Source organism: Nocardia sp. NPDC005745, assembly GCF_040630775.1.
Lineage (GTDB): Bacteria > Actinomycetota > Actinomycetes > Mycobacteriales > Mycobacteriaceae > Nocardia.
Genome location: NZ_JBEXYF010000038.1, coordinates 1 through 54,073 on the forward strand (window position 1 = coordinate 1; position 54,073 = coordinate 54,073).

The window sequence follows — 54,073 nt, forward strand, 5'->3', positions numbered from 1 at the left end:
CAGGTCGGCGAGTTGCCGCTTGCCGTCCGCCGCTTGCTCCTTCGTCGCGGACGCGACGGCCGCGCAAACGCGAGCCGGGCCGCGAACGGCGCATGCTCGGTCTCGCTTCGCTCGGAAGACGGAGTTGAGGTGCGCTGGGCGCGTGGGGACTGTCGCTACGGACCAGAGCTCGCCGTTGTGGCCGCGTAGGGCGGGTTCCGGCTGGCGACCGTGTTTACATGCTGGGCCGCAAGGCGCATGCTCGGTCTCGCTTCCGGGTGGCCGGTGAGGTGGTCGATATCGTTCGGCGCGTTACGACCTGCATCGTGATGTGGGCTCGTGCCGTTCACCGACTGTGCGCCCGAGCGATTTCCGGACACCGAGATGGTCGCCCTTTCGTTCGTGCGCGGTCGCGAAGACGCGCTGCGATACCCGCCTTCGCGACCGCGAGCCCGGAACGAGTGATCGGCGCTCAGTACCGCTTGCGCATCAAGGTGCGGACCATGGAGCAGGTCGCGTCGGACGGAGGCCGGATGCCGATCACCTCGGCGGTGTGCCTGATTCGCTTGTTCGTGGCGTAACTCGGGGGGTAGACGCCGGAGTCGAGCAGCGCGATCGCCAGGCGCATCGCCTTCAGCCGCCGGTTGTGCAGGACATACCACGCCCGCGGACGGCCCGCGGGCAGCCTGCGCTTCTCCAGCGGGGCGTAGGGGCGATCGATGAGAACGGTTTGTGGTGTGCGCATTGGCATCCCTCCCGTGGCGATCGGGGGCGGAAGCCCCCTCGAACGTACCTTCGATTCTACCCGGGGGCACCGACAAAGTTCGCAGGCCACAAGGGCTTTCACTCGGCCGACGGCTCACAGATCGTGCAACAGCCGCAGCGACTGCGGATGGCCCAGCGCGGCCGCGCGTTCCAGCCACCGCCGAGCTTCCCGCTGCGCCGGTGTGCGGCCGGTCGCGATGGCGGCGGCGGTTCGCAGCACCTCGGGGTCGGCGAAATCGCCTGCCAGGTAAGGCGTGTTGGCCGCGCGCAGCAATAGTGCGAGATGGAACATCGAGTCGGGGTCACCCGCTTCGGCGCCCTTGCGCAGCCACCGCTCACCCTCGGCTCGGTCGCCACGGTCCAGGTGCAGCGCGCCCAGTACCGCCATCGCGTCGGTTCTTCCGCGGCGCGCGGCCTCGGTGAGCAGGTCGATCGCACGGTCGAATTCGCCGCGACGCGCCAGGTGCAGGCCCAGGCTGCGCATGGCCGTCGGGTTTCCGGCACCAACCGCTCGTTCGTACCACTGCTCGGCCTCTTCGTCGCGGCCGCGCCGATTCGCGAGTACGCCCATGTTGCAGAGGGCTTCGGGCAAGCCGCGCTCGGCCGCGGGCCGCAGCCAGCGCTCGGCCTCGTCCAGATTTCCGCGCTCGGTGTGCAGCAGGCCCAGCTGCATCCCCGCCGCCTCGTTGCCGCGCGCGGCGGCGGTCTCCAGCCAGCTGATCCCCTCGCCGATCCGGCCGTCGGCCCCCAGCAGGGCGCCGAGCATTCCCATGGCGGGCGCGCTGCCACCCGCGGCGGCCCGGCGCAGCCAGTGTTCGGCGCCCGCCGCGTCGCCCGCGTCCCACAGCGCTTCGGCGCGTCGTTGCATGGCGAGCAGTTCGACCTCGCTCGGTCGCTCGGTCATCTCAGCACCCCGCCTCGCGAGACTCCGCGGAATCCACGCTGTCCATCATCGCGCCTGTTGGAGCGGGGCGCGGTACCCGTTTGCCCGCGCGTACGCGGCCAGCTGCGCGTCGTAGTTGCGGAGGCTGTCCAGCAGCCAGGTGTGTCCGGTGTCCTTGACGACCACGATCGGCCCGCGGCTGCCCGGCGGAAGCGTGGGAACGGAGCCGTCGAGGTACCAGGATGTGGTCGACCACGGGAAGATGAAGGCCCAGCCGATGTCGGCGACCCGCTGCGGCGGACCGAGCTGCATGGGGTCGGCCGGGGTGGCATGGCGTGCGCTGTGCTCGGCCAGCAAGTGCCGGGCGCTGTTGCGGGCCACTCGCACGTCCAGCGGCCCCGAAGTGGTGCAGGGAAACCGCAGACTGATTTCCGCTCCGGGGCGCAGCAGTCGGCCCGCCTCTTCCGGCACCCGGCACGGCCTGCTCCGCAAGCGCAGGAAGACGCTGCGGGTGGTGTCGGAGAACCGCAGCTGCACTGTGGCGTCCTCGGTGCCGCCGACCAGGTGCGTCCCCCGGCTGCGCACCCACTCGTGCTCGTCCGGACGGATGCCGAGGCTGGGAAAGGCTACGTGCGCGCAGGGCATCACTCCGGACGCCGCCGATTGCCGGGCGAGGAACTCCACGCTGAAGTTCTGCCCCGTGGCGTCGGTGGCGCGCCAGGTACGCAGCGCGGTCGCGGGCGGGGGCAGACCGTCGGTCAGTACCGGCCACCAGTCCGACAGCAGTACCGCCACCCACGACTCGAAGTCGGCGGCTCTGGCCAGCGAGATGTCGATGTGCGGATCGGTCATGCTGTCCCCCAGCGGGTCTCGCCCCTAGTCGGAGTATGCGCCTCCGCGCGCGGTGCGAGGTGTGATTTCACACACCGTTATCAGTCGGATGACATGCCCGATCGCCGCGTAACGGGCCGGGGGTCGTAAGCGGGCGACGGGCGCTCGCGACAGCCGATCGCGCCGGGCGTATCGTGCGATTCATGACCGGAATGGACCGCCCACGGCGGTTGCGCCGCACCCCGGCTTTGCGTCGTCTCGTGGCCGAAACGACACTCGAACCACGACAATTGGTACTACCGATGTTCGTGGCCGACGGCTTGGCGGAACCGCGCCCGATCGGCTCCATGCCGGGCGTGGTGCAGCACTCGCTGGACTCGCTGCGCAAGACGGCCGTCGAGGCCGTCACGGCCGGTGTGGGCGGCATCATGCTCTTCGGCGTGCCGCGCCCGGAGGACAAGGACGCCGTCGGCAGCGCCGCCAGCGACCCGCGCGGCATTCTCAACCGCGGCCTGCGCGCGCTCGCCGACGAGGTGGGCGACTCGACCGTGGTCATGGCGGACACCTGCCTGGACGAGTTCACCGACCACGGCCACTGCGGCGTGCTCGCCGCCGACGGCGCGGTCGACAACGACGCGACGCTGGACCGCTACGTCGAGATGGCGCTGGCCCAGGCCGAGGCGGGCGCCGACCTGCTCGGCACCAGCGGCATGATGGACGGCCAGGTCGGCGCCATCCGGCGCGGCCTGGACGCGGCCGGGCGCATCGACACCGGCATCCTGGCCTACTCCGCGAAATACGCCTCGGCGTTCTACGGCCCGTTCCGGGAGGCCGTCGGCTCTTCGTTGGAAGGCGACCGGCGCACCTATCAGCAGGACCCGGCCAATCGCCGCGAGGCGATCCGCGAACTGGAATTGGACCTGGCCGAGGGTGCGGACATCGTCATGGTGAAGCCGGCCATGTCGTATCTGGACATCCTGCGCGAGGTCGCCGATCGCACGACGGTCCCGGTCGCCGCCTATCAGATATCCGGTGAATACGCGATGATCACCGCTGCCGCCGAGCGCGGCTGGATCGACCGCCGTGGCGCCGTCCTCGAGTCACTGATGAGTATCCGCCGCGCGGGCGCGGATATCGTGCTCACCTACTGGGCGACCGAGGCCGCGAACTGGCTGTCGTGACGAACATGGCGGGACCGTTCGCCGCGGGCCCGGCCCGGCCTCCGATGCCGGAGGACGTCGGTACCGCGCGGCAGCTGTGGTGGGGTGTGATCGGATTCGGCGTCGTGCAGTTGATCGCCTCGATCGTCGCCGCGCTGGATCAGCGGCGCACGTTCGCCGAAGAGGTCTTCGAGCAGGCCAGGGTGCAGGAGCCACAGGTCACCATGGCAAGCGCGGAATTGATGGTGTCGCTGGTCTACGTCGTCGTGGTGCTGATCGGACTGGGCGTCGCGGCGCTGGCGTCGGTGATCGTGCACCAATTCGGGCGAGGCAAGCCATGGGCGCGCACCGTGCTGACGGTGCTGGGCGCGTGGGTGGTGGTGATCGGCGTCGGCGCGCTGCTGGCGATCGACGTGGTGGCCGGGACGGCTTCGCTCGTCGCGGGCGGCGCGTCCATCGTGCAGGCGGTGCTGGCGGTGGGCGCCATCTATCTGTCCCACCGGCCCGATTCCACCGCGTACTTCCAGCCCGGCGGGCGCTGATGCAACACGTTTCCAATTTGTCCGAGACAGTCCGGCATGTATGGTGAGGGTTGTCACAGTGGACGTGGGAACCGGTAGTCGTTTGTCATGCGTTGTCGTGTATTACGTGCGGGAACTCGGCAGATGGCTCCGGAGGATCGGAGGCATCGATGCGAGTGGTGATCCAGCAGCCGCACAGCATTCGGCGGGATCTGGCCGTCTTGAGTCTGTTGATCCTGTTCGCCGTGTTGACCGTCGCCGTGCTGTTGCTGCCCGGCCTGAGTCGCTGATCTCACTTCTCGCCGTGTCGGCGCGCGCTGCCGCGGGGGGCTCGGCGTGACCGCTGCCGCCGTCTTGTTCGCCGAACCGGGCGCCCGCTGGCGCGCGGTGGCCTACGGCCCGATCCTGTGCCTGGCCGTTCTCGTCCTCGAATTCGCCACGGGCGGTGCCGTGCACTGGTTCGCCCTGGTGTTCTGTGCCGCGCTGATCGCGGGTTTCGTCGCCCTGCAGGTGGTCGCGGGCAAGCGGCACGTCAGTGTCGAGCTCACCGAGGAGACGCTGCGTTCGGGCACCGAGTCGCTACCGCTGGACTCGATCGCGGAGGTGCTTCCCGAGCGCGACGAGGATTCCTGGGACGACGAGGAGTGGGAGTCGGCCAGGGCGCTCGGCGAGCTGAGCGGGGTGCCCCGCCGCCGCACCGGCATCGGTCTGCGGCTGGCCGACGGCGGCCTGGTGCAGGCATGGGCCAGAGACCACAGGGCGCTGCGAACGGCGTTGACCGAAGCCGTCCAGCGCAGTTCGGACGGAGTGGACCGATGAGGCGCTGGATCGTCGCGGTGCTCGTTGAAGTGGATCTGTTCGTGCTCGCCCTGATCGCGGCGGCGCTGAGCGCGCGCGCAGGCGTGCGCACCACCGATTTCGCGGCGGCCGGTGACGCCCCGGGGTTCACCGCCACCCGCTACGCGGGCCCTTGGTGGCTGCTGGCCACGTTGCTCGTCTCGGTGGCCGGTGTGCTCGCCATCGACGCCGTGGCCCGGCTGTGGCGCGGTCGCCTTGGCGCCGCGACCGGCGGCTGATCGGCGCGAGTCCGCTTGCGGCCGTTTGACCTCGCGGAACGCGGGAACGCCACGGTCATGAAACCAACTGTCCAGCGAACACTTTTCGGTGCGGTGGCGGCCGGTGTGATCGGCGCGGCCGCGGCCGTACCCGCTACCGCGTCCGCCGAAGCCGTTCCCGGAACGCTTGTTCCGGTGACACCGGTCTTCGCCGCGACTCTCCCCGCACCGTTGCTGCATTTGCTACCCACGCCGTTGGCGTGCCTGGTGACCACCGGGTTCGCCAAGTTCTGCCTGGGGCTCACGTAGCCACGGATTGCCTGCGAACCGCTGCGGACGGCGCGCGAGCGAGTTACCGTGCAACCGCGCTCCGTCCGCTGCCCGACGCCTGCCGACTGTGCGCTTTGACTGGAATGGCTCTGGGGCCGTTAGTATTTCGGCCGTAGTTGGAACGCGCGTCAACGAAGGAAAGTGTTTGATGAACCGGTTCGCCGTGAAGATCTGTGCCGCGTTTGCCGTGGCTGCCGCCCTCGGAATCGGGGCCGCGCCCGCGGGCGCGAACCCGGGATTGCCCCTGGAGGAGGCGAACCCGGTCGACGCGCCGATTTTCGTGCCGGATTCGGGTTCGGCAGGCCCCTACAACGGGTTCATGTGCTTCCTGCACACCATGTCGGCGCAGGTCCCGTGCATGTACGCCTGACGGCGGCGTCGCGGCGCCCGCTCAGTTCCAGTGCTGGTAGATGTCCAGCACCCGGCCGTTGCGGGCGCCGGGAGCGTTGAGATAGACGGTGACCGTCCCGTCCGGATGGCCTGCGGCCTCCAGGACCACTTGGCGCAAGGTGGCGTGCACCGCGCCGCGATCGTCGCGGTAGATCGCCGAGTCGTCCTTCAGCCCGGCGCCGATCCGGTTCGGCGGGACGACCATCGTGACCAGCGCCGGGATCGGTCCGCCTGCCAGCATGGTGGTCGCCGTGTGGTCCAGCGGGACGGCCAGCCGCGCCTGGTCGAGTTGATCGAACGGCTGCGCGGCGGCGGACCCGGCCCCGAGAGTCACGGCGGCTCCCGCGACGACGGCGAGCACACCCACGCTGACGATGGCAATCCGCATGCAGACCCTCCCGAACGATGGACGAATGTGAGCTGAGACTACGCACCGGCAACCGTCCAGCGATCGAATTTCGCGCGAACCTCACCTCGGCGTGTTGCCAGGCGGCTGCGGCCTGCATCACTGCACTACACCCTGTCGTCGAACCGATTTTCCGGTGCTGCGAGACTGGAACGCGTGAGTTCTTCTCCGCGCGTGACCAGTGCGACCGTGCCGGTTTCCGCTCAGCTCTTCGACCGGGCGAGTTCGGTGATTCCGGGGGGCGTCAACTCTCCGGTGCGGGCATTTCGATCCGTCGGCGGCACACCGCGATTCATCGCCTCGGCCGCCGGCTGCACGCTCGTCGACGCCGACGGCAACGAGTACGTCGACCTGGTCTGTTCCTGGGGGCCGATGATCCTCGGCCACGCGCACCCCGCGGTCGTCGAGGCGGTGCGCCGCGCGGCGAGCGGCGGCCTGTCCTTCGGTGCGCCGACCGAAGCCGAGATCGAACTCGCCGAGGCGATCGTGCGCCGGGTCACGCCGGTGGAGCGGGTCCGGCTGGTGAACTCCGGCACCGAGGCAACCATGAGCGCGGTCCGGCTGGCCCGCGGCTACACCGGCCGTACCAAGATCATCAAGTTCGCCGGTTGTTATCACGGTCACGTCGACGCGCTGCTCGCCGACGCGGGCTCGGGCGTCGCCACGCTCGGTCTGCCCACCTCCCCGGGGGTGACGGGCGCGCAGGCGGCCGACACCATCGTGCTGCCCTACAACGACCTCGACGCCGTCGCCGCCGCCTTCGCCGCGAACCCCGGCGAGATCGCCTGCGTGATCACCGAGGCCGCGGCGGGCAACATGGGCGCCGTCGCGCCGCTGCCCGGCTTCAACGCGGGCCTGCGCGCACTCACCACCGAGCACGGTGCGCTGCTCGTCATGGACGAGGTGATGACCGGCTTCCGGGTCAGCAGTGCGGGCTGGTTCGGCCGGGAAGGCGTCGCGGGTGATCTCTACACCTTCGGCAAGGTGATGAGCGGTGGACTGCCCGCGGCCGCGTTCGGCGGACGCGCCGAGATCATGAACCACCTCGCGCCGCTCGGCCCGGTCTACCAGGCGGGCACCCTGTCCGGTAACCCGGTCGCGGTGGCCGCCGGCCTTGCCACGCTGCGGGCGGCCGACGACGCGGTCTACGCCGCACTCGACCGCAACGCGCAGCGGCTCGGCGAGCTGTTCGGCTCGGCGCTGAGCGCCGCGGGGGTCGGGCACCAGGTGCAATTCGCAGGCAATATGGTGAGCGTGTTCTTCGCCGAACGCCCGGTCACCGATTACGCCGCCGCCAAGGCGAGCGAGACCTGGCGCTACCCCGCGTTCTTCCACGCCCTGCTCGACGGTGGCGTGTACGCGCCGCCGAGCGCGTTCGAAGCGTGGTTCGTCTCCGCGGCGCTCGACGAGGACGCTTTCGACCGTATCGCTGCCGCCCTGCCCGCCGCCGCGCACGCGGCGGCGGCCGCCACCCCCGAAGGATCCCGCGCGTGACCTCCGACCTCGATCAGCCCGATGCCGACCGGCACGAGCCGGCCAAGCCGTCCGCCGAGCCGGACGTGACCGCGACCAACGGCGCGGTCGCCGTCGCATCGGTCATCGACCCGGTCGCGGAGGCGACCGTGATCGACGCGGGTGAGCAGTTCGCCGCCGCGACTCGGTCCGCGACCACCGAGCCCGTGGCATCCAGCCTGGTCGACGCGGGCGCTCACTTCGCCGCGGCCGCGGGGACGACGCCGCAGGCGGGGGAAGAAGAGGCCCCCGAGGCCGCCCCGGCGGAAGGCGAGGCCCCCGAGCCGGTCGAACGCGCCGAGGGCCGGATCAGCGCCGCCGAGCGGGTGCACGATGGCGGCGCCGCCATCGAGACGATCGTGCACGTGTTGCGGCACGGCGAGGTGCACAACCCGAACGGCATCCTCTATGGCCGCCTGCCCGGCTTCAGCCTGTCGGTGACCGGCCGCGCGCAGGCCGCCGCTGTCGCGCGGACCCTGGCCGATCACGACATCGCGCTGGTCATCGCCTCGCCGTTGCAGCGCGCCCAGGAGACCGCCGAGCCGATCGCCGCGCAGCACGACGTCATCGTCCGCACCGACGAGAACCTCATCGAGGCGGGCAACACCTTCGAGGGCCTGCGTGTGTCGGTCGGCGACGGCGCCCTGCGCAAGCCGCGGCACTGGTGGAAGCTGCGCGATCCCTTCACCCCGTCCTGGGGCGAGCCCTATCTGCAGATCGCGCACCGCATGCTGGCGGCGGTGAACAAAGCCCGGGTCGAAGCGGCCGGCCGGGAGGCGGTGCTTGTCTCGCACCAGCTACCGGTGTGGACGCTGCGGCGGTTCCTACAGGGGCAGCGGCTCTGGCACGACCCGCGCCAGCGGCAGTGTTCGCTCGCGTCGCTGACCTCGCTGGTCTACCACGGCGACACGCTCGTCGACATCGTCTACTCCGAGCCCGCGGGCGGCTCGGACCCGTCGGTGCACGGCGCATGACCCGCTCCACCGCGTTCCCCCTCCCGCCCCCGGTGCGCACCGGGCGGGCGCTGCCGGTTCTGCTCGCGTGCGTGGCGCTGATCGCCGCGCTCGCGGGTTGTTCGACCGGTTCGGACGCGGTGGCCTCGGGCGGCACCTTCGAATTCGTCTCGCCCGGCGGCAAGACCGACATCCGCTACGACCCGCCCACCGCGCGCGGCACCATCGGCAAACTGGCCGGTCCGGACCTGATGACGGCGGGCAAGACCACCTCGGTCGAGGACTACGCGGGCAAGGTCGTGGTGCTCAACCTGTGGGGCCAGTGGTGCGGTCCGTGCCGCGCAGAGGCGCCCGCCCTGGAGCAGGTCTACGAGGCGACCAAGGACAAAGGCGTCGCATTCCTCGGGATCAACGTCCGCGATCCGCAACAGGACAAGGCCCAGGATTTCGTGGTCGACAACAAGGTCGGCTACCCGTCCGTCTACGACCCGTCGATGCGCACGCTCTTGGCGCTCGGCGGGAATTTCCCTACCAGTGTCATCCCGACCACGCTCGTCCTCGACCGGCAACACCGGGTCGCCGCGGTTTTCCTGCGGTCCCTGCTGGCCGAGGATCTACAGCCGGTAATCGAAAGTATCGCCGCGGAGGAATCACAGTGAATCGCGACCGCCGTACCCGCCACCTGCGTGCCTGCCGGCCACGGCAGGGCGCCCGACGCATCGGCGGAGGATGGGCCGTCGACGACCGGTGGGCGGGTATCGCCACCGTGCCGCGCAGCGTCGCCGCCGACTCCCTCTTGGACTTCGCCGTATTCGAGGCGGCCGAGGAACCCACCGCCACCGAGCACAAGGTGTCGCTGCGCCGCGGCGCCGGACGATCGCCAGAGGACACGCCGGAGGAATCGGTGTGACGCTTGCGCGCACCGCGCCGCATAACGGGGAGAACCTGTGATGGTGCTCGCCGGAGTCGGTGATTCGTTCCAGCAGACAGCGGCCTCCGGGCCGCTGCTGCTGGCGCTCGGCGCGTGCCTGCTCGCGGGTCTGGTGTCCTTCGCCTCGCCGTGTGTGGTGCCGCTCGTACCCGGCTACCTCTCCTACTTGGCCGGACTGGTCGGCGCCGAGGCGCCGCCCGCCACCGTCGCGCAGGCCACCGGGGGCCGTGCCGGAGGAGCGGTGACCGCCGCGGAGTCGCTTCGCTCGGGGCGGATGCGGGTCGCGGGTGCGGCCGGCTTGTTCGTGGCCGGTTTCACCGTGGTCTTCGTGCTGGCCACGGCGACCGTCTTCGGCGTCATCCAGACCCTCAACGTGAACCGTGAACTGCTGCAGCGCATCGGCGGCGTGGTGACGATCCTGATGGGCTTGGTTTTCATCGGACTGGTGCCCGCGTTGCAGCGCGACACCCGGATGGAGCCGCGCAGGCTCACCAGCATCATGGGCGCGCCGCTGCTGGGCGGAGTGTTCGCGCTGGGCTGGACACCGTGCCTGGGCCCCACGCTCTCCGGCGTCATGGCTGTGGCCGCGGGTACCGACGGGACGACGGCGGTGCGCGGGGTCGCGCTGATCGTCGCCTACTGTCTGGGACTCGGTCTGCCGTTCGTCGTGCTGGCCTTCGGCTCGGCGAGCGCGTTGCGCGGGGTGGGGTGGCTGCGCCGCAATTCCCGCACCATCCAGATCATCGGGGGCCTGTTGCTCGTCGCGGTCGGCGCCGCGCTGGTCACCGGGGCGTGGGACCAGTTCGTCGCCTGGGTGCGCGACGCGTTCGTCTCCGAGGTGACCTTGCCGATATGACCGTGACCGACCAGCCGACGATCGAGAGCACCGAGCGGCCGCCGCGCCAATCCATGCCCGGACGGGCCTGGGCATTGCTGCGCAACACCTGGCGCGGGCTCACCAGCATGCGCACCGCCCTGGTGCTGCTGTTCCTGCTCGCCTTGGCCGCGATTCCCGGCGCGTTGCTGCCGCAGCGCAACCTCAACGAGCAGAAGGTCGAGCAGTACATCGTCGACCGGCCCACGCTCGGCCCGTGGATGGACCGCTTCGAGCTGTTCGACGTGTTCTCCAGCTTCTGGTTCACCGCCGTCTACGTGCTGCTGTTCATCTCCCTGGTCGGTTGCATCCTGCCGCGCACGCTCGACCACTACCGCGCGCTGCGCACACCGCCGGTGCGGGCGCCGCGCAACCTGACCAGGCTGCCGCACCACTACTCGGGCCTGGCCGAGCGGTCGCCCCGGGAACTCGTCGACCACGCCCGCGCCCAGCTGCGCGGCTGGCGCACCGAGGTCCGCCCCGGCCCCCGCGAGGGTGAACTGGCGCTCTCGGCGGAGAAGGGCTACACCCGCGAACTCGGCAACCTGGTGTTCCATCTGGCGCTGGTCGGGCTGCTGATCGCCATCGCGGCGGGCAAGCTGTTCGGCTACGAGGGCAGCGTCATCGTGCTGGCGAACAACGGTCCCGGCTTCTGCACCACCTCGCCCGCGGTGTTCGACTCGTTCAAGGCGGGCAACGTCAACGACGGCACCGGGATGACCCCGATCTGCGTGCGGGTGAAGGATTTCCGAGCCGACTACCTGACCAACGGGCAAGCGGAGATGTTCACCGCGAACCTCGCCTACCAGGCGGGCGCCGACCTGCGGACGAACACCTGGCGCGGTACCCGGGTGCAGGTCAACCACCCCTTGCGCGTCGCAGGCGACCGGCTCTACCTGCAAGGTCACGGCTACGCGCCGACCTTCACGGTTACCTTCCCCAACGGCCAGACCCGCACCGAGTCGATCCAGTGGCGTCCCGACGACGCCTCCACGTTCCTGTCCAGCGGCGTGCTGCGGATCGACCCGCCCGGTGGCATGTACGCCACCGACGAGGAGCGCCGCAAGAACCAGATCGCGATCGAGGGGTTGTTCGCGCCGACGGCGATGTTCCACGGGTCGTTGCTGACCTCGGCGTTCCCCGCGATGAACGATCCCGCCGTCGCGGTCGACATCTATCGCGGCGACACCGGCCTGGACACCGGGAAGCCGCAGTCGCTGTTCGCGCTGGACCCCGAGCAGGTCAAACAGGGCCGGCTGGCCAAGGAGGCCAGGGTCAATCTGCGCCCCGGCGAGTCGACCACGCTGCCGAACGGCACCAAGGTCACCTTCGACGGCGCGCAGGAGTTCGTCAATCTGCAGGTCTCGCACGACCCCGCGCAGAAGTGGGTGCTGGTGAGCGCGCTGTTCATGATGGCGGGCCTGCTGGTCTCGCTGCTGATCAAGCGCAGGCGGATCTGGGTGCGGGTCTACCCGGCCGAGGACACGGCCGGTACCGTTGACCAACGACGCACTGTAGTAGAGATGGGCGGGCTGGCCAGGACCGACCAGGCGGGCTGGGGCGGCGAGTTCGACCGGTTGCGCGCCCGCCTGCTCGACGAGCACGCCGAGACCACGGGAGAGTGACCATGCCGATCGACGAAACCATCGCCAGGTACAGCGATTTGTCGTTCAAGACGGCGATCGTGGTGTACGCGCTGGTGCTGGTACTGCTGATCTGGCAGTACGCGACGGCGCGCAGCCGCCAGGTCAGCGAGCGTGAACTGGTGACCGTGGGTGGCGGATCGACACCGCAGGGTCCGGGCCGGGTCGTCGAGCCCGCGCGGCGGCCGCTGTCGGAGCGGCTCGGCAACATGGCGTTCTCGGTGCTGATGGTCGCCATCGTGTTGCATGTCGGCGCGATCGTGTTGCGCGGTTTCGCGACCAACCGCTTCCCGTTGGGCAACATGTACGAGTTCGTCACCATGGCGACGGCCGCCGCCGTGCTGGTCGGGGTGGTGCTGCTGCGCGAACAGCGCTACCGCGCGATGTGGGCGTTCCTGCTCGTCCCGGTATTGATCCTGCTGTTCCTCGCGGGCACGGTGCTCTACGCAGACGCCGCGCCCGTGGTGCCCGCGTTGAAGTCGTTCTGGCTGCCGGTACACGTCACCATCGTGAGCGTCGGCAGTGGCGTGTTCCTGTTCGCGGGCGTGGCGAGCATGCTGTTCCTCTACCGCCTGCGCCAGCCGGACGGCCAGGAGTCCGACAACGTTCTGGGCGTCATCGCCCGCCGCCTGCCCGACGCCCGTACCCTGGACCGCCTGGCCTACAAGGCCACCATCATCGGTTTCCCGCTGTTCGGCGCCGGGGTCATCCTGGGCGCCATCTGGGCCGAGGCCGCCTGGGGCCGCTTCTGGGGCTGGGACCCGAAGGAAACCTGCTCCTTCATCGCCTGGGTGCTCTACGCCGCCTACCTGCACGCCCGAGCCACCTCCGGCTGGCGCGACACCAAGGCCGCCTGGATCAACATCGCCGCCTTCGTCGCGATGTTGTTCAATCTGTTCATCATCAACATGGTGATCAGTGGGTTGCACTCCTACGCTGGGCTGAACTGAGGCTTGACCCGCGCTTTTCTCCGCTCGGCGGGGGCTCGCCCGGGTCGCTGGACAAGTCGGAAGGCAGCGGGCAGCTCCGTGGCACCTGCAGGGGAAACAACCCTCCGTCGGGACAGTGCCGCCCGTTACCATTGCGGCATGTCCGTTCCGGATGTAGAACACCCGGACCTCCCTGAGTACATGACATGGGAGGAGTTGGAGCGACTTCCCGATGAGATCGCGGAGCGGATCGAGTTGTGGGACGGTCGCGTGGTCTGGTTGCGCCGCGGTCCTGCCGAGCATCAGACGTTCTCCAACCGGCTCTGGGCCACACTCGAACGCTGTGCTCGAAAGGACATGTCCGACAATCCCGAACAGTGTTGGCGCGTCACCACCGAGACGAACGTATTTCTGGGTCACACCGGCAAGTCCAACTTCCTGACACCGGACTTCCTGGTCCACCGCTGTCTCGGATCCGCCTATCAGGATGTGCGCTGCAGTGACGTCGTCCTGGTCGGGGAGGTCCTGTCACCCGGCAATACGCAGACCGACATCGAAGCCAAAAAGGGGCGGTACGCCGGCTCGGGCATCCCGTGGTACTGGGAGGTGACGCTGGCCCGTGAGGTCAGCGCGATCGCCACAGTCCGCGCTTACGGTCTCGACATCGGCCATGCGCAGCTTCCGGACGGGGTTCACCCGCTTCGTGCGGCCAACTACATCCTCGCGGCCGAGTGGACCCACCGGGACCCGGACGGCGTCGAGTTCGACTTTCCGTTCCCGATCAGCATTCCGTGGGCCGAACTCGAATACTGAGGAGATCGGCTCGCACTGCGATGCGGCTCGCCAGTGTGCGCAGCCGCATGCCGGCACCGCGATCGGTCACAGGCCTGCTGCGCCGATGAGCCGGGAATGAGGCCGGTGGGGGCCGGGGTTGTGGTCGGGTCTTCCGGGGTTCAGGTTGGTCTGTCCGCCGGGGGTCAGATTCGCCTGCGGGCCGCACGCCAGATCGGGCCAGGAACAGCTCGCCAGGTAGTGGTCCTGACCGGCTTGGGCGACACCGGCCGTCACCAGACCCATACCGAGCAGGGCGGGTGCGGCGGCGACCGCCAGAGCGCGGGCGAGCCGATGGGTGCGGCGGGTCGAGCGCTGGTTTCGCATCATGTGGTGTGCTCCTCGGTGTTCGTGTGGCGGGGCGGTCCCGCTGTCGTGATGACGCTGTCCAGCCTCATGGACACGGGTATGCGCCGAAAGGACACCAAGGGTGCACGGCCACCCACCCCCTGCGGTAAGCCGATTCCCCCGAGGTGGGCTTCCGTTCCGTCATCCGGCGGATGGGGTCATCGACGATCCGCGATAGTTGAAAACGCAGCTTCATCAGGCTCGATGCATCGGGCGTTTCGCGCATACGTGCCGCCGAACGAATTGCGTTGGTAGTCGCGATCGCGTTCGGCGATCATTCTCCGGTGCGGAGAAACTCGGAGTCGGCCGGGAAACGTCGAGTACCGGAATTGGACGTAGCAGCAGGCAAGTTGAGGCTCCGACCTTGGCAGATGTCTTCTGCGGACGTCGATCTCGTGCGGGAAGCGGCGGATGACGAGCTGATTCCGCTGATCACCACGGTGCCGTCGGTCTACACCGCCGAGGAGGCGGCGAGATTCATCGAGCGTCAGTGGGATCGAACCGAGAGCGAGAGCGGATACCCCTTCGTGATCGCGCGGGCGGCGGACGGTAAACCGCTCGGCAGTATCGGCGTGTGGTCGAAGGATCTCAGCGAAGGACGAGCGTCCATCGGCTACTGGCTGGTGAGATCCGCTCGCGGGCAGGGCATCGCGGCGCACGCACTGCGGACGGTCACCGCCTGGGCGTTCGAGCACCTGCACGTCTCCCGGCTACAGCTCTACGTGGAACCCTGGAACGTCGCGTCCATCCGGACCGCCGAGCGTGCGGGCTTCCGGCGTGAGGGGCTTCTGCGGGAGTGGCAGCGAGTCGGCGACAGCCGCCGCGACATGTACATGTACGCGCGGCTCCGGCCGACTCGGTCGCAGGAGAGTCCGCCGCGCCGCGGGCAGGCCATTCGGGTTGCGCTACCGGCAGACGTCGACGGGATCGTCGAGCTGCTTTCAGCGGTCGCGGCCGAGGGCAAATGGATCAGGGCCGAGGCGCCGTTCGATACCGAAGCCGCTGCCCGCCGGATCCTGGCGATGTCGGGCGATGAAAAGCACGGCGTCTTCGTGGCCGAGATCGACGGATGCGTCGCAGGCACGGCGACGGTCGAATTCACCGCGCGCGGCGTCACGGCCTTCGCCATGATGGTTGCGGCTGACCAGCGCGGACGCGGCATCGGAACGGCGCTGCTCGACCGAGTCGTCGAATGGTCCCGGGATCGTGGCGCCCACAAGGTGACGCTCGAGGTATGGCCGCACAATCAAGCGGCGATGGCGTTGTACGACCGAGCCGGTTTCGAGGTCGAAGGCGTGTTGCGCGCGCATTACCGGCGGCGCAACGGCGAGCTGTGGGACGCGGTGCTCATGAGTCTGTCCTTGGTCGGTGCTCCTGGCCGGGGCCGTGGCTCGGGCTAGGTCTCGGCCGAAAGGGCGGTTCTCGCGTACGCGCAGGTTGCGAGGGCATTGCGGGGACCGCAGTGGCGAACTGTGGGAAGGCATTCGGGATCACTGAACGCCGCACCCGTACCGGTGCGTACCCGGAATGCGCGTTTCCCGGAATGCCGTAATTTTTATTGACGTCTTTGCGCGGGAACAATCTGGAGAAAAACATTTTCAGAGTTTGTGGCCGAATTGCGCGCAATCGGCTTCGGTTCACGATACGCAAAGCTTCGGTCGGCAACGCGCTGAAATATCCCACAGTGGAACCGATAACGCTACGAGTCCACCGTCCTACGAGACACGAGACTTCGCATGTCTGTTAACTGACCGCGCGAGCATCTACGGGGATGCGTGCTACGGGAGCCGAGCGGGTCTAGAGCCGCGCGACGCAGACGACGAAATGCCGTTGCTGGTAGACGATTCCGCTGTCGGCCGAGCCGCAGGCGTTGACGTCGACGGTATTCTGCTTGATGTCGATCACCCGGACCGCGCCAGGGGCGGGGGCCGCGCAATCCAGTCGCTTGGGATTGCCGGGGGTCAGTTCCATGCAACCGCCGACCACCCAGTCGATGTCCAGGCACAGCGCGGCCTGCGCCGCCCCGTGCAGGGTTTCGTTGTAGGTGTGGTCGGCGTCGGTGGGGCACGCGGCGTTGGCGGGCGCCTTCTCGATGACCTTGTAGACGGAGTTGGGGCTGCCACAAGCGGTTTTGTCGATCCCGCCCGCGCCGCCGAGCTGCACGCAGTCGCCGATGCTCACCTGCATGCTGGTGGCGCTCTTGTTCGACGCGCCACGCATCGCCGAGGTGGTCGGAAGGGGCTCGGTAGTGGTCGGCAGTTCCTCGGTCGTCGGCGGAGGTGTCGATGTGGTTGGTGCGGTGGCGGTCTGGGCGGCTGCGGCCGGCTCCTCGGCGGGGCCGGACATCGATAGCGCGGCGACGACCACGAGGGTGGCCGCCAGTCCGGTCCCGACCATGAAGGCGGCCAGGGTGATACCGGCGCGGACACGTTGGCGCGACACGTACGTCCTCCAGAGCTGTGAACCCTTCGACCCACCTAGCGACTCGAAGTTGTGAATCTTGCGGATTGAAGACCACGCCATGCTTACACTACGCGGCACGTCCGCGTCGAGTTTTGCTTCCCAGGCATAGCGATCCGCCCTGGGAATTCACCTGCGTGCGTGGATCCGAAGCCATAGTGATCACAATTGGATAACGAACCGCTCGATCGCGTGTGCCGACCGCCAGATCTGGAAACAAGTCACGGGCGCTGTACAGTCACACGCCATCCGGCCTCCGGAGCCGGTGTCTCGGTGAGAAGGAATTCCAGAATGAAGTTCGGCACTATTGCCGCCATTACGCTCGGTGCGGTTGCCGCAGTGGGCATCACGGCGGGGGCCGCGAACGCGCAACCCGTAGAACCGGATCGAGAGATCACGACAGCAGGTGTCGAACAGGGGGTGGACTACCGCACCACGGTCTCGCGCGAGACCGGGGCCATCAGCACCGCCGTCGAGCACGGCACCTTCGCGGTGGTCGATGACGGCACCAAGATCAAGCTGACCTCCGACACCGGAGCCGTGGTCGCCGAAGTGCCGCTGACCTTCCAGGTTTCCGGCGGCAAGCTCTCGGTGGCGCACGAAATCTCCGACAGCGGACGGCGTCTCGCGCTCACCCCGAAGGCGGACGCCAAGGAGATCGGCGAGATGCAGCCGATCAGCTCGATGAACCGGCTCATCGCCGAACTGAACCAGAACGTTGTCGGCGTGGTCGGCGGCGCGCTGCTCGGCGGACTGCTCGGGGCCCTGATCGGCCTGGGCTTCTTCAGCATCATCACCGGCCCGATCGGCTTGGTCGTCGGCGCGATCGCGGGCGGAGCCATCCAGGGCGGGCAGCCGTTCATGGACGCGCTGATGGCGGTCGTCAACGGCGAACCCTGATCGGTAACCGCGGATCGGGTGTGGCAGGCGCACCGCAGCGCGCCTGCCACACCCGGGCCGGGGTGTCGATCGCCGTGATGTCCGACGAGGGAGAGGGAGTTCCCCCCGGCGGAACGGCCACGGTTGATACGCGGAACAAAGAGAACGCGCGAACGCCGGATATCACTGGACGCGTGCTATCGCGCGGGTACTGCGAACGATCAGCGCTCGGCGGAACCGGACTCGCCGTCGCGGTGCTGGCGAGATAGTCGCCAGAGGAACTCCGGGTCGTCGTCGGGTCCGATGACGCGCTTGCGCTGTGGTGAACGGGTCTGCGGGGCAGTGGGTCCAGTCCGCTCGGGGCCGAACGCCTTCCAGCACAACACCGCTATTGCCACCACCGCGATGAGTGCCAACAGGTACGTCACGTCGCTCACCTCCTGATTACGAGGGTAGCCGCGGACGTGACTCCCGCACACCGCAGACGCAGAAAATGATCTGCGGGCGAGCGCGGACCCGAGCACGACGGGCCCGCGTGCCCTGCGATCAGCGTGCGGTCGCCTCGGTGGTCAGAGACTTGAGCAGCTGGAGTACTTCCGATTCGCGAAACCGGCGATGTCCGCCCGGTGTGCGCAGCGACCCGAGGCGCCCGGCGTGGGCCCAGCGCGTCACGGTCTTGGGGTCGACGTGGAACAGGGCAGCAACCTGGCCCGGAGTCAGCAGGGTGTCCTGGCCGCCGACGGTGATCGCAGTCATAGCAAACCTCTCCGTTCTCGACAGTTCCCTCATCAGATGGCGCCATCGTCGCACTGAAACCCCTAGGTACTCGAACCACCTACAGTTGGTAAAGGGGAGGTAATAGACAAATCGGATGTGCGCCCCACCCCCGGCATTGGGCGTGCACCGGGGGCGGGCAACAGCTTCGCATAGGCTGAGGGATGTGCGTGACGCAACTCCACCAAAAGGTGCTTCCGGACAGCAAACGGCTGGCGCAGGTCGTCGGCTGGCCCGCAATCTGGCCCTCTACACCGTCGCCAGGTTGGGTCTCGTGGTAGTGCTGACCGCGGTGATCGTGCTGGCCGCGCGACTGGTGTCGGTGGACATTCCGTTGGTGGTCGCGGCCCTGTTCGCGCTCATCATTGCGATGCCGCTGTCGCTGGCCCTGTTCAAGCAGCTGCGGGCCAAGGTCAACGAGGACATCGCCGTGGTCGACGAGCGCAGGCGCCGCGACAAGGCCGAGCTACGGGCGCGGTTGCGCGGCGACGAGCCGCCCACCCCGCCGGAGCCGGGGACGTCTTCGTGAAGTCCTGCGATCACACCGCACCGCGCGACTGGGTCGACAACGCGGTGCGGTTGATCGACGCCGACGCCCAGCGCAGCGCGGACACCCACTTGCTGCGCTACCCGCTACCCGCCGGGTGGAACGTCCAGCTCTACCTCAAGGACGAGTCCACGCACATCACCGGAAGCCTCAAGCACCGCCTGGCCCGCTCGCTGTTCCTGTACGCCATCTGCAACGGCTGGGTCACCGAGGGGACGACCGTGGTGGAGGCGTCCTCCGGTTCGACCGCGGTCAGCGAGGCCTACTTCGCGAAGCTGCTCGGCTTGGACTTCGTGGCGGTGATGCCCGCGAGCACCTCCCCGCAGAAGATCGCGCTGATCGAGGCGCAGGGCGGTCGCTGCCATTTCGTGCGGCGCCCGCCGGACATGTACACCGAGGCGGCGCGGTTGGCGGCCGAATGCGGCGGTCACTACATGGACCAGTTCACCCACGCCGAGCGCGCCACCGACTGGCGTGGCAACAACAACATCGCCGAGTCGATCTTCCAGCAGATGGCGTTGGAGGCCAATCCGGTGCCGGAATGGATCGTGGTCGGCGCGGGTACGGGCGGCACCAGCGCCACGATCGGCCGCTACATCCGGTATCGCAGGCATGCGACGAAGCTGGCCGTGGTCGATCCGGAGAACTCCGCTTTCTACGGCGGTTACGAGACCCGGGACGCGGGCTACCAGACCGGAATGTCCTCACGGATCGAAGGCATCGGGCGCCCGAGGGTCGAGCCCTCGTTCGTCGGCCAAGTGGTGGACCGCATGTTCGAGGTGCCCGACGCGGCGTCCATCGCGGCGGCCAGGTTCGCCAGCACGCGGCTGGGCCGCCGGGTCGGCGGATCGACCGGGACCAACCTGTGGGGCGTGTTCGCCCTGATCGCCGAGATGCTCGCCGAAGGGCGCGGCGGCAGCGTCGTCACCCTGCTGTGTGACGGCGGCGACCGTTATGCCGGAACGTATTTCGACGACGCGTGGGTCGCGTCCCATGGGCTGGATCTCGCCGAGCCCACCGCGGTCCTGGAGAAGTTCGTGGCGACCGGAATCTGGGACGCCTGATCGGTTCAGGGCTCGCCTGAGCGCGACGCTTTCGTGTTCGCCCAGCGTGGAATCGGGCTCTGCTATGCCATCGCATGTCAATTTTTGTTGACATCGCGCGCGAGCGTCAATAAAAATTGACGACATGACAGAAGCAACCACCCTGGCGGCCGCCGCGGGCAGCCCCGATCCCAAGGTCGGGCTGCGCGCGGTGCTCGCGCTACGCAGGCTGCTCGAACGTCTCGAAGCGATCCAGGTGGCCAACGCCCGTGCCCAGGGCTGGTCCTGGCAGGCGATCGCGGAAGCGCTCGAGGTGAGCAAGCAGGCGGTCCATCAGAAGTACAACCGGAAAGGCAGGAGCCGCTGATGTTCGAACGATTCAGCAGGTCGGCGCGCACGGCGATCGTCGTCGCCCAGGAGGACGCGCGCGAACTCCGAGCGTCGAATATCGAGGTCGAACACGTGTTGCTCGGATTGCTCGGCCAAGCCGAGCCGGAATTGGCGGCGTTGCTCGCGGAAGCGGGACTCACGCGCGAGGGCGTGCGCCGCGCGCTGGCCGAGCAGGGCAACGGGGTTCCCCTCGGACCCGAGGACGCCGAGGCATTGCGGTCCATCGGCATCGATCTGGACGCCGTCCGGGAGTCACTGGAAGCGCATTTCGGCGAGGACGCGCTCGACCGGGCCGCACCGGATCCGCGACGTGGGTCGTTCCCGTGGGGTCGCGGCGGGTACTACGGGCACATCCCGTTCACCAGGGAAGCGAAGAAAGTGCTCGAGCTCTCCCTGCGGGAGGCGCTCGGCCGCAAGGACAAGAGCATCGAATCCGGGCACATGCTGCTCGGCATCCTGCGCGCCCCCAACGAGACGACAGTGCGCCTGTTCGGCGGGCCCACCGTGATCAAGGAGTTGCGCCCCAAGGTGCACGCTCTGCTCGACCGTGCGGCCTGAGCCCGCGGACATGCGCAGGCGGAGTTCATGTCTTCCAGCGGCGCATGTCCGCACCCTGGGCCTAGCATTGGGCCATGCAGCTCGTGATTCGGTTGATCATCAACGCGGTGGCCATCTGGCTGGCCGCCTTCTGGGTCGACAAGATCGACATCCTCGCTCCCGAAGGCGGCAACGGCGCCAAGATCGCGGTCGTCCTCGCGGTGGCCGCGGTGTTCACGGTGGTGAACGCGCTGGTCAAGCCGATCGTGAAGTTGCTGTCACTACCGCTGGTGATCGTGACGCTCGGCCTGTTCCTGCTCGTGATCAACGCGTTCATGCTGTGGCTGACCGCCGAGATCACCGAAGCGTTCAGCCATTACGGCCTGCGCGTCGAAGGTTTCTGGGCCGCGGTGATCGGAGGCATCATCGTCTCGATCGTGAACTGGGTGCTCGGCATCCTGGTGCCGGACGAGGACTAGTTCGCCACGCCGCTCGTGCGGAACTCGTCACCGGGCCGCGTCGGCCGGTCGGCGCGCTAGCCCAGCCCGACCGCGAGCGCGGTGACCGCCGACCAGACCAGCAGGGCCAGTCCGGAATCGCGCAGCGCGGGAATCAGTTCCAGGCCGCCCTTGCCGCCGCGCACCGGCGCGTTGGCGCGCACCGCGAGCGGGATCGCGATCAACCCGGCCAGTGCCCACGGTGTGCGGGCGACCAGTGCCAACGTCACGAGGAACGGCACGGCGAGCAATGCGAGGTGCAGCGTGCGAGTGCGTGGGTCGCCGAGTTTCACCGCCAGCGTGACCTTCCCGGATTCGGTGTCGGTGGGAATGTCGCGCAGGTTGTTCGCGACGAGCACGGCGCTGGAGAACGCGCCCACCGCGACCGCGAGCAGCGCGCCCACCCAGTCGATCCGGTCCGCCTGCACGAACTGGGTGCCGAGCACCGCGACCAGGCCGAAGAAGACGAACACCGCCACTTCGCCGAATCCGCTGTAGCCGTACGGGTTGCTGCCACCGGTGTAGTACCAGGCACCCGCCAGGCAGGCCGCGCCGATGAGCAGCAGCCACCACGCGCTGGTGAACACCAGCACCAGGCCGAAGACCGCGCCGATGACCAGGCTGACGATCGCGGCGGTCTTCACCGCGCCGGGCGAGGCAAGCTTCTGCCCGACCAGGCGCAACGGGCCGACCCGGACGTCGTCGGTGCCGCGCACGCCGTCGGAGTAGTCGTTGGCGTAGTTCACGCCGATGATCAGCGCCAGCGAAACGAGCAGCGCGAGAATCGCTTTCCACCACACCGCACCGTCGAGGGACGCGGCGGCTCCGGTTCCGGCGAGCACCGGTGCGATCGCGTTCGGCAGGGTGCGGGGTCGCGCGCCTTCGATCCATTGCGCTGCAGTAGCCATGTCCGCAGCATAATGGGCGCATTCGGACACGGTCCGCCCTCAGCTCGCGTGCGGCGATCAGGCCGTTTCGGTCGTCGCCGCCTGCTGCAACCGCGCGAGCCCCTTTTCGAAGTCCCGGCCGACGAATTTGTCCATCGGGATGAACCTGCCGATGACGCCCATCAGGCCGGTCTGCCTGCCGGTCATCCGCCAAGTCACTTCGGTGCCGGTCTCGACCGGCTCCAGAATGAAGGTCACCATGTTGGTCGCCTTCATCGGCTTCAGGAAATCCAGGCGAACGCCGATCTCGCGGTCGGCGCTGCCGATGATCTCCATGCTGCCCGCGCCGGCCTTGCGGTTGCCGCTCCAGGCGTAGCGCGCGCCGACACCGGAGTCCGCGCCGGAATAACTGCGCTGCAGCTGCGGGTCGAGGTCCTCCCACGGCGACCACTCGACCCACTTGTGGAAATCGTTGATCAGCCTGTGCACACGCGCGGGCTCGGCCGTGACCACGGCCGATCGGACCACCTCGAACTCAGCCATGGGGGCCAGACTATGCCACCGACCGCTCACAGTCCCGGCAAAGAAATCGTGTCGGCCCCGTCGGGTCCGCTCGCCTACGATGACCGCGGGATGTTTCCGGAGCGCAGCGGCCCGCACGGCCATAGTCGAGCAGTGACGACGCCCGCAGGCGAATCGGTCGTGGTGGCCCTGCTGGGCGAGGTCGCGCTGCGCCGTGACGGCCTGCTGACGCCGCTGCCCGGCGCGCGTTCCCGGCTGCTGCTCACCGCCCTCGCGCTGCGACCCGGCCGCAGCCGCGGCGCGCACGCCCTGATCGAGGATGTCTGGGGCGAACAGCCGCCGCGGTCGCCGATGAACGCGCTGCACACCCAGGTCTCCCGGCTGCGGTCGGCGCTGCCGGAGGGCGCGCTGGAAATCGGCCCGGCGGGCTATCGGTTGACGCTCGCCGCCGAGCGAGTCGATTTGTCCTCGGTAGGCGAGCGCGTCACGCGGGCGCGCGAACTGCACGCCGCGGGTGACCTTTCCGGATGCCTGGCCCAGATCGCGAGCGCGCGGGCGCTGTGGCGCGGGGATCCCGGCGCCGACCTGCCACCGGGCGACCTCGCCGACGAGTTACGCCACGCGGCCGGGCGGCGAAGCGCCGAACTCGATGAGCTCGAACTCGCCGCACGCGAGGGCGGCGGTGACATCGACGGCGCCTTGGACCTGGCTCGGCTGCGCGCCGCCGCGGACCCGTTGGACGAGCCCGCGCAGCTGACCCTGATGCGTCTGCTCGCCGCCTCGGGACGGAGCAACGAGGCGCTGGAATCGTTCGCCGTCTTCCGTTCGCGATTGGCCGACCAGCTCGGCGCCGATCCCGGACCGGCGCTTTCCGCGGCGCACACGGCGATCCTGCGCGGAGAGCCGATCGGGCCTACCGCGCCGCCGCGTGCCCCGACGCCGGTGGCGAGCGCGGGATACCGAACCGGTTTCCCGGCCACTTCCACGCCCTCGGCCGAAGCGGCCCCGGAACCGCAACCCGCCGCGATGGGTCTGCGCGCCGCCCCGAACGCGCTGCTCGGCCGGACGGACGATCTCGCCGCGCTCACCGATCTGCTGGACGACTCCAGGGTGGTGACCGTGCTCGGCCCTGGCGGAGCGGGCAAGACCAGGGTCGCGAACGAGCTCGGTGCGCGAGTGGCGCGCACCCGCCCGGTGGCGCTGGTGGAACTGGCCTCGGTCCGCGCCGAAGGAGGCGACGCCAGGGTCGAGATCGAGGCGGCGATCGCCGCGGTGCTCGGGCTCAGCGAGGTCACCTTCGACACGGCGGCGCTGCGCTCCGGGCAGACGATCGATCTGCGCAGGCGGTTGCGCGACGCGGTGTCGGCGCGCTCGATGCTGCTGATCCTGGACAACTGCGAGCATCTGGTCGACGCGGTCGCCGTGGTGGTCGCCGACCTGATCGGCGTCGCGCCACGGCTCACCGTGCTCACCACGAGCCGATCGCCGCTGACGATCACCGCGGAGACCGTGTATCCGTTGCCGCCGCTGACCATCGATCCGGCGGGCTCACCCGCCACCGAGCTGTTCGCCGCCCGTGCCAGGGCCGTGCGCCCGGCGGTCCGGCTGGACCCCGAGATCGTCGCCCAGCTCTGCCACACGCTCGACGGGCTGCCGCTGGCCATCGAACTGGCCGCCGCCCGAGTCCGGGCGATGAGCGTCGAGGAGATCAACGAGCGATTGGCCGATCGGTTCGCGCTGCTGCGCCACGGCGATCGCAGTTCGCCCGAACGGCATCGCACGCTGCACGCGGTGATCGACTGGAGCTGGAACCTGCTCGATACCGAACAGCAAGCGACACTGCGCCGGTTGTGCCGATTCCCGGCCGGTTTCACGCTCTCGGCCGCCGAGGCGGTCGCGGGGGGAGCCGACGTGGCTGATGTCGCCGCGGCCGTCGACGGTCTGGTCAACCAATCGCTGCTCACCGTGCTGGACGACGAGCTGCTCGGCACCCGCTATCGCATGCTGGAGACGGTGCGGGAATTCGGTGAAGAGCAGCTGGCCGCCACGGCGGGGGAGCCGGACGCGGTCGACACCCGGATGATGCGGTGGGCCAAGGACTACGCCGACGACGCGGCGAGCCGGTATATGACCGGCGATCAGGTTCACCTCGCCCTCTCCGTGGCGGCGGAGCTGGACAACTTGCTCGCCGCGCTGCGTTGTGGCATCGAACGACGGGACGCGGCGACGGCCTACACGGTGTTCCCGGTCGTCGCCACGCTGTGGGTGATCCGCGGATCGCATATGGAAGTGATCGCCTGGGCCCAGCGGGTCATCGAATTGGAGCCGGCCGACTTCGGCCGGGAAGGCCCGCGTCCGGACCTCGTGCTCGTCACCTACCAGATGACGTTCCTGCATCTCGCTTACACCAATGGCAGCGCCAGGGAGATCGCCGTGCTGCGCCTGCGCGTGCGCCGATTGCTTCGTCGCTCCGTCGAACTCAGCGAGAACAACCGATTCATCGCCCGGGTGGTGCTCACCAGAGCCGACACACGCGGACTCAGCAGGCTGCTCGCGGAGGCGGCGCGATCGGCCGATCCGGAGACCAAGGGCACGGCGCTGTTGTTGCGGGCCAATATCCGGGAAAACCTCGGCGACGTACGCGGCTCCACCATCGATGCGATGAAGGCGCTGGAGGTGCTCGGACACGAGAACGTCTGGAGCGTGGCCATGGTGAGCAGGCACCTCGGACAGGTCTGTGGACAGATCGCCCAGTACGCCGAATCGGTAACCTATTACCGCCGCTCGCTCGACTTGCTGCAGCGGCTCGGCGCCTACGAGGACACGGTGGAGATCCGCAGCCTGCTGGTGGCTTCGCTGGTTGGTGTCGGCGATCTGGAGCAGGCCCGGCGGGAACTCGACCTCGCGCTGGGCACGCCGGACCTGGACACCTCGTCTCTCGGACAGAATCGGCTGCTGTCCACGGTGATGCAGAGTGCCGCGGAAGTAGCGTTCGCGACGGGGGACACCGCAGGCGGTTTCGCGCGATACGAGCGGGCACTGGAGCTGTTCGGCTGGCCGGACCAGGCGCTCGGTCCAGGGCCCGGCGCCCTGATGCTCGCCGCGGCGGCGCTCGCCGCGCAGGTACTGCACGGCGGCGTCGGCTCGAGCGCGGTCCTGGCCGCGCAGCTGGCCGAGCTCACCGTGCCGATGATGAACCAGTACCGGGACCTGCCGCAGATCGGCGGTGTCGCCTGCGCGGTCGGGTCGTATCTCATCGCCGTCGACCGCGAGGTCGGCACGGGCCTCGACTTGTTGGTGCTGGCGCCGAACGTCTTCTGCCGTCAGGATTTCCCCTCCATGCGCTGGCAACGGCACCTGGACGCGGCGATCGCGAAGCTCGGTGCCGACCAGGTCGCGCAAGCCCGCCGCCGCCTCGGCCACCTGCGCCGCGGTGAATCCGCCGACCGCATCATGCGAATGCTCCACAGCCTGAATCCCGCGCACTGACGACCTTCGCTGACGTCATTCGTTCTTCGCAGACGCTCCGGCGGGCACGAGGGATTCCGGTGTCGTACGAAATACGGCGAAAGCAGGCCGGGTGACAGTCGTCACCCGGCCTACTCATGTGTGAAGAGGGCTCACGCCCGCCGCATGTAAGCCTTGACCGTGAGCGGTGCGAAGATCGCGATGACGACCACCGCGCCGACCAACGACCAGGCCAGGTCGCCGCCGAAACCGGCGCCGTTCATCAATCCGCGGCACGCGTTCACCATGTAGTACACGGGGTTCACGTGATTGAGCCCCTGCATCCAGCCCGGCATCGTGCTCACCATGGCGAAGGCGCCGGACATGAAGGTCAGCGGGAACATGATCATCATCGAGATGCCCTGCACGCCCGCCGCGCTCTTGCCGGTGACCCCGACCAGCGCCCAGATCCAGCTGATCGCGAACGAGCAGACCACGATGACCAGACCCGCCGCGACCACGCCGAGTACACCGCCCTCCGGGCGATAGCCGATGGCGACGCCGACGACGATGGTGAGCACGGTCGCGATGACGTAGCGCACCATGTCGGCCAGCAGCGCGCCCGCCAGCGCCGAGATGCGGGCGATGGGCAGGGACTTGAACCGGTCGAAGACGCCCTTGTCCATGTCCTCACGCAGCTGGGTGCCGGTGACCACCGAGGTGAGCACCACGGTCTGCACCAGGATGCCGGGGATCAGGACCGGCAGATAGTCGTGCACGCTGCCGCCGATCGCGCCGCCGAAGATGTAGGCGAACAAGGCGGTGAACAGGATCGGCTGGATCGTCACGTCGAACAGCTGCTCGGGCTTGTGCTTGATCTTCAGCAGGCCGCGGTAGGCCATGGTGAACGAGTTCGATACCGCCTGGCCCAGCGGAACGTGGTTGCTGACTTCGGGAATCTTCGTCGGCGCGGCATGGCGCGCCTCGGTCGTGGTGATGGTGGTCATGCTGGGTTCCTTATCGGCGTGCGCGGGCGCTTCGTGGTCGCGCAGGCTGCCGCCTGCGGGCCGGGCGTTCACGCCGCGCTCTTCTCGGACTCGTCGGTGGTGTCGTCGGCGGGGTGGCCGGTGATGGTGAGGAAGACCTCGTCCAGGCTCGGCTTGGTCACGGTGATCTCGTCGACGCCGATCTCCCGCTCGCGCAGGCGGATCAGCAGATCGGCGGTGACGCCCGCGTCGGTCAACGGCGCGGTGAGCCGCCCCGCCTCCGGGGTGATCTGCGCTTCGACGCCGAGGAAATCGCCGATGATGTGGCGCGCCTCATCGAGCCTGCCGCGATCGACCAAGGTCAGATGCAGGCTGGAGCCGCCAACGGAGGCCTTCAGTTCGTCGGCCGTGCCATCGGCGATCACTTTGCCGTGGTCGATCACCGCGATCCGGTCGGCCAGCTGGTCGGCCTCGTCCAGATACTGGGTGGTGAGCAGCACCGTCGCGCCTTCGCGGACGAGGCGGCGGATGGTCTCCCACATCTGGGCGCGGGTGCGCGGGTCGAGGCCGGTGGTCGGTTCGTCGAGGAACAGCAGCGGCGGCGTCGCGATCAGGCTGGCCGCCAGATCGAGCCTGCGCCGCATGCCGCCGGAGAAGTTCCGCAGCGGCTTGTTCGCCGCCTCGGTGAGATCGAACTCCTCCAGCAGGTCGGCGGCTTTGCGCCGGGCATCGATGCTGCTGAGCCCGAGCAGGCGGGAGAAGACGATCAAGTTCTCGGTGGCGGTCAGGTCCTCGTCGACGGAGGCGTACTGGCCCGTGACGCCGATGAGCGAGCGGACCGCCGTCGGCTCCGCCACCACGTCGTGGCCAAAGATGCGGCCGCGGCCGCCGTCCGGTCGCAGCAGGGTCGCGAGCATGCGGATGGTCGTGGTCTTGCCAGCGCCGTTCGGACCGAGCACGCCGTACACCGAGCCGTGCGGCACCGCCAGGCTCACCCCATCGACGGCACGCTGTTCCCCGAACACCTTGACCAGGCCGTCCGCCTCGACGGCGAGCGCTGAAGTTGGTGCGAAAGAAGTCATGTGGACAACTGTGGACACCGAGACTTGCACGGCTCTTGCACGGCGCTGTCGCATGACGCGCCGGGAGCGGGGCAGCGCGCTGCCCCGCTGTCGTCAGTGGGTCGAGTCGGCCAAGAGGTATTCGCGGACTTTGGCGCGGTCGGGCTTCCCGGGGCCGCGCAGGGGGAACTCGTCGAGAACGGCGAGTTCGCGGGGAGCGGCGATGGAGTCCAGTTCGTCGGCGACATATTCGCGCAGCTCGGCCAAGTCGGGGGTAGCGCCGGGCGCGGGGATCACGGCGACGGCGACGCGCTGGCCGAGGCGTTCGTCCGGCAGGCCGACGACGACCACCTCGCTGATCGTGGGGTGGTTGATCAGCACGGCCTCGACCACCTGCGGGATCACCAGCAGGCCGCCGGTGGTGATCGCCTCGTCGAGCCGTCCGGTGATGCTCAGCAAGCCGTTGTCGAAGGTGCCCGCGTCCTCGGTGCGGAACCAGCCCGGTTCGGCGAAGGCGGGATGGTCGGGCTGATTGCGGTAGCCCGTGGCGATCATGGCGCCGCCCAGCACCACCCGGCCGTCTTCGATCCGGACCTTCGTGCCCTCCAGCGGCACGCCGTCGTATACGCAGCCGCCGCAGGTCTCGCTCATGCCATAGGTGCGCACCACGGTGATGCCCGCGGCTCGCGCGCGCTCGTAGACCGGCAGCGGAGTGGCCGCGCCGCCCACCAGCACGCCGTCGAGCTCGGCCAGCGCGGTGGTGGCCACCGGCGACTCGAGCGCCTTGATCAGCTGGGTCGGGACCAGGGATGTGTAGCGCCGTTCACCGCGCATACCCGTGATCGCGCCGGCCAGTGCCTCGGGCAGGAATCCGCCGGACACGTCCAGCACGGTGGGTTCGGTCCCCGCCAGGATGCTGCGCAGCAGCACCTGGATACCGGCGATGTGATGGGTGGGCAGGGCCAGCAACCAGTTGCCGGGCCCGCCGAGCCGGTCGTGTGTGGCGGTGCCGCTCGCGCGCAGGGCCGCCGAACTCAGCATCGCGCCCTTCGGCACGCCCGTGGTGCCGGAGGTGGTCACCACCAGAGCGACTTCCTCCTCGATCGGCTCGCCGGGGGAGAGGGCGTCGCTCAAGCGTCTCGACTCGCGTCGATCGCTGTTGGGAACGGGCAGCCACGCGGCCCCGCTACCTTCCAGCGCCGCCCGCAGATGGGGCATGACATCGCCGAGACCGGACCCGGTGGGCATCGGCAAGGTGCGCAGTGTCTTACTCATGCCATGCCTCGCCGCTCGCCGGGCTCGGTCGTGCCCAGAGCCGCTGTCCCCATGGCTCGCTCGCTGCACTCCCTCACGGTAGGGATCGTGTCATGCCCGCGTAACCGCGTGCGGAACGGGTCGGTATGCCGGAGTGGCGCACCCGCGGCGCGGTCACCCGGTCGGATCGGGGCTCAAGTACGACAGACATCGAGACTGCGATTCACTCGGTCGGACGGGACACGGACACAGCCGGCCCGGACGTCGGCGGTCGGGTGGCCGTCCGAGCGTTATCGTCCTCGCCGGTTCTCGCGTTGGCAACTCGGTGGCGCCCGCCGAACTACCGATCCGAACCGTTGCTACGACGGCGACCAGCGGGAATCCCGCCTGATCGGATGCGACGGCGGGACCTCCACCAGAACGACCGGGACGCCGTCGGGATCGTGCACCCACATCTCGTGCAAGCCCCACGGCTCCTCGACCGGGGCGCGGTCGATCGCGATGCCCTTCAGCGCCAGTTCCACGGCGGCGGCGGACACGTCGCGCACCTGGAGCCAGATGGCGCCCTCGAACGACGACGATTCCCCCGACCCCCCGTGCGCGGCCACCTCGATCAGCGACTGGCCCGCGAAGAAGACGGTGCCGCCCGGATATTCCCGCGCGATGGCCAGCTCCAGGCCGTCCCGGTAGAACGCGAGCGTGGCCTGGTAATCGGCGGGCCGCAGGATGATCCGGCTGCTGAGGATGTCCATGTCAGAAGTACCAGGGGTAGGGAGTCCAGTCCGGCTCGCGTTTCTGCAGGAACGCGTCGCGGCCCTCGACGGCTTCGTCGGTCATGTAGGCCATCCTGGTCGCCTCACCCGCGAAGAGTTGCTGGCCGACCAGACCGTCGTCCAGCAAATTGAACGCGTACTTCAGCATGCGCTGCGCCTGCGGGGATTTGCCGTTGATGTCGGCGGTCCACTCCAGCGCGACGTCCTCCAGTTCGGCGTGGTCGACGACCTTGTTCACCGCGCCCATCTGGTGCATTTCCTCGGCGGTGTAGGGGCGGCCGAGGAAGAAGATCTCGCGGGCGAACTTCTGCCCGACCATCTTGGCCAGGTAGGCGCTGCCGTAGCCGCCGTCGAAGCTGCCCACATCGGCGTCGGTCTGCTTGAAGCGGGCGTGCTCGCGGCTGGCCAGGGTGAGGTCGCAGACCACGTGCAGGCTGTGACCCCCGCCCGCGGCCCACCCGTTCACCAGGGCGATCACCACCTTCGGCATGAAACGGATCAACCGCTGCACCTCCAGGATGTGCAGGCGGCCCGCGCGGGCCTGGTCGACCGTGTCCGCGGTGTCACCGCTGGCGTACTGGTATCCGCTGCGGCCGCGGATGCGCTGGTCACCGCCGGAGCAGAACGCCCAGCCGCCGTCCTTGGGGCTGGGGCCGTTGCCGGTGAGCAGCACCGCGCCGACGTCCGAGGTCATCCGCGCGTGGTCGAGCGCCCGGAAGAGTTCGTCGACCGTGTGCGGGCGGAACGCATTGCGCACCTCCGGCCGGTCGAACGCCACACGCACGGTGCCCTGCTCGATGTGCCGGTGATAGGTGATGTCGGTCAGGTTCTCGAATCCCGGAACGGGACGCCACAGCTTCGGATTGAACGTCACCCGGGCAATGCTAGGTCGCGCCGCGCCCGAAAGGCGTGAGCGGGCAGGGGGATCTCGATTTGACGGTGTAAAAATACGCGTTACCGTGCAGGTTATGAGCGAGCAAGTGAAACCGGTTATCGACCGGAGCGCGGTGGACGGGTCCCGGTACGAGAAGCACGGCGGATTTCCGAAGGTCACCCCCGCGCGGGTCGGACCGAACTTCGGCGGATTCGTGGAAGCCATGCGGACGTTGCAGGATCTCGCCGTGTCCGTGGACGCGCCCGACGACGTGTTCGCGGCCGCGCAGGCCAAGGCCCGCGAGCTGATCGATCTGCTGGAGCCCTACCGCGCGCCCGAGTTGCAGGGACCGGCAGGCCGCGCCGTCGAACTGCCGGGCCGGGGAAGCCTCCTGCTGCTGCCGTGGCAGGTGGTCGAGGCGGGGCCGGACGGCATCGAGATGACGGGTGTGTTCCGCCGTTTCCATCTCGGCGGCAACGGCGCCGCGCACGGCGGTGTGCTGCCGCTGCTGTTCGACGATCTGCTCGGCATGATCGTGCACTACGCCGGACGGCCGATCAGCCGCACCGCGTACCTTCATGTGAACTACCGCAAGATCACTCCGCTGGAAACACGACTGACGGTTCGCGGACGGGTCGATCGGATCGAAGGGCGCAAAACTTTCATCGCCGCCGAATTGCTCGATGAGCAGGGCGATCTGCTCGCCGACTGCGAAGGTCTGATGGTGGAGTTGCTGCCGTGGCAGCCGTAGCCGGGTGAATGCTGGCGCGGGTGCGTATAGTTGCCCTCGCTCGTTCATCGATATCGATCCGGAGGAACCTGAAAGTGGTTGCAGCACTGTCTGAATCCCTGCTCGACGACGCGAAGCGCCCGGCTTTCCTTGCCGACGCCGTCGAGGTTCTCGATGCCGAGGTCTCGGACAAGGGTGGTGCGTCCGGCCTGGCTGTGAAGGGTGGCTACGCGGCGGTGAAGAAGATCAGCCCGTCCATCGTGCCCGATGCGCTGGAGTCGTTGGCGCCCAAGTTCGTCGCGCAGCTGGAGCCGTTCTGGCAGGAGTACGCGGCGTCGGGCTCCGGCAAGTTCGCCGATCTGCTCGTCGCCAAGTCGGACGAGGTCGCCGAGGCGTTGCTCGCCGTCACCGACGCTCGGGCCGAATCCTCCACTCGCCCGGCCCTGAAGAAGGTCTACTCCTCGATGCGTTCCTCGGCGAAGAAGAACGTCATCGAGGCGCTGCCGCGCGTGGGCGACCTGATCCAGAAGCACGCTCAGTAGTTTTTGCCAGCGCCTGCGGCGCTGGGTGTTCGCGGCCTCTTCATGGCTCGCGCCCGAGCGACCACCGCCTGCGACTTCGTCGCGTACGCGGCGGCCACTCGGACGCGAGCCGGGCTGTGTTGGTTTGCCAGCGCCTGCGGCGCTGGGTGTTCGCGGCCCCTTCATGGCTCGCGTCCGAGCGACCGCCGCTTGCTCCTTCGTCGCCTACGCGACGGCCACTCGGACACGAGCCGGGCCGCGAACGGAACATGCTCGGTCTCGCTTCGCTCGAAACCGGGAGCTGAGCGGTGTTGTCGAGTGAGAAGGCAGGGCTGCGAATTGAGTCCTGCCTTGTAACGGTCGCGTCCGAGTGATTACTTGTGTCCCTGTGGTTTGCGGACCTGGTCGGTGCTCGGAGGTGTTTGGTCAGCTCCTGCAAGCCGCAGTGGTGCGGTCCCTTCTTGGAACGCGACCGAACACCTACCAATAGCGACCTCTCTGCGCACGGTCGAATGTCCGCCGACAGATCATGCTCGGTTTCGATTCGCTCGAGACGCGGAGCGGGGCCGGCGTGGTCGAGTAAATAGGCGGGGCGCTCTCTGAGCCCTGCTTCGGAGGGGTCGCGTCCGCCTGATTTCTGCCGGCCCTGTCATTAGGAGTAGTCGCTGCTCGGGCGTGAGCTGGGCGGTGCTGCATAGTGCCTGCCGAGCCGAGTGTTGCGGGCCCCTCTTTGCAGCGCGACCCAGCACCTAGCGAGAGCGACCTCCTGCGGCATGCTCGGACGTCGGCCGAGCCGCGCGGGCTCGTCGGCCCCTCGGGAGCGAAACCCCCCGTCGCGTCCCGGAGGCAGTGTCCGAGGACACAGTGTGATTGCGAGCCTCCCGGCAGCGACTTCTAGTTGTCTGTCTGCCAGTCTGGAGACGTGAACCCGTCAACAGCACAAGCGCAGGTCGTCGTCGACGAACTCGTGCGCGGGGGTGTGCGGGATGTCGTCCTGTGCCCCGGCTCCCGGAACGCTCCGCTGGCCTTCGCCCTCCAGGCTGCCGACGCGGCGGGGCGGCTGCGGCTGCACATGCGGATCGACGAGCGAACGGCGGGCTTCCTGGCCGTCGGGCTCGCGATCGCGAGCGGGCACCCGGTCCCGGTCGTGATGACCTCGGGTACCGCGGTGGCCAACCTCGGGCCTGCCGTGCTGGAGGCGAACTACGCCCGTGTCCCGCTGGTGGTGCTCAGCGCCAATCGGCCCTATGAACTGCTCGGCTCCGGAGCCAACCAGACCGTCGAACAGCTCGGCCTGTTCGGCAGCCAGGTCCGCGCCACCATCTCGCTCGGTCTGGCGGAGGAGGAGGCCGGGGACGCCGACCACCCGCCCTACGGCCAGCAGAACAGCCAGTGGCGTTCGGCGGTGTGCCGGGTACTTGCGGCGGCGCGCGGCACCCGCTCCGGCAACGCGGGCCCGGTGCACTTCGATGTCCCGCTGCGGGAGCCGCTGGTCCCCGATCTGGCGCCGGGGGAGTCGGCTCCCACGGGTCGCGCGGGCGAGTGCGCGTGGACCGAGACCCAGTACGCCACCCTGGACGTGCCGCTCGATCTCGACCTCACACCGGACACGGTGGTGATCTCCGGACACGGGGCCGGGTTGCGCCCGGAGCTGGCGGATCTGCCGACAGTCGCCGAGCCCACCGCCCCCATGCACGGGCCCGCGCTGCATCCGCTGGTGCTGTCGCTGCTGCGGCCGAAGCAGGCGATCATCACCGGCCGCCCGACCCTGCACCGGCAGGTCTCGAAGGTGCTCGCCGATCCGGACGTCCGGGTCTACGCGCTCACCACGGGTCCGCGCTGGCCCGACGTGTCCGGCAACGTGGTCGGTACCGGCACGCGCGCGGTCATCAGCGGCGCCCCCAGCGCGCGATGGCTGGAGCACTGTCGTGAACTGAACGCGAAAGCCGACCAGGTGGTGCGCGCCGAACTCGCGCGGCATCCGAAACCCACCGGGCTGCACGTCGCCGCGGTCGTGATGGACGCGCTGCGGGACGGCGACCAACTGCTGCTCGGCGCCTCGAACCCGGTGCGGGACGCCGCACTGGTGTCGCATCCGCGGCCCGGGATCAAGGTGCTGTCGAATCGCGGCGTGGCCGGGATCGACGGCACGGTCTCCACCGCGGTGGGCGCCGCCCTGCACCACGAGGGACGCACCATCGCGCTGATCGGCGACCTGACCTTCCTGCACGACGCGTCCGGTCTGCTGATCGGCCCCGGCGAACCGCGACCGGCGGACTTGACCATCGTGGTGGCCAACGACGACGGCGGCGGCATCTTCGAGCTGCTCGAGCAGGGCGACCCGCAGTACGCGGGCGTGTTCGAACGGGTCTTCGGCACCCCGCACGGCATGGATCTCGCCGCCTTGTGCGCCGCCTATCGCATCCCGCACCGGCAGGTGGACCCGCAACAGCTGGCCGTCGAGCTGACCGGGCACGCCCATGGCACGCGGGTGCTCGAGGTCGCCACCGAGCGGTCCAGCCTGCGGGAACTGCACGCGACGGTGCGGGCGAAGATCCAGCCCTGAGCCGGACGGTCAGAAGCCGAATTCGTCCTCGGGGTCGTCGTCCATCGGAACCACGATGGACTGCTCGAGCACATCCGCCGGATTCGCCTCCAAGACGTCGCGCTCGGGAATCGCCCGTCCGACGGCGTCATCCTGCTCCGGCAGGTCGTCGGCGACCACCGGCTCCTCCGGATACGCCGGGACGGACTGCTCGGCGAGATCCGCCTCCGGGACCGCGTCGGCAAGGGGATCTGACATCGTGCGCTCCTCTCCGCGTAGGGCGTCTCGATGGGCATACCCGTCGCGGGATGCCGCAATCGAGGCGGACGATCGACTCCGACTGCATCGAGGATGCCCGTGGTCGGGACGGACGGCAAGCATTTTCGCCTCAGCGTTGTCGCTCTTCGTCGACCCGCGCCGCAGTGGCATCGGCGGGGTGCTCGACCAGTGCGAGCGTGCGCCCGGCCATGAACCGCGCGGTCCGCACCGCCGTCCCCGATCGCGTCACTTCGCTGACTTCGACCACGCCACGCGCGATCCTGACCTCGACCCGCCGCCCCGCCCGAGTAGCCGCGATCTCGTAACTGCGAGATCCGTCGCCGACGTCGACGACGATCTCCACCCGATCACCCTTCATCTACCAATTATCCGCTTTTCCAGCGCATTTCGCCGCTACGAGTGCGTAACGGCGGTACCTTGCGCGCCGGTCGAGACGGCCCGGCGCCGCGCGGTTACCGAGCGGGCCTGCGCGGTCCGACTCCGACCCTGCGTGCCGCGCGGCCCATGAGGCGCGACATTCCGGCCGGAAAGGAATCCGGTTCGGGAACCGTCACCGGGCGGATCCGGCCATTGTGGATCGCGGTTATCCGCCAGCCCTCGGAGGTGCGTACCAGCACCAGCGTCTGGCGCGATCGCCTGCGCTCGGGTAGCCGCGATCGCCACGGCATCAATACCGACGCCGTGCCGTGCAGGATCGCCACGTCCGGGGTGACGAAGCGAATCGACTCCAGGTCGCCGACCAGTGCGGAGCCTGCCAGCACGCCTCGGAAGAGCTTGTCGTGATTGCGCTGGTGCTCCGCTCGGCCGATCGCGCGGGTGCCGTCATAGGACACGTAGTCGGAGTCGGCGGTGAAATGGCCGGCGTAGGCCTCGGCGTCGTTGTCGGTCCAGGCCTGCATGAGGTCGCGGAACAGCGTGCGGATCTCGGCGTCGTCGATGTCGGTGTCGTGCATGGCAGCGTCCTTGTGCGTGTTATTATTTCGATGAACGAAAGATACGATAACAGAAAGTTTCGAATGTCGAAAGAAACCCTTATCGGTGCCATCGGCACGCAGTTGCGACTGCTCCAGCAGAGCTTCGACGTCTTCGACGAGGCGGTCGCCGCGCACCTGGGCATGAACCGCACCGATCTTCGCTGCCTCGATGTGGTGCTCGGCCGTGGCCCGCTGCCCGCGGGGGAATTGAGTGCGGCGGTGCGACTCAGCCCCGCGGCCACCACCGCGGTGATCGATCGACTGGAGCGGGCGGGATTCGTCACACGCGGTCAGGATTCGGCCAATCGGCGCCGTGTGCTGGTAACCGCCACTGCCGCCGCGCACGACGTGGCGGAGCGGATCTTCGAGCCGGTCGGCAGGGCGGGTGCGCGGGCTCTCGGTCGCTACGACCCCGACCAGCTCTCGCTGATTCTCGACTTCCTGCACACGGCCTTGGATGTGCATCGCGCACAGACCGACCGCATCGCATCGCGGAGCTGACCGGAGCGCTACTTCCTGCGGTGTTCGACTTCGACCGATGAGTTCGGCCCGGCTGGGGCGTCTGCATGGATGAACCTGTCCCCGGCTCAGGAGATTCGATGAATCCGGAATTCGATTTCGAACCCGCCGCTGTCGCGCTGTCGTCCGTGGTCGGCGGCATCACCGACGACCAGCTCGCGGCGCCGACGCCGTGCGCCGGCACCACGGTGCGTGATCTGCTCGCGCACGTGCTCGATCTGACCGAGGCGTTTCGTCGAGCGGCCACCAAGGAGGCCGTCGGTGGCTCGGTCGCGCCGACTCCGCCGGTGGATCGCGCGTTGCCCGAGGATTGGCGCGAGCGCGTTCCGGCCCAGCTCGATGCCCTGGTGGCAGCATGGCGGGAGCCCGGGGCCTGGGATGGCGTGACCGAGGCGGGCAGAGTGAGCGAACCGGCCCCGGTGATGGCCAGGATCGCCCTGGACGAGGTGGTGGTGCACGGCTGGGATCTCGCGAAGGCCACGGGGCAGCCCTTCGCCTGCGACGACGGGCATTTGGCGATCCTGCTGGACATGCTGCGCGAGACCCCGGCCGAAGGGGTGCCCGGTCTGTTCGGACCGGTGGTGCCGGTCGCCCCCGATGCGCCGGCCTTGACGCGAATGCTCGCTTACACCGGTCGCCGCGCCGAGTGGACCGCGGACGCCAGGGGAGTGGTGCTCGGCTAGCCGCGCGGCGGAGCGGGGGTTACGAAAGTGCCGGCGATCACGGCATCGACCGCGGCGTGCGCGGCGGTATCCGCGGCGGCGTCGTCGATCGGGTCGCCGCTGGCGAGCAGCCGGTAGTAGAGCGGGGCCGACACCGCGGACAGCACCGCGCGTGCGTCGGTGCGCTCCGGCGCTTCGCCGCGCGCGACGGCGGCCGCTACGCACGCCGACCACTCGGTGAGCCGCACGTCGTAGAAGCGGCGCAGAGCGGTCGCGGCGGACTCGTCGCAGGTGGCGGCGGCGATCACGGCGCGGAAGAGCTCGCCTTGGCGGGGATCGGACAGCGTTTTCGCGACCAAGCGGGCGTTGGCGGTGAGATCTCCGAGTAGCGAGCCGGTGTCGGCGTGCGGCAGCGACTGCTCGGCCATGTCGGTCAGCAGGTCGGCGATCAGGCCGGTGGGCGTGCGCCAGCGGCGGTAGACGGTGGTCTTGCCGACCTCGGCGCGCGCCGCGACCTCGCCGAGGTCGAGGTGGGCGAACCCGTGTTCGGCCAGCAGGTCGCCCGCCGCTCGCAAGACGGCGGCGCGGACCCGCGCGGTCCGCCCACCGGGTCGAACCGATCCGGGTGTGGCCTCTTCCGGCTCCATAACGGCACTCCAGTTTCATTTATCGGCGAACGGGTGTACCGTCCGAAGCGTTAATGGAACTATAGACCCTTTAGGAGGGCGGTCCGGTGAACGTTCGGATGGTCGACACGCAGATGGAGTACCGGCGGCTCGGCGCATCGGGTCTCCACGTCCCCGCCTTGAGCTTCGGCGCGGGCACTTTCGGCGGCCGGGGTGAACTGTTCGGCGCGTGGGGCGACACCGATGCCGAACAGGCGCGGCGGCTGGTCGACATCAGCTTGGACGCGGGCGTGAACATGTTCGACACCGCCGACGTCTACTCCGACGGCGCCTCGGAGGAGGTGCTGGGCGCGGCCGTCCAGGGCAGGCGTGATCGGGTGCTGCTGTCCACCAAGGCGACGCTGCCGACCGGCCCCGGCCCGGCGGACGCCGGTTCCGGCCGGGCCAGGCTGATCGGTGCGGTGGAGGCGTCGCTGCGCAGGCTGGGCACGGACTACATCGATCTGTTCCAGTTGCACGCCTTCGACGCGGGCACGCCGGTGGAGGAAGTCGTCGCGGCCCTCGACGATCTGGTGCGCGCGGGCAAGATCCGCTACGTCGGCGCGTCGAACTTCGCGGGCTGGCAGCTGATGAAATCCCTTGCCGCGGCGGATCGCAACGGACTGACCAGGTACGTCGCGCACCAGGTCTACTACTCGCTGGTCGGGCGGGACTACGAGTGGGAACTGATGCCGCTCGGCCGCGACCAAGGTGTCGGCGCGGTGGTCTGGAGTCCCCTCGGCTGGGGCAGGCTCACCGGCAAGATCCGACGCGGCCAACCGCTTCCGGAAGGCAGTCGCCTGCACCGGACCGCCGAGGCCGGTCCGCCGGTGGACGAGGAGAAGCTCTACGACGTGGTCGACATCCTCGACGAGCTGGCCGCCGAAACCGGCAAGACGGTGCCGCAGATCGCCCTCAACTGGCTGCTGCGCCGCCCCACCGTCGCCACCGTCATCGTCGGCGCCCGCAACGAGGAGCAGCTACGCCAGAACCTCGGCGCGATCGGCTGGGAACTCGACGCCGACCAGATCGCCCGCCTGGACAAAGCAAGCGCCACCACCCCGCCCTACCCCTACTACCCGTACTACCGCCTCCCCGACTTCACCCGCCTGAACCCACCCGCGGTGTGAGCCGAGGCCGTCAATCCGCTCGGGTCGGCGTCGCGGTGAAGCCGAACTCACCGATGGTGATCACGGCCGGACCGCCCACGCGGTCCAGGTCGTACATCGCCTCCCCGAGGTGGGTGGACATCAAGTCCATCCACCACTCCCAAGGGGATTCGGGCCTGCCACGCAGAGCATCCTCCGCGATCTTCCGGTAGTACTGCCGCAGTGTGTCCGGCGTGAACTGCATGGCGACCGGAGGAGTCAGCGCCGCGCCATCGCGTTCGACAACGTACGGAATGCCGTCCTTCATGCGAACTTTGAGCCCTTCCCAGTTCGCGGCTCGAACAATGGAGTCCGTCAGCTCTTCGTAGGTCGGCTCATGCACGGCAAGCCTTTCCTCCCGGGTAAGCGGTGATTATCGCTCCGTCACTGCCAACGATAACGGTGGGCTCCACTGTCTTCGCGATCTGCCCAGTGACGTGGTTGACCAGATAGATCTGACCCGAGTAACAGGTCTTGCCACCTCCCGCCGCGGCGGTCCGATCGGGTGCGTCGAGAGATTTGGCAATCGCGATATCGGCGATATCCCGCCAGTTCTTCCGTTCGATGTCGGCGAGGTTCTGCCAATCCTGCAGGTGGCGCCCCTGGATGTGGCGAAATCCCCAGCCGTCGGTGCCGCACTTCAATGTCGCTTTGCTGTAGCTTGCGACGACCTTGTCCTGCTTGGACGACACCCCGCAGGCACCCCACACCTGTGCCGCGTGGGCCGGAGCGAACGCAGATGCATTGGTGAAGCTCGCCACGGCGACAGCGGCGGCGAAAACGGTGAGTGAAGCGCGACTGTTCATGAGACCCCCTCGTTGTGCCCGTACACGCCCTCGGATCGGGCGATGTGCAGATCAGAACCTGAAGCGGCGTAGGCGACGGCTGGTTTTCGACGTTGCTGCTGCATCCAAACTTCGGGTTCGATCACGGAATTCGACGGCGTTCGACCCAGCCTGGTTCCACTCTGTGATCGCAATCACTGATAGATGCGAGAGCTGTGGAATCGCTGTCGTGGATCGTCAGTAGACGTCGCGGACGTAGCGCTTTTCGGCGACGAGTTGCTTCTTGAAGGCCAGTGCGCCGTCCTCGTCGAGTTTGCCGTGGATGCGCGCGATCCGCAGGAGGGCCTCGTCGACGTCTTTGGCCATGCGGCTCGCGTCGCCGCAGACGTAGAAGTGGGCGCCATCGCGCAGCCAGGACCACAGCTCGGCGCCGTGTTCGATCATGCGGTGCTGCACGTAGATCCGCTCCCGCTGGTCCCTGGAGAAGGCCAGGTCGAGGCGGGTCAGGAAGCCGGAACGGAACATGTCCTCCAGTTCGGCGCGGTAGTAGAAGTTCTGCGCCGCATGCTGATCGCCGAAGAACAGCCAGTTGCGCCCGGTGCAGCCGAGGGCCCTGCGCTCGTGCAGGAACCCACGGAAGGGCGCGATGCCGGTGCCAGGGCCCACCATGATCATCGGTGCGGCCGGGTCGGCCGGAGGACGGAAGTGCGGTGCGCGTTGCAGGAAGATCGGCACCGCCGCGCCGGTGTAATCGGCGGCCGCCCGATCGGCGAGGAAGGTCGAGCACACTCCGCCGCGCCGCGCCGCCGAACCGGTGGCGGCCGGATCGCCGTAGCGCACGATGCCGACGGTCAGCTCCACCTCGTCCGGGCTGACCAGCGGACTCGACGAGATCGAATACTGGCGCGGCTGTAGCTTCTTCAGCGTGCCGAGCCACTCCACCAGATCGGCTCGAATCGGGAAGTCGCGCAGCACGTCCACGGCCTGCCGGTCCCACAGGTAACTCGCCAGTTCATTGCGGTTGTCGCGGCGCAGCAGTTTGGCGAGTTTGCCGCTGTGGTTGTGCTCGGCGAGGAAGCCGAGCAGATCCTGACCGACCTTGGTGATGTCGTAGTGCGTGCGCAGCGCCTCCGCCAGCGAGAGTTCGCGCTCGTCGACCTCGACCACGCGCCGACCGTCCAGCCCGGTGGCGTCCAGCCATTCGGTGACCAGCGCGGCGCTGTTCACCGGCCAGACGCCCAAGGAGTCGCCCACCTCGTAGGTGGCGTCCAGGCCGCGCAGATCGAACCCGAAGCGGCGCACCTCTTTCGTCGATCCTCCGGTCGACAGCAACTCGTTGCGCAGCAGCGGAGCACGCAGCGGCGCGGTGCGGGTGAACGGCGCGGAAGCGGTGCGGGTGCGCCCGAGCGCCGGTGCGGCACTCGGCATTTCCAGCGTCGCGACCCCACCGCTCCGGGGCGTGGCGCGGCCCGTGCCGCCTGCGCCGCGCACCGGCGGATCGGCGGGGGACCCGGATTCCTCGGCGCCGAACGCGGCGAGCACGTCGTCGAGCCAGCGCTGTGCCGCGTCTTCGTAGTCGGGTTCGCTGTCGACGCGCGTAAGCAATCGGGTCGCGCCGAGTTCGGCGAATTTCTCGTCGAGTTTGCGACCGTAACCGCAGAAGTCGTCATAGGAGGAGTCGCCGAGGGCGAACACCGCGTAGCGCACACCGGTCAGCCGCACGACGGTGTCGGCCAGGCGATCCCAGAAATCGGCTCCGTTGTCCGGCGGCCCTCCGTCGCCGAACGTGCTGCTGACCACCAGCACGTCACCCTGAAGCGTGCTGAGGTCGCAGGAGTCCAGGTCCAGTAGTCGTGGCGTGAAGCCGTGCCCGGCGAGGTGTGCCGAGACGGTGGCCGCGAATTCCTCCGCGGTGCCGGTCTGCGAGGCCCACAGCACGGTGATCGCGCGGACGGCCGCACCCTCGTCCACCGCGGGCGCCGGGCCCGCCGCACCGCGTGAGTACATGCCCGCCAGCAACCCGTCGACCCACAGCCTGCTGTGCCCGGACATCGGCGCCGAGTCCGGGAGCACCGGCTGACCGATCACCGGAAGGGCTTGCAGCGCGGCCAGGTATCCGCTGAGGTAGATCCGCTCGGTTTCGCTGAGCGTGGGGGCGGTGCCGCTGTCGAGACCGAGCACGGCCGCCAGCGGATGCGCCGACTCCGCGGCGGGCAGCGCGGCGGGCGTCTCGGGCCGCGGCACGACGGCCACCCTGCGCAGCGCCACCGCGCACGCCTTGAACTCCGGTTGCAGCGAGGCCGGATCGACCGCGTCGTTGGTGACGGCGTTGATGGTCAGGTATTCGCCCTGCTCGTCGTTCCAGTGGAACGGCGCGAAGCAATCGCCCGGCCGCACACGGTCGCTGACCTGGACCGGAAGCACCGCTCGACCCCGGCGCGAGGCGATCTCGAGCTGGTCGCCCTCGCGCAGACCGAGGCGTTCGGCGTCGGCCGGGTGCACCTCGACGAACGGCGCGCCGGTCAGCTTGGTCAGCTTGCCGATCCTGCCGGTCTTGGTCATGGTGTGCCACTGGTGCTGCAGGCGTCCGGTGTTGAGCAGGAACGGGTAGTCGTCGTCCGGCATTTCCGCGGGCAGCAGGTGCGGGCGCGGCCAGAACACCGCGCGGCGGCTCGGTGTGGCGAAGGCCAGCCGGGGCCGGTGACCGTGGGCGTCGACGAACAACGTCTGGCTGACACCGTCGTTGCGGTACCGGATCGGATTGCGCCTGCGCTCCGGCTCGGCGCACGGCCACTGCATCGGCCCGTCACGCAGCGCCTCGTAGCTGACGCCGCGCAGGTCGTAGCCGGTCGCGGGATTCGCGAAGCGCTTGATCTCCTCGAAGATCTCCGCACCGGAGGCGAAGCCGAAACCGGGGAACCCCATGGCGGTGGCGATGTCGGCGATGATCCGCCAGTCCGGCCGCGCGTCGCCGGTGGGCGGGACCGACTGCCGCATCAGGGTGAGGTTGCGCTCGGAATTCACCATCACCCCCTCGGCTTCCGCCCACAGCGTGGCGGGAAGCAGCAGGTCGGCGTAGGCGTTGGTCGCGGTCTCGGTGTAGGCGTCCTGAGCGATCACCAGTTCGGCGGCTTCCAGGCCCGCGATCACGGTCTTGCGGTTCGACACGGTGGCGACGGGATTGGTGCAGATGATCCAGGCGGCTTTGATCGTGCCTTCGGACAGGTCGCGGAACATCTCCACCGTGCCGGGCCCGGCTTCGGTGCGCAGCGTGCCGGGCTCGAGGTCCCACACGGTCTCCACGAACGCGCGGTCCTCGGCGGAGAGCACGCTGCGCTGCCCGGGCAGGCCGGGGCCCATGTACCCCATCTCCCGGCCGCCCATCGCGTTCGGCTGCCCGGTGAGCGAGAACGGCCCGCTGCCGGGACGGCAGATGGCGCCCGTGGCCAGGTGCAGGTTGCACAGTGCGTTGGTGTTCCAGGTGCCGTGCGTGGACTGGTTGAGTCCCATCGTCCACAGCGACATCCATTCGCCTGCTTCGCCGATCCACTGGGCGGCGGTGCGGATGTCGGCCTCGGCCAGCCCGGTGATCTCCGCCACCCGCTGCGGCGGATAGTCGGCCAGGAACTCCGGCATCGCCGCCCAGCCCTCGGTGTGCTCGGCGATGAACTCCTCGTCGATGTGGCCGCCCTCGACCAGCAGGTGCAGCAGCCCGTTCAACAGTGCGAGATCCGTGCCGGGGGCGATCTGCAGGAAGAGATCGGCACGCGCGGCGGTCTCGGTGCGGCGCGGGTCGACCACGATGAGCCGCGCGCCCGCCTTGAGCCGGTCGGCCATCCGCAGGAACAGGATGGGATGGCAGTCGGCCATGTTCGCGCCGATCACGAAGAACAGGTCGGCGTGTTCGAAGTCGTCGTAGGAGCCGGGCGGTCCGTCCGCGCCGAGCGACTGCTTGTACCCGGTCCCTGCGCTGGCCATGCACAGCCGCGAGTTCGCCTCGATGTGCACCGTGCGCAGGTAACCCTTGGCGAGCTTGGTGGCGAGGTACTGCGCCTCCAGCGACATCTGCCCGGAAACGTAGAGCGCGATCGCGTCGGGACCGTGCTCGTCCAGGATCGCCCGCAATCGGGTGGCCGCCTCGTGCACCGCCTCGTCCACGGGGAAGGGCACCGGGACCTGGCCGCGCTCCGAGCGCCGGTAGGCGGTCTCCATCCGTCCGGTGGCTCGCATCAGCTCCGCGTGCGTCGCGCCCTTGGTGCACAGCCTGCCCGCGTTGGACGGGTGCAACTTGTCGCCGCTGACCTTGGCGATCACCGGTTTCCCCGCCCCATCCGCGGCGGTCGTCACGGTGATTCCGCAGCCCACGCCGCAGTACGAGCACGCCGTTCTGGCGGTGCCGTCGCTGTGGCCGGTCACTGGGTCGGACATGCCTTCGATCATGCGGACCGCCGATTGCGCGGGATTTACCCCGCGTTATCGCCAGGTGACATTCCACCTCACAGTGCTCGAATCCGGCGGTGAGGTGTGACCGGGGTCTCCGGTTCAGCCGAGTTTGTAGGCCCGGTGCAGGGCGACGACGCCCCCGGTGAGATTGCGCCACTTCACCGACGACCACCCGTTCGCCGCGATCCGCATCGCCAACCTGCGCTGATTGGGCCACTCCGTGATGGATTCGGCGAGGTAGACGTAGGCGTCGGGGTTGCTGCTCACCACGCGCGCCACCTTCGGCAGCGCTTTCATCAGATACTCCAGGTACACCGTGCGGAATACCGGGAGCACCGGCGCGGAGAATTCGCACACCACCAGCCTGCCGCCGGGCTTGGTGACCCGCAGCATCTCGCGCAGGGCGAGGTCGGTGTCGGCCACATTGCGCAGCCCGAACGAGATGGTCACCGCGTCGAAGGAGTCGTCGGCGAACGGCAGCGCCATCGCGTCGGCCGCCACCATCGGCACGTCGCGGAACCGGCCCGCGCTGAGCATGCCCTTGGAGAAGTCGGCTGCGAGGCACCAGGCGCCGGACTTCTGCAGCTCCAGCGTCGATACGCCCGTGCCCGCGGCGAGATCGAGCAGCCGCTCGCCCGGCCGGGGCGCCAGCGCCTTGCGGGTCGCCCAGCGCCAGTAGCGATCCTGCCCCGCGGAGATCACGGTGTTGGTCAGGTCGTATCGCCGGGCGACGCCGTCGAACATCGCCGCGACTTCGTGCGGCTGCTTGTCCAAGGAGGCCCGGTTCGATTGCGTTTTCGCCACGCGACGACCCTAACTCGCGGTCTGTTACGAACCGAGCGTGGCGCGGGGATACTTCCGTCACGCTGGAGCGCGGTTCAGGCCGTATGGGGCAAGGAGATCCGGGCGCCCGACACCTCGGCGTAGTGGCCCATCAGCTGGGTACAGACGGCGGGCCAGGTCCGCGACAGCACCGACTTCCTGGCCGCCCCGGCGAACCGGGTCCGCAGCCGCGGATCGTGCAACGCCCCGACGGCACTGGGCAGCAACTCGCCGAAACGTTCCACCGGAAGCAGATAGCCGTTCCGGCAGTGGGCGATCAGGTCGCGCGGCCCGCCCGCGTCGGGGCCGATCACCGGGACGCCCGACGCCAGCGCCTCCTGCACGCCCTGGCAGAACGTCTCGTGCTCGCCCGCGTGCACCATGACGTCGAGACTGGCGTACGCCCGCGCCAGCTCGTCGCCGCCGAGTTCGCCGGTGAACACCGCGGTCGGCATCAGCCGGGCGAGCCGCCTGCGTTCCGGCCCGTCGCCGACGATCACCAGCTGGACATCTGGGTCGGTACCGAGCACCGCGAGCCGCTCGACGTGCTTCTCCGGCGCGAGCCGCCCCACGAAGCCCACCAGCAGGCGGTCACGGCCGGCGAGCCAGGCGTCGCGCAACTCGGCGGAGCGGGCGTCGGGCGTGAACCGCGCGATATCGACGCCGCGCCCCCACCGGTGCACGCGCGGGACGCCGTGCCGGGCCAAGTCCTCCGCCGCCGCCCGGGACGGCGCGAGCGTGCGGGTGGCTCCCTCGTGGATGCGCCGGGTCCAGGCCCAGGCGGCGCGGCTCGTCAGCCCGAGCCCGTAACTCTTGGCGAAGCCCGCGACGTCGGTCTGATACACCGCGACGGTCGGCAGGTCCAGCCGCAGCGCCGCCCCCAGTCCGCCCGCGCCGAGCAGGAACGGGGAGGCCAGGTGGACCACGTCGGCGTCGAAGTCGTCGATGGCCGAGACGATGCCCGGCTGCGGCAGCCCGACCGGCAGCGAGCTGATCCTCGGCACCATGACCGCGGGGACTCGGTGGACCCGGAAACGGTGATACTCCCGCGGCGCGGCAGGCTGCCCGCGCGGTGTGTCGGGCGCGATGATCAGGGCGTCGTGTCCGTGCCGGTCCAAGTGCTCCAGCACCCGCAGCACGGAGTTGACGACGCCGTTCATATTCGGCAGAAACGACTCCGCGACGATCGCTACACGCACATTCCCAGCCTGACCGGTGCACCGCGCCGCCCCGCCACACCGAAGTGAAGCGCACGGAAAGATCCGGCGAACTATCGGGGCGCGCGGATCAACCCACCGGCGTCGGGCCGCGCCTGTTCACGCGGGACAGCAACCACAGTGCGGGCAGCGCGAGCAGCCACACCACCACGATGACCGACAACGCGGGCGGAACGGCGACGCGCACGTCCCGGCCTTCCACCCGCACCAGGTCGGGATCGCTGCGGCTGTATTCCACGCGAATCCGCTCACCCGCGGTCAGGTTCGTCGGATACAGGACGCCGACCTTCGGATTGTGTGTCTCACCGTCCGGTGTGACGTACATGACCGCCGAGCGCAGCCGCCCCGCCGAGAGCACCTCGGCCGTGGTGCTGCCCTTGTCGGAGCTGATCAGATAGTCGTTGCGCCAGGCGGCGAGCACCAGCAGCCCGACGAGCACGCTCACCGCCGTCGCGGCGATCAGCACCCCGATCCCGGCCCGCCGCAGGCGGATCGGCCGCCCGTTGGACTGGCTGGTTTCCGACACCGCCACAGGCTACCGACCGGCTCGGCTACGGTGGCGGCCATGTCCCGAAAATTCAGCTTCACCGTGCCGTACGCAGTCCCGGTCGAAGATCTCCACCGGGCACTCACCACCGATGACGTCTGGCGGGCCCGTTTCGCCGACGCGCCCACCGCCACGCTGGAGGTGTCGCATCCCGGCGGCGCGGGCACCATTCGCATCCATATGACCGAAAAGGCCGCCGAAGACAAGGTACCCGGGCTGGTCCGCAAGGTACTCAAGAGCGAACTCACCTTCTCCCGCACCGACAACTGGCAGCCGCTGGTCGGTGAGGTCGCCAAAGGCACCTTCGAGGCCACCACGGGCGGCATCAACACCGTGATGTCCGGCTCCTACGAGATCCGCTCCACCGCGGAAGGATCCGAAATCGAGGTCGCGGGCACCGTGCAGGTGAAGGTGCCCGTGGTCGGCGGCGCGATCGAGCCGCTCGCCGAGCAGTTGCACCATCGGGTGCTCAACAGCGAGCGCAAATTCATCGAGGAGTGGCTGTCGGCGAAGCCGACCGCCTGACCGCGGGTGTTGCCCCGGCGGGCGCTGGGGCAACATCGCCGCGTCCTAGGCGAAGTCCTGCGGCGAGTACTCCTTCCGCTCCACCAGGACCAGCCAGTTTCCGGAATTGTCCCGGACCACCGCCTCGGTCCCGTAGGGCCGCTCGGCGGGCGGCTGGACGAACTCCACCCCCTTGGCGGTCAGCTCTTCGAAGGTCTTCTGGCAGTTCTCGGTTCGCAGGCCGAGCGAGCCGTGCGTGCCGTTGGCCAGCGCGCGCCGGACGGCCTCGGCGTAGTGCTCGTCCAGCGGCGGGCCCGGGATCATCAGGGTGATCTCCAGCTCCGGGTGCGCGGGGTGGGCGATGGTCACCCAGCGGAAACCGTTGTCGCCCATGGTGACGTCGGCGGTCTCCACGAATCCCAGCTTGTCGATGTACCACTCCTTGGCCGCGTCCTGGTCCGTGACGTACACCGTGACCAGGGAAACGTTCGTAATCGTCGTCATGCGGGCCAGGCTATGGCCCGTGCTGTGCCCCCGGCTTCTCCGAAATTGCGCCGTTTGCTCAGCCGGGCGGCTTGCGGTCGGACAGTCCGTGCATGAAGACGAAACAGCCGGGGATGCGCGGAGCGCCGTCGGCGAACTTCGCCTGGTACTCCGACGGCGTCACGCCGACCAGCTGCCGGAACTTGCTGCTGAACGAGCCGAGGCTGCTGTAGCCGACCAGCATGCACACCTCGGTGACGGTGAGATTGGTCGCGCGCAGCAGATCCTGGGCGCGTTCGATGCGCCGCTCGGCCAGGTACGCGGCGGGGGTAAGGCCGTAGACCGCGGCGAACGCGCGCAGGAAGTGGTATTTCGACACCCCCGCGGCCGCCGCCAGCCCATCCAGATTCAGCGCGTCGGCGTAGTGACGGTCCGCCACGTCCTTGGCTCGGCGCAGATGTGGCAGCAGATACAGCGCGGGCAATCCGCGCGCTCGCTGTTCGCCCATCGCGCCACCCGTTCCTAGGCGAACGGCGGACGCTCGTCGAAACGCAGCGACGCCCGGCCCGCCATCCGCCAAGCCCGCGCGGTCAGGTCGACGTCCTCGTCGGTCACCAGGTTGCCCATCACCCGGACCGCGGTGCGCTGCAGATACTTCGAGCGCATCACGGGGGGACCGCCCAGCGGCACCATGCGCGGGTGCGTGGCCAGGCCCGCGATCCGCCGGGCCACCGAGAACGTGCGTCCGTAGCGGGCGCGCAACACCTGCGGCCAGATCGCGGTGAGGTCGGGCTCGTCCAGCAGCTCCGACAGCAGGTGACCGCCTTCCAGGCCGTAATCGATGCCTTCGCCGTTGAGCGGGTTCACACAACCCGCGGCGTCACCGATCAGCACCCAGTTGCGCCCCGCGACGTTCGAGACCGCCCCGCCCATCGGCAGCAGGGCCGAGGCCACCGCGCGCAGCGAGCCCTCGAATTCCCATTCCTCCGTGCGCTGCGCGGTGTAGTGCGCCAGCAAGGGCTTCAGCGCGATGTGCGAGGGCCGGCGTTCCGTGGCCAGTGACCCGACCCCGATATTCACCTCGCCATTGCCCAGCGGGAACACCCAGCCGTAGCCGGGAACCAGCTCGCCGGAGGCATCGCGCAACTCCAGATGAGAGGTGATCCACTGATCGTCGCTGCGTCCCGACTTGATGTAGGCCCGCGCGGCGGTGCCGTACGCGTACTGCCGATGCCAGACGCGGCCGAGCAGCCGCCCGATCGGTGAACGCACTCCGTCGGCGACCACCAGCGTCCGGCAGGCGATCGTGCGCGTGCCGTCGGCTGTTCGCACCGTCACGCCGGTGACCCGGTCACCCTCGCGGGTGACGTCGACCACTTTCGTCCCGTCCACCATGCGCGCGCCGGACTTCACCGCTGTCTCGCGCAGTTTGTCGTCGAGTTCGGTTCGAGGAACCGCGCTTCCGTAGGTCGGGAAGGATCCGCCCGGCCAGCTCAGCAGCGCCTCGCGGCCGAAGCCGGTCATCCGGAGGCCGTGGTTGACGACGTGCGCGCGCACCCACTCGCCGAGGCCGAGCTGCTCCAGTTCGGCGGTCGCGCGCGGGGTCAGCCCATCGCCGCAGGTCTTGTCCCTGGGAAAGACGGCGGAATCGATGAGCACCACGTCCCGTCCCGCCCGTGCCGCCCAGGCCGCCGACGCCGACCCGGCCGGGCCGGCGCCGACGACCAGCACCTCGGCTCGGCTGGGCAACGCGTCCTCGTCGCGCGCGGGACTCGCTTCCGGTGCACCCATCGCTCCATACTCGCAGGGCCGTCTCGTCCATGTCGACGTCGGCCGCGCTCGCGTCGTGGATGATCACCGGCGAAGCGGCGTGCGAGTGGCCGATACACCACAGAGTGACGGTGTTCATGGGCCATCCGCCGGGGACACGCTAGGTTCTCTACCGTGGGGTCGGACGCATCGCTGGGAGAAGAAATGAGCAGATCGGCCATGAGCGAGCGCAGCGAGCGAATCATGGACACGGCGCACGGCGGGCACAGCGGAGCCGCGGGCGACGTGAGCACGGTCGTGGCCGGAGTCGACCTCGGTGACGCCGGGCTCGCCGACACGGTGCGCGACGGCCTGGCCGAGGTGGAGAAACTCCTGGTCGAGGAGCTGTCCGACGGTGCGGAATTCCTCCAGGAAGCCGCGCTGCACCTGGCCAAAGCCGGCGGCAAGCGCTTCCGTCCGCTGTTCACCATCCTCACCGGACAGCTCGGCCCGCGACCCACCGATCCCGCCCTGATCACCGCGGGCACCGTCGTCGAGCTCGTGCACCTGGCCACGCTGTACCACGACGACGTGATGGACGAGGCCACCATGCGCCGCGGCGCCCCGAGCGTCAACTCGCGGTGGGGGAACAACATCGCCATCCTCGCGGGCGACTATCTGTTCGCGCACGCGTCCCGGCTCACATCCACCCTCGGCCCCGACGCGGTGCGCATCATCGCCGAGACCTTCGCCGAACTCGTCACCGGTCAGATGCGCGAGACCATGGGCGCCCGCGAATCCCAGGACCCGGTCGAGCACTACCTGCGCGTGGTGTGGGAGAAGACCGGTTCGCTCATCGCCGCGGCCGGGCGTTTCGGCGGCACCTTCTCGGGCGCGGACGCGGAGCACGTCGAACGGCTGGCCCGCCTCGGCGACGCGGTCGGGACCGCCTTCCAGATCTCCGACGACATCATCGACATCTCCTCCGCGTCCGAGCAATCGGGCAAGACCCCCGGCACCGATCTGCGTGAGGGTGTGCACACCCTGCCGGTGCTGTACGCGCTGCGCGAGGAGGGCGCCGACGGCGACCGCCTGCGCAAGCTGCTGGCCCGTCCGCTGGAAACCGACGACGAGGTCGAAGAGGCACTCGCCCTGCTCGCCGACTCCCGCGGCATGGCACTGGCCAAGGAGAAACTCCAGGGCTATGCCGACCTCGCCTACGCCGAGCTGTCCGCCCTGCCCGACGGCCCGGCCAACGACGCGCTCGAGCGGCTGGTCCGCTACACCATCGAACGCGTGGGGTGAGCGTGTGTTGTCGGCGCGGCGCGGGCCGCACCGGAACTTTGCTCGTGGCTTCTATCGTTGAGCTGCTGTAAGGCGACTCGGTGAACGGGGGAGCGGCAAGGGAGACGTATGCACGGGCACGGGTTGGCGAACGGGCTGAAGACCTTCGCGCTGATGGTGGGCCTCTCCGCCATGATCGTGTTCATCGGTGCGCTGTTCCGCAACCCGACGATCCTCGTCGTCGCGATCCTGCTCGCGGTGGGCATGAACGCCTACGCGTACTTCAACAGCGACAAGATCGCGCTGAAGGCCATGCACGCGCAGCCGGTCAGCGAGCTGGAAGCCCCGGTCATGTACCGGATCGTGCGTGAGCTGGCCACCATCGCGCGGCAGCCGATGCCCCGGCTGTACATCAGCCCGACGAACGCGCCCAACGCCTTCGCCACCGGACGTAATCCCCGCCGTGCCGCGGTCTGTTGCACCAGCGGCATCCTGCAGATTCTCGACGAACGGGAACTGCGGGCCGTGCTGGGGCACGAACTCTCCCACGTCTACAACCGCGACATCCTCATTTCCTCGATCGCGGGCGCGCTAGCAGCCGTCATCTCGGGCGTGGCGAACCTGGCGGTGTACATTTCGATGTTCGGCGGCAACCGCAACGGCGAGGGCCCGAACGTGCTCGCCGTGCTGTTGGTGTCGCTGCTCGGTCCGATCGCCGCGTCGCTGATCAAGCTGGCCGTCTCGCGCTCGCGCGAATTCCAGGCCGACCAGTCCGGCGCCGAACTGACCGGCGACCCGCTGGCGTTGGCGTCGGCGCTGCGGAAGATCGAACGCGGCGTGCACACCGCCCCGCTCCCGCCCGAGCCCCGGCTGGCGGCGCAGTCGCATCTGATGATCGCCAACCCGTTCCGTCCTGGCGAGAAGGTCGCGCGCTGGTTCTCCACCCATCCGCCGATGAACGAACGCATCGCCCGGCTGGAGGAGATGGCAGGCGGCCCGCGCCGGTACTGAGCCCCGGCAGCGTCAGTCGTCCGAGGCCAGCTGGTCTTCGTACGCGCGAAACGTATCGACGAACAACTTCCGCTGCTGCGCGGTGAGCGGCTCGAGGACCGTACGCCAGGCTCGAGCACTGCGCCCAAGCCATTTGCGCACGGACTTCTCGTGCGCCGGTGCGATGGCGACGATGGTGCGTCTGCGGTCGTCCGGGTCCGCTCCACGCTCGAGCACACCCTGCTTGCTGAGTTCGCCGACCATCAAGCTCACCGTCGTGGGCGCCACCTCGAGGCGGGCGGCCAGATCCGTCACCGTGGTCGGTCCGTCGAACACCAGATTGGCCAGCAGCGACAGGTGCCGAGGCGCCAGCGAGAACGATTCCAGCTCCTTGGGAACGCCCAGCTTCTTGGCCCGTCCGACCGCACGCGGCATGAGCAGCAGCAGCATGCGGATGCCGTCGTCCACGCCGAGCCCGTCGCGCTCCTCGGTTGACATGCCGACGCCTCGATCGCGGCCGTGCTGCGGCCGGTCAGCGGTAGTTGACGAACTGCAGCGCGATCCCGAAATCCTCGCCTTTCAGCAGCGCGATCACCGCCTGGAGATCGTCGCGCTTCTTGCTGCTCACCCGCAGCTCGTCGCCCTGGATCTGCGCCTTCACGCCCTTCGGGCCCTCGTCCCGGATCTTCTTGGAGATCTTCTTCGCGTGCTCGGAATCGATGCCCTGCACCAGCGAGCCGGTGATCTTGTACACCTTGCCGGAGGAGACCGGCTCGCCCGCGTCGAACGCCTTCAGCGAGATGTCGCGGCGGATCAGCTTCTCCTTGAACACCTCCAGCGCGGCCTTGACGCGCTCCTCCGCCTCCGCGGTGAGCACGATCTTGTCCTCGCCGGACCATTCGATCGACGCGCCGGTGCCGCGGAAGTCGTAGCGGGTGCCGAGTTCCTTCTCCGCCTGATGCAGGGCGTTGTCGACCTCCTGCCGGTCGACCTTGCTCACAACATCGAAAGACGAATCAGCCACGCTGCGCTCCTGTTCTGACGGTCCGACGGGTGAGCTGAGCGGGACGCTTCCAGCCATCGTCAGTTCTACCCGGAGCCCCGAGGGTAGTCGCGTCGCAGGGCCGATAGCCAGCCGGTTTGCATTCAGGGTGCGGGTTCGATGTATTCTGCTCAGCGCGTGAAAGAATGCGCGAACGGCAGGTTGCCCGAGCGGCCAATGGGAGCAGACTGTAAATCTGTCGGTGAAAGCCTACGTAGGTTCGAATCCTACACCTGCCACCGTCGTTCGCTGAGTGAGCCCTGTACGCGGAAAGCGCGTACAGGGCTCACTTTGTATGTTCTGTGGGGGTGCAACCCCCACGCCCCGGCCGGCGGGGCTTCGCCCCCGGACCCCCTCGGTGGTTGCGTTGGTCACGGGTGTTTCCTTGGTCGTTCACACCGGCGCGTCGATGACCGACGTCCTTATCGAGCCGGATCGCGTTTGGTGCGGCCGGGTTCTGTTTCACCCCGGTTCGTCGGTCGGTTCGGGTCGTCACCGCGTCGGTCGGCCGCTTCGATTCCGGCCTCGAACCGGCCGCTGTTTTCGCGTTTCTTGTGATCGTTCCGTGGCCGCGTTGCGGCGCAGCGGCCAGGTTTGTGTGGGAACGGGCCGTATCTCGCAAGCAGGCGCTACTCCCGAGAGCCGTGACGGTGCGCCGAATCGCTGCGACTTTGCGTGGAAAACGACCCTCTGACCACGCGGTTTGGTACGAAGACCGGTGAGTGTGTAACCTCGTTCAAGACTTCACCGCGCTGAGGTCGAGTATCTGGGGCTCGGTGCGGAAGTAGTCATGCCCCCTTAGCTCAGTCGGCAGAGCGTTTCCATGGTAAGGAAAAGGTCAACGGTTCGATTCCGTTAGGGGGCTCGCCGGATTGCCGGTGGTGACCGACTC

General features: G+C 68.8%; 61 protein-coding genes and 2 tRNA genes. 33 read left to right on the top strand and 30 right to left on the bottom strand.

Features of this window, described 5'->3' with window-relative positions:
* Window positions 1–451 precede the first annotated feature (451 nt).
* From ABZ420_RS29850 to ABZ420_RS29860, 3 genes are all read right to left on the bottom strand, one after another.
* On the bottom strand, window positions 452–724 hold the full coding sequence (locus ABZ420_RS29850; RefSeq protein WP_357129624.1) for a hypothetical protein: 273 nt from the start codon (window positions 722–724) through the stop codon (window positions 452–454).
* A gap of 114 nt (window positions 725–838) precedes the next feature.
* The gene (locus ABZ420_RS29855; RefSeq protein ID WP_357129627.1) at window positions 839–1,648 is read right to left on the bottom strand and encodes a tetratricopeptide repeat protein; all 810 of its coding nucleotides are present in this window, start codon (window positions 1,646–1,648) and stop codon (window positions 839–841) included.
* A 45-nt stretch (window positions 1,649–1,693) separates the two neighbouring features.
* Entirely contained in the window at window positions 1,694–2,479 is a 786-nt protein-coding gene (locus ABZ420_RS29860; RefSeq protein ID WP_357129630.1) for a hypothetical protein, read from the bottom strand.
* 182 nt (window positions 2,480–2,661) lie between these two features.
* On the opposite strand from ABZ420_RS29860, the gene hemB reads away from it, so the two are divergent.
* The 6 genes from hemB (at window position 2,662) to ABZ420_RS29890 (ending at window position 5,894) form a co-directional block, all read left to right on the top strand.
* On the top strand, window positions 2,662–3,639 hold the full coding sequence (gene hemB / locus ABZ420_RS29865; protein WP_040870379.1) for a porphobilinogen synthase: 978 nt from the start codon (window positions 2,662–2,664) through the stop codon (window positions 3,637–3,639).
* Window positions 3,640–3,644: 5 nt separating this feature from the next.
* The gene (locus ABZ420_RS29870) at window positions 3,645–4,160 is read left to right on the top strand and encodes a hypothetical protein (protein ID WP_357129634.1); all 516 of its coding nucleotides are present in this window, start codon (window positions 3,645–3,647) and stop codon (window positions 4,158–4,160) included.
* A 315-nt stretch (window positions 4,161–4,475) separates the two neighbouring features.
* The gene (locus tag ABZ420_RS29875; protein WP_357129637.1) at window positions 4,476–4,958 is read left to right on the top strand and encodes a hypothetical protein; all 483 of its coding nucleotides are present in this window, start codon (window positions 4,476–4,478) and stop codon (window positions 4,956–4,958) included.
* On the top strand, window positions 4,955–5,215 hold the full coding sequence (locus tag ABZ420_RS29880; RefSeq protein WP_357129640.1) for a hypothetical protein: 261 nt from the start codon (window positions 4,955–4,957) through the stop codon (window positions 5,213–5,215). Before ABZ420_RS29875 ends, ABZ420_RS29880 begins: the two co-directional genes overlap by 4 nt.
* A gap of 57 nt (window positions 5,216–5,272) precedes the next feature.
* Entirely contained in the window at window positions 5,273–5,503 is a 231-nt protein-coding gene (locus ABZ420_RS29885; RefSeq protein WP_357129643.1) for a hypothetical protein, read from the top strand.
* Between the two features lie 169 nt (window positions 5,504–5,672).
* A complete protein-coding gene (locus tag ABZ420_RS29890) occupies window positions 5,673–5,894 on the top strand; it encodes a hypothetical protein (protein WP_357129646.1) in 222 nt (73 codons plus the stop codon).
* A 21-nt stretch (window positions 5,895–5,915) separates the two neighbouring features.
* On the opposite strand, the gene ABZ420_RS29895 is transcribed toward ABZ420_RS29890, so the two are convergent.
* The gene (locus tag ABZ420_RS29895; RefSeq protein WP_040870371.1) at window positions 5,916–6,302 is read right to left on the bottom strand and encodes a hypothetical protein; all 387 of its coding nucleotides are present in this window, start codon (window positions 6,300–6,302) and stop codon (window positions 5,916–5,918) included.
* Between the two features lie 174 nt (window positions 6,303–6,476).
* Here ABZ420_RS29895 and hemL point away from each other — a divergent pair, with 174 nt between their 5' ends.
* The 8 genes from hemL to ABZ420_RS29935 all read left to right on the top strand — a co-directional run bounded on the left by hemL (window position 6,477) and on the right by ABZ420_RS29935 (window position 13,975).
* Window positions 6,477–7,814 carry a glutamate-1-semialdehyde 2,1-aminomutase gene (hemL, locus tag ABZ420_RS29900; protein WP_062968228.1) on the top strand — a complete coding sequence of 446 codons (1,338 nt, stop codon included), beginning with the start codon at window positions 6,477–6,479 and terminating at the stop codon, window positions 7,812–7,814.
* A gap of 344 nt (window positions 7,815–8,158) precedes the next feature.
* The gene (locus ABZ420_RS29905; protein ID WP_062968393.1) at window positions 8,159–8,806 is read left to right on the top strand and encodes a histidine phosphatase family protein; all 648 of its coding nucleotides are present in this window, start codon (window positions 8,159–8,161) and stop codon (window positions 8,804–8,806) included.
* Entirely contained in the window at window positions 8,803–9,444 is a 642-nt protein-coding gene (locus ABZ420_RS29910; RefSeq protein WP_357129650.1) for a TlpA disulfide reductase family protein, read from the top strand. The genes ABZ420_RS29905 and ABZ420_RS29910 overlap by 4 nt, the downstream gene beginning before the upstream one ends.
* Window positions 9,441–9,695 (top strand): hypothetical protein, encoded by a 255-nt coding sequence (locus ABZ420_RS29915; RefSeq protein WP_040870368.1) that lies wholly within the window; start codon window positions 9,441–9,443, stop codon window positions 9,693–9,695. Before ABZ420_RS29910 ends, ABZ420_RS29915 begins: the two co-directional genes overlap by 4 nt.
* Window positions 9,696–9,735: 40 nt before the next feature.
* Entirely contained in the window at window positions 9,736–10,572 is an 837-nt protein-coding gene (locus ABZ420_RS29920) for a cytochrome c biogenesis CcdA family protein (RefSeq protein ID WP_357129653.1), read from the top strand.
* A complete protein-coding gene (locus tag ABZ420_RS29925; protein ID WP_357129656.1) occupies window positions 10,569–12,215 on the top strand; it encodes a cytochrome c biogenesis protein ResB in 1,647 nt (548 codons plus the stop codon). Before ABZ420_RS29920 ends, ABZ420_RS29925 begins: the two co-directional genes overlap by 4 nt.
* 2 nt (window positions 12,216–12,217) lie before the next feature.
* Complete coding sequence (gene ccsB / locus ABZ420_RS29930; protein WP_357129659.1) at window positions 12,218–13,183, top strand: c-type cytochrome biogenesis protein CcsB; 966 nt, start codon at window positions 12,218–12,220, stop codon at window positions 13,181–13,183.
* Between the two features lie 138 nt (window positions 13,184–13,321).
* On the top strand, window positions 13,322–13,975 hold the full coding sequence (locus tag ABZ420_RS29935) for a Uma2 family endonuclease (RefSeq protein WP_357129662.1): 654 nt from the start codon (window positions 13,322–13,324) through the stop codon (window positions 13,973–13,975).
* A 66-nt stretch (window positions 13,976–14,041) separates the two neighbouring features.
* Here ABZ420_RS29935 and ABZ420_RS29940 read toward each other — a convergent pair whose 3' ends face one another.
* Complete coding sequence (locus tag ABZ420_RS29940) at window positions 14,042–14,323, bottom strand: hypothetical protein (RefSeq protein WP_357129665.1); 282 nt, start codon at window positions 14,321–14,323, stop codon at window positions 14,042–14,044.
* Between the two features lie 302 nt (window positions 14,324–14,625).
* Between ABZ420_RS29940 and ABZ420_RS29945 the strand changes: the two genes are divergently transcribed.
* Entirely contained in the window at window positions 14,626–15,741 is a 1,116-nt protein-coding gene (locus ABZ420_RS29945; protein WP_357129668.1) for a GNAT family N-acetyltransferase, read from the top strand.
* Between the two features lie 397 nt (window positions 15,742–16,138).
* Here the strand turns inward: ABZ420_RS29945 and ABZ420_RS29950 are convergent, their stop codons facing one another.
* Entirely contained in the window at window positions 16,139–16,783 is a 645-nt protein-coding gene (locus tag ABZ420_RS29950; RefSeq protein WP_357129671.1) for a hypothetical protein, read from the bottom strand.
* Between the two features lie 309 nt (window positions 16,784–17,092).
* Between ABZ420_RS29950 and ABZ420_RS29955 the strand changes: the two genes are divergently transcribed.
* Entirely contained in the window at window positions 17,093–17,701 is a 609-nt protein-coding gene (locus ABZ420_RS29955) for a hypothetical protein (protein WP_357129674.1), read from the top strand.
* 200 nt (window positions 17,702–17,901) lie between these two features.
* Here the strand turns inward: ABZ420_RS29955 and ABZ420_RS29960 are convergent, their stop codons facing one another.
* Both ABZ420_RS29960 and ABZ420_RS29965 read right to left on the bottom strand, forming a co-directional pair.
* Complete coding sequence (locus tag ABZ420_RS29960) at window positions 17,902–18,108, bottom strand: hypothetical protein (protein ID WP_043733248.1); 207 nt, start codon at window positions 18,106–18,108, stop codon at window positions 17,902–17,904.
* A 118-nt stretch (window positions 18,109–18,226) separates the two neighbouring features.
* A complete protein-coding gene (locus ABZ420_RS29965; RefSeq protein WP_040783886.1) occupies window positions 18,227–18,436 on the bottom strand; it encodes a BldC family transcriptional regulator in 210 nt (69 codons plus the stop codon).
* Between the two features lie 184 nt (window positions 18,437–18,620).
* On the opposite strand from ABZ420_RS29965, the gene ABZ420_RS29970 reads away from it, so the two are divergent.
* From ABZ420_RS29970 to ABZ420_RS29990, 5 genes are all read left to right on the top strand, one after another.
* Window positions 18,621–18,983 (top strand): DUF4229 domain-containing protein, encoded by a 363-nt coding sequence (locus tag ABZ420_RS29970; RefSeq protein ID WP_357129677.1) that lies wholly within the window; start codon window positions 18,621–18,623, stop codon window positions 18,981–18,983.
* Window positions 18,980–20,065, top strand: a complete 1,086-nt coding sequence (locus tag ABZ420_RS29975; protein WP_357129680.1) for a PLP-dependent cysteine synthase family protein — start codon at window positions 18,980–18,982, stop codon at window positions 20,063–20,065. Before ABZ420_RS29970 ends, ABZ420_RS29975 begins: the two co-directional genes overlap by 4 nt.
* Window positions 20,066–20,189: 124 nt before the next feature.
* The gene (locus ABZ420_RS29980) at window positions 20,190–20,411 is read left to right on the top strand and encodes a helix-turn-helix domain-containing protein (RefSeq protein ID WP_040870358.1); all 222 of its coding nucleotides are present in this window, start codon (window positions 20,190–20,192) and stop codon (window positions 20,409–20,411) included.
* Window positions 20,411–20,992 carry a Clp protease N-terminal domain-containing protein gene (locus ABZ420_RS29985; protein ID WP_357129683.1) on the top strand — a complete coding sequence of 194 codons (582 nt, stop codon included), beginning with the start codon at window positions 20,411–20,413 and terminating at the stop codon, window positions 20,990–20,992. Before ABZ420_RS29980 ends, ABZ420_RS29985 begins: the two co-directional genes overlap by 1 nt.
* Window positions 20,993–21,066: 74 nt before the next feature.
* Window positions 21,067–21,450 carry a phage holin family protein gene (locus ABZ420_RS29990; protein WP_357034457.1) on the top strand — a complete coding sequence of 128 codons (384 nt, stop codon included), beginning with the start codon at window positions 21,067–21,069 and terminating at the stop codon, window positions 21,448–21,450.
* 56 nt (window positions 21,451–21,506) lie between these two features.
* Here the strand turns inward: ABZ420_RS29990 and ABZ420_RS29995 are convergent, their stop codons facing one another.
* Both ABZ420_RS29995 and ABZ420_RS30000 read right to left on the bottom strand, forming a co-directional pair.
* Entirely contained in the window at window positions 21,507–22,376 is an 870-nt protein-coding gene (locus tag ABZ420_RS29995) for a 1,4-dihydroxy-2-naphthoate polyprenyltransferase (protein WP_357129687.1), read from the bottom strand.
* Window positions 22,377–22,433: 57 nt separating this feature from the next.
* The gene (locus tag ABZ420_RS30000) at window positions 22,434–22,898 is read right to left on the bottom strand and encodes an SRPBCC family protein (protein ID WP_357129690.1); all 465 of its coding nucleotides are present in this window, start codon (window positions 22,896–22,898) and stop codon (window positions 22,434–22,436) included.
* Between the two features lie 132 nt (window positions 22,899–23,030).
* On the opposite strand from ABZ420_RS30000, the gene ABZ420_RS30005 reads away from it, so the two are divergent.
* Entirely contained in the window at window positions 23,031–26,366 is a 3,336-nt protein-coding gene (locus tag ABZ420_RS30005) for a BTAD domain-containing putative transcriptional regulator (protein ID WP_357129693.1), read from the top strand.
* A 131-nt stretch (window positions 26,367–26,497) separates the two neighbouring features.
* Here the strand turns inward: ABZ420_RS30005 and ABZ420_RS30010 are convergent, their stop codons facing one another.
* From ABZ420_RS30010 to ABZ420_RS30030, 5 genes are all read right to left on the bottom strand, one after another.
* Window positions 26,498–27,331 (bottom strand): ABC transporter permease, encoded by an 834-nt coding sequence (locus ABZ420_RS30010; protein ID WP_357129783.1) that lies wholly within the window; start codon window positions 27,329–27,331, stop codon window positions 26,498–26,500.
* A gap of 68 nt (window positions 27,332–27,399) precedes the next feature.
* Window positions 27,400–28,392, bottom strand: a complete 993-nt coding sequence (locus ABZ420_RS30015) for an ATP-binding cassette domain-containing protein (RefSeq protein ID WP_357129696.1) — start codon at window positions 28,390–28,392, stop codon at window positions 27,400–27,402.
* Between the two features lie 93 nt (window positions 28,393–28,485).
* A complete protein-coding gene (menE, locus tag ABZ420_RS30020) occupies window positions 28,486–29,646 on the bottom strand; it encodes an o-succinylbenzoate--CoA ligase (RefSeq protein WP_357129699.1) in 1,161 nt (386 codons plus the stop codon).
* 338 nt (window positions 29,647–29,984) lie between these two features.
* On the bottom strand, window positions 29,985–30,377 hold the full coding sequence (locus ABZ420_RS30025) for a VOC family protein (protein WP_357129702.1): 393 nt from the start codon (window positions 30,375–30,377) through the stop codon (window positions 29,985–29,987).
* Between the two features lies 1 nt (window position 30,378).
* A complete protein-coding gene (locus tag ABZ420_RS30030) occupies window positions 30,379–31,272 on the bottom strand; it encodes a 1,4-dihydroxy-2-naphthoyl-CoA synthase (protein WP_063051615.1) in 894 nt (297 codons plus the stop codon).
* Window positions 31,273–31,366: 94 nt separating this feature from the next.
* Here ABZ420_RS30030 and ABZ420_RS30035 point away from each other — a divergent pair, with 94 nt between their 5' ends.
* The 3 genes from ABZ420_RS30035 (at window position 31,367) to menD (ending at window position 35,089) form a co-directional block, all read left to right on the top strand.
* The gene (locus ABZ420_RS30035) at window positions 31,367–32,023 is read left to right on the top strand and encodes a PaaI family thioesterase (protein ID WP_357129705.1); all 657 of its coding nucleotides are present in this window, start codon (window positions 31,367–31,369) and stop codon (window positions 32,021–32,023) included.
* Between the two features lie 74 nt (window positions 32,024–32,097).
* Window positions 32,098–32,544, top strand: coding sequence for a hypothetical protein (locus ABZ420_RS30040; RefSeq protein ID WP_357129708.1), 447 nt, complete (start codon window positions 32,098–32,100; stop codon window positions 32,542–32,544).
* A gap of 901 nt (window positions 32,545–33,445) precedes the next feature.
* A complete protein-coding gene (gene menD, locus ABZ420_RS30045; protein ID WP_357129711.1) occupies window positions 33,446–35,089 on the top strand; it encodes a 2-succinyl-5-enolpyruvyl-6-hydroxy-3-cyclohexene-1-carboxylic-acid synthase in 1,644 nt (547 codons plus the stop codon).
* Window positions 35,090–35,098: 9 nt separating this feature from the next.
* Here the strand turns inward: menD and ABZ420_RS30050 are convergent, their stop codons facing one another.
* The 3 genes from ABZ420_RS30050 to ABZ420_RS30060 all read right to left on the bottom strand — a co-directional run bounded on the left by ABZ420_RS30050 (window position 35,099) and on the right by ABZ420_RS30060 (window position 36,300).
* Window positions 35,099–35,326, bottom strand: coding sequence for a hypothetical protein (locus ABZ420_RS30050; protein ID WP_062968262.1), 228 nt, complete (start codon window positions 35,324–35,326; stop codon window positions 35,099–35,101).
* A gap of 130 nt (window positions 35,327–35,456) precedes the next feature.
* Window positions 35,457–35,705 carry a hypothetical protein gene (locus ABZ420_RS30055; protein WP_062968263.1) on the bottom strand — a complete coding sequence of 83 codons (249 nt, stop codon included), beginning with the start codon at window positions 35,703–35,705 and terminating at the stop codon, window positions 35,457–35,459.
* Between the two features lie 94 nt (window positions 35,706–35,799).
* Entirely contained in the window at window positions 35,800–36,300 is a 501-nt protein-coding gene (locus ABZ420_RS30060; protein ID WP_357129714.1) for an SgcJ/EcaC family oxidoreductase, read from the bottom strand.
* Between the two features lie 63 nt (window positions 36,301–36,363).
* Here ABZ420_RS30060 and ABZ420_RS30065 point away from each other — a divergent pair, with 63 nt between their 5' ends.
* Both ABZ420_RS30065 and ABZ420_RS30070 read left to right on the top strand, forming a co-directional pair.
* Complete coding sequence (locus ABZ420_RS30065) at window positions 36,364–36,822, top strand: MarR family transcriptional regulator (RefSeq protein ID WP_357129716.1); 459 nt, start codon at window positions 36,364–36,366, stop codon at window positions 36,820–36,822.
* Window positions 36,823–36,920: 98 nt separating this feature from the next.
* Entirely contained in the window at window positions 36,921–37,523 is a 603-nt protein-coding gene (locus ABZ420_RS30070) for a TIGR03086 family metal-binding protein (RefSeq protein ID WP_357129719.1), read from the top strand.
* Here ABZ420_RS30070 and ABZ420_RS30075 read toward each other — a convergent pair.
* Window positions 37,520–38,149 carry a TetR/AcrR family transcriptional regulator gene (locus ABZ420_RS30075; RefSeq protein WP_357129722.1) on the bottom strand — a complete coding sequence of 210 codons (630 nt, stop codon included), beginning with the start codon at window positions 38,147–38,149 and terminating at the stop codon, window positions 37,520–37,522. The genes ABZ420_RS30070 and ABZ420_RS30075 overlap by 4 nt on opposite strands.
* A gap of 113 nt (window positions 38,150–38,262) precedes the next feature.
* Between ABZ420_RS30075 and ABZ420_RS30080 the strand changes: the two genes are divergently transcribed.
* Complete coding sequence (locus tag ABZ420_RS30080; RefSeq protein ID WP_357129786.1) at window positions 38,263–39,297, top strand: aldo/keto reductase; 1,035 nt, start codon at window positions 38,263–38,265, stop codon at window positions 39,295–39,297.
* A 10-nt stretch (window positions 39,298–39,307) separates the two neighbouring features.
* Here the strand turns inward: ABZ420_RS30080 and ABZ420_RS30085 are convergent, their stop codons facing one another.
* The 6 genes from ABZ420_RS30085 to ABZ420_RS30110 form a co-directional block, all read right to left on the bottom strand.
* A complete protein-coding gene (locus tag ABZ420_RS30085) occupies window positions 39,308–39,658 on the bottom strand; it encodes a hypothetical protein (protein ID WP_357129724.1) in 351 nt (116 codons plus the stop codon).
* Window positions 39,651–40,121, bottom strand: coding sequence for a hypothetical protein (locus ABZ420_RS30090; protein WP_357129727.1), 471 nt, complete (start codon window positions 40,119–40,121; stop codon window positions 39,651–39,653). The genes ABZ420_RS30085 and ABZ420_RS30090 overlap by 8 nt, the downstream gene beginning before the upstream one ends.
* Before the next feature lie 216 nt (window positions 40,122–40,337).
* A complete protein-coding gene (locus ABZ420_RS30095) occupies window positions 40,338–44,528 on the bottom strand; it encodes a bifunctional nitrate reductase/sulfite reductase flavoprotein subunit alpha (protein WP_357129730.1) in 4,191 nt (1,396 codons plus the stop codon).
* Window positions 44,529–44,642: 114 nt separating this feature from the next.
* Entirely contained in the window at window positions 44,643–45,347 is a 705-nt protein-coding gene (locus tag ABZ420_RS30100) for a demethylmenaquinone methyltransferase (protein WP_062968273.1), read from the bottom strand.
* A 74-nt stretch (window positions 45,348–45,421) separates the two neighbouring features.
* Window positions 45,422–46,564, bottom strand: coding sequence for a glycosyltransferase family 1 protein (locus ABZ420_RS30105; protein ID WP_357129733.1), 1,143 nt, complete (start codon window positions 46,562–46,564; stop codon window positions 45,422–45,424).
* Between the two features lie 88 nt (window positions 46,565–46,652).
* The gene (locus ABZ420_RS30110) at window positions 46,653–47,108 is read right to left on the bottom strand and encodes a DUF3592 domain-containing protein (protein WP_357129736.1); all 456 of its coding nucleotides are present in this window, start codon (window positions 47,106–47,108) and stop codon (window positions 46,653–46,655) included.
* 39 nt (window positions 47,109–47,147) lie between these two features.
* Here ABZ420_RS30110 and ABZ420_RS30115 point away from each other — a divergent pair, with 39 nt between their 5' ends.
* Entirely contained in the window at window positions 47,148–47,654 is a 507-nt protein-coding gene (locus ABZ420_RS30115) for a DUF2505 domain-containing protein (protein ID WP_357129739.1), read from the top strand.
* Between the two features lie 45 nt (window positions 47,655–47,699).
* Here ABZ420_RS30115 and ABZ420_RS30120 read toward each other — a convergent pair whose 3' ends face one another.
* From ABZ420_RS30120 to ABZ420_RS30130, 3 genes are read right to left on the bottom strand one after another with little or no spacing between them, the layout of a single operon-like run.
* A complete protein-coding gene (locus tag ABZ420_RS30120; protein ID WP_040870330.1) occupies window positions 47,700–48,137 on the bottom strand; it encodes a VOC family protein in 438 nt (145 codons plus the stop codon).
* A 58-nt stretch (window positions 48,138–48,195) separates the two neighbouring features.
* On the bottom strand, window positions 48,196–48,624 hold the full coding sequence (locus ABZ420_RS30125; protein WP_357129742.1) for a helix-turn-helix transcriptional regulator: 429 nt from the start codon (window positions 48,622–48,624) through the stop codon (window positions 48,196–48,198).
* A gap of 14 nt (window positions 48,625–48,638) precedes the next feature.
* The gene (locus ABZ420_RS30130; RefSeq protein WP_357129745.1) at window positions 48,639–49,907 is read right to left on the bottom strand and encodes a geranylgeranyl reductase family protein; all 1,269 of its coding nucleotides are present in this window, start codon (window positions 49,905–49,907) and stop codon (window positions 48,639–48,641) included.
* Window positions 49,908–50,129: 222 nt separating this feature from the next.
* On the opposite strand from ABZ420_RS30130, the gene ABZ420_RS30135 reads away from it, so the two are divergent.
* Together ABZ420_RS30135 and htpX are read left to right on the top strand one after the other, a co-directional pair.
* Entirely contained in the window at window positions 50,130–51,170 is a 1,041-nt protein-coding gene (locus tag ABZ420_RS30135) for a polyprenyl synthetase family protein (RefSeq protein ID WP_357035380.1), read from the top strand.
* Between the two features lie 108 nt (window positions 51,171–51,278).
* Window positions 51,279–52,160 carry a zinc metalloprotease HtpX gene (gene htpX / locus ABZ420_RS30140; RefSeq protein WP_357129748.1) on the top strand — a complete coding sequence of 294 codons (882 nt, stop codon included), beginning with the start codon at window positions 51,279–51,281 and terminating at the stop codon, window positions 52,158–52,160.
* A 12-nt stretch (window positions 52,161–52,172) separates the two neighbouring features.
* Here htpX and ABZ420_RS30145 read toward each other — a convergent pair whose 3' ends face one another.
* Complete coding sequence (locus ABZ420_RS30145; RefSeq protein WP_357129751.1) at window positions 52,173–52,637, bottom strand: MarR family winged helix-turn-helix transcriptional regulator; 465 nt, start codon at window positions 52,635–52,637, stop codon at window positions 52,173–52,175.
* Between the two features lie 34 nt (window positions 52,638–52,671).
* Entirely contained in the window at window positions 52,672–53,163 is a 492-nt protein-coding gene (locus ABZ420_RS30150; RefSeq protein WP_062968288.1) for a YajQ family cyclic di-GMP-binding protein, read from the bottom strand.
* Window positions 53,164–53,337: 174 nt separating this feature from the next.
* Between ABZ420_RS30150 and ABZ420_RS30155 the strand changes: the two genes are divergently transcribed.
* Window positions 53,338–53,420, top strand: a tRNA-Tyr gene (locus tag ABZ420_RS30155).
* Window positions 53,421–53,973: 553 nt separating this feature from the next.
* Window positions 53,974–54,046: transfer RNA gene (locus ABZ420_RS30160), tRNA-Thr, on the top strand.
* Window positions 54,047–54,073 lie beyond the last annotated feature (27 nt).

Bases quoted from the DNA above. Each gene is read 5' to 3' on its own strand.
- ABZ420_RS29860 (WP_357129630.1), bottom strand. From the start codon at position 2,479: ATGACCGATCCGCACATCGACATCTCGCTGGCCAGAGCCGCCGACTTC.
- ABZ420_RS30115 (WP_357129739.1), top strand. From the start codon at position 47,148: ATGTCCCGAAAATTCAGCTTCACCGTGCCGTACGCAGTCCCGGTCGAA.
- ABZ420_RS29890 (WP_357129646.1), top strand. From the start codon at position 5,673: ATGAACCGGTTCGCCGTGAAGATCTGTGCCGCGTTTGCCGTGGCTGCC.
- ABZ420_RS30055 (WP_062968263.1), bottom strand. From the start codon at position 35,705: ATGAAGGGTGATCGGGTGGAGATCGTCGTCGACGTCGGCGACGGATCT.
- ABZ420_RS30125 (WP_357129742.1), bottom strand. From the start codon at position 48,624: ATGGGCGAACAGCGAGCGCGCGGATTGCCCGCGCTGTATCTGCTGCCA.
- ABZ420_RS30070 (WP_357129719.1), top strand. From the start codon at position 36,921: ATGAATCCGGAATTCGATTTCGAACCCGCCGCTGTCGCGCTGTCGTCC.
- ABZ420_RS30065 (WP_357129716.1), top strand. From the start codon at position 36,364: ATGTCGAAAGAAACCCTTATCGGTGCCATCGGCACGCAGTTGCGACTG.
- ABZ420_RS29935 (WP_357129662.1), top strand. From the start codon at position 13,322: ATGTCCGTTCCGGATGTAGAACACCCGGACCTCCCTGAGTACATGACA.
- ABZ420_RS29885 (WP_357129643.1), top strand. From the start codon at position 5,273: ATGAAACCAACTGTCCAGCGAACACTTTTCGGTGCGGTGGCGGCCGGT.
- ABZ420_RS29880 (WP_357129640.1), top strand. From the start codon at position 4,955: ATGAGGCGCTGGATCGTCGCGGTGCTCGTTGAAGTGGATCTGTTCGTG.
- ABZ420_RS30015 (WP_357129696.1), bottom strand. From the start codon at position 28,392: ATGACTTCTTTCGCACCAACTTCAGCGCTCGCCGTCGAGGCGGACGGC.
- ABZ420_RS29920 (WP_357129653.1), top strand. From the start codon at position 9,736: ATGGTGCTCGCCGGAGTCGGTGATTCGTTCCAGCAGACAGCGGCCTCC.
- ABZ420_RS30090 (WP_357129727.1), bottom strand. From the start codon at position 40,121: ATGAACAGTCGCGCTTCACTCACCGTTTTCGCCGCCGCTGTCGCCGTG.
- ABZ420_RS29985 (WP_357129683.1), top strand. From the start codon at position 20,411: ATGTTCGAACGATTCAGCAGGTCGGCGCGCACGGCGATCGTCGTCGCC.
- ABZ420_RS29870 (WP_357129634.1), top strand. From the start codon at position 3,645: ATGGCGGGACCGTTCGCCGCGGGCCCGGCCCGGCCTCCGATGCCGGAG.
- ABZ420_RS29965 (WP_040783886.1), bottom strand. From the start codon at position 18,436: ATGACTGCGATCACCGTCGGCGGCCAGGACACCCTGCTGACTCCGGGC.
- ABZ420_RS30010 (WP_357129783.1), bottom strand. From the start codon at position 27,331: ATGACCACCATCACCACGACCGAGGCGCGCCATGCCGCGCCGACGAAG.
- ABZ420_RS30080 (WP_357129786.1), top strand. From the start codon at position 38,263: ATGGAGTACCGGCGGCTCGGCGCATCGGGTCTCCACGTCCCCGCCTTG.
- ABZ420_RS29995 (WP_357129687.1), bottom strand. From the start codon at position 22,376: ATGGCTACTGCAGCGCAATGGATCGAAGGCGCGCGACCCCGCACCCTG.
- ABZ420_RS30130 (WP_357129745.1), bottom strand. From the start codon at position 49,907: ATGGGTGCACCGGAAGCGAGTCCCGCGCGCGACGAGGACGCGTTGCCC.
- ABZ420_RS30060 (WP_357129714.1), bottom strand. From the start codon at position 36,300: ATGCACGACACCGACATCGACGACGCCGAGATCCGCACGCTGTTCCGC.
- htpX (WP_357129748.1), top strand. From the start codon at position 51,279: ATGCACGGGCACGGGTTGGCGAACGGGCTGAAGACCTTCGCGCTGATG.
- ABZ420_RS29940 (WP_357129665.1), bottom strand. From the start codon at position 14,323: ATGATGCGAAACCAGCGCTCGACCCGCCGCACCCATCGGCTCGCCCGC.
- ABZ420_RS30000 (WP_357129690.1), bottom strand. From the start codon at position 22,898: ATGGCTGAGTTCGAGGTGGTCCGATCGGCCGTGGTCACGGCCGAGCCC.
- ABZ420_RS30050 (WP_062968262.1), bottom strand. From the start codon at position 35,326: ATGTCAGATCCCCTTGCCGACGCGGTCCCGGAGGCGGATCTCGCCGAG.
- ABZ420_RS30095 (WP_357129730.1), bottom strand. From the start codon at position 44,528: ATGTCCGACCCAGTGACCGGCCACAGCGACGGCACCGCCAGAACGGCG.
- ABZ420_RS29850 (WP_357129624.1), bottom strand. From the start codon at position 724: ATGCGCACACCACAAACCGTTCTCATCGATCGCCCCTACGCCCCGCTG.
- ABZ420_RS30145 (WP_357129751.1), bottom strand. From the start codon at position 52,637: ATGTCAACCGAGGAGCGCGACGGGCTCGGCGTGGACGACGGCATCCGC.
- ABZ420_RS29980 (WP_040870358.1), top strand. From the start codon at position 20,190: ATGACAGAAGCAACCACCCTGGCGGCCGCCGCGGGCAGCCCCGATCCC.
- menE (WP_357129699.1), bottom strand. From the start codon at position 29,646: ATGAGTAAGACACTGCGCACCTTGCCGATGCCCACCGGGTCCGGTCTC.
- ABZ420_RS29895 (WP_040870371.1), bottom strand. From the start codon at position 6,302: ATGCGGATTGCCATCGTCAGCGTGGGTGTGCTCGCCGTCGTCGCGGGA.
- ABZ420_RS30075 (WP_357129722.1), bottom strand. From the start codon at position 38,149: ATGGAGCCGGAAGAGGCCACACCCGGATCGGTTCGACCCGGTGGGCGG.
- hemB (WP_040870379.1), top strand. From the start codon at position 2,662: ATGACCGGAATGGACCGCCCACGGCGGTTGCGCCGCACCCCGGCTTTG.
- ccsB (WP_357129659.1), top strand. From the start codon at position 12,218: ATGCCGATCGACGAAACCATCGCCAGGTACAGCGATTTGTCGTTCAAG.
- ABZ420_RS29955 (WP_357129674.1), top strand. From the start codon at position 17,093: ATGAAGTTCGGCACTATTGCCGCCATTACGCTCGGTGCGGTTGCCGCA.
- ABZ420_RS29990 (WP_357034457.1), top strand. From the start codon at position 21,067: ATGCAGCTCGTGATTCGGTTGATCATCAACGCGGTGGCCATCTGGCTG.
- ABZ420_RS30025 (WP_357129702.1), bottom strand. From the start codon at position 30,377: ATGGACATCCTCAGCAGCCGGATCATCCTGCGGCCCGCCGATTACCAG.
- ABZ420_RS30135 (WP_357035380.1), top strand. From the start codon at position 50,130: ATGGACACGGCGCACGGCGGGCACAGCGGAGCCGCGGGCGACGTGAGC.
- ABZ420_RS30120 (WP_040870330.1), bottom strand. From the start codon at position 48,137: ATGACGACGATTACGAACGTTTCCCTGGTCACGGTGTACGTCACGGAC.
- ABZ420_RS29925 (WP_357129656.1), top strand. From the start codon at position 10,569: ATGACCGTGACCGACCAGCCGACGATCGAGAGCACCGAGCGGCCGCCG.
- ABZ420_RS29855 (WP_357129627.1), bottom strand. From the start codon at position 1,648: ATGACCGAGCGACCGAGCGAGGTCGAACTGCTCGCCATGCAACGACGC.
- ABZ420_RS29910 (WP_357129650.1), top strand. From the start codon at position 8,803: ATGACCCGCTCCACCGCGTTCCCCCTCCCGCCCCCGGTGCGCACCGGG.
- ABZ420_RS30035 (WP_357129705.1), top strand. From the start codon at position 31,367: ATGAGCGAGCAAGTGAAACCGGTTATCGACCGGAGCGCGGTGGACGGG.